Here is a 57,671-nt window from a genome sequence, read left to right as displayed (position 1 = left end):
CAGGTTATCCAGGCCAAAAATGGAGCGGAAAAAGCCGATAGAGACCTTGCAAGGGGTAAAAACCTGTACGCTGATAGTGTCGCTACATTAGAAAATGTTCAAAATCTCACTACGGCCTTAAACATGGCAAAAGAAGGACTACGCATCGCCGAATTTAACCAACGGTTTGCTGAAATCAGAGCGGTATCCAATGGCAGAATTGTGAAAAAAATGAAAAATCAAGGCGAGTTGGTTTCACCGGGTATGCCTTTGTTTTTTATGAACGATACCGGAAGCGATCAGTGGAAATTACAGGTAGGCCTGGCAGATAAAGATTGGGCAAGACTAAAGGAAGGCGATAGGGCTACCGTTACTTTTGATGCTTATCCGGAGACGGAATTTGAAGGATTTGTTTTGCGTATGGCCGAAGGGGCCGACCCTGCCAATGGATCTTTTCAAGTGGAAATCCAGATAGACCCCAAAGGGAAAAAGTTTGCTGCGGGTTTATATGCCGAAGCTAAAATTATCCCTTCACAACCCGAAAATTATAAGGTAATTCCTGTGGAAGCACTTGTAGAGGGTTCAGGTAAAAACGGATTTGTATTTACCGTGGACGGTAAGGACCGGGTAAAGAAAATCCCGATCGAAACCGCCTTTATGCTCAACAATGAAATTGCCGTAAAAAGCGGCCTTGAAAATATTGATAAGGTGATCTCCGCCGGTTCCGGGTACCTGACAGAATATTCCACAGTCAAAATCGTTGATGCCGGCGAAAACGCAGGTAAGAACCAACATGTTAATGACTAACAGTATAAAAAATGAAAAATATCACATCTTTTTTTGTTAAAAATTCCTCCTTTGCAGTAGTATCCCTGATTGCCATTCTTGCATTGGGGATGAACTCACTACTTAATATGCCGCGAGGTGAAGATCCGGAGGTAAATTTCCCGCGATTCTTTGTTATTGCCGTCTATCCCGGGGCATCTCCGTTAGATATGGAAGATCAGGTAGTGAAGCCCTTAGAAGACCGTATTAATGAACTTAACGATATAAAAAAATTCAGAAGTATCATAGAGGACGGGCTTGCCGTGATTGATGTAGAGTATGAATTTGATGTGGACCGGGATGAAAAATATTCTGAAATGGTGCGGGAGGTCAATGCAGCGAGAAACGAACTCCCCGATGGTCTTTACCTTTTGGAAGTACAGGAGTTCAACTCATCAGACGTAAATATTTTCCAGATAGCTCTTATATCGGAAACGGCTTCCTATGCGGAAATGGAAAAAATAGCTGAGGACTTTGAAGAAGAATTGGAAAAGGTATCAGGATTTAAAAAAGTGGAAACCTGGGGATATCCCGAGCAGGAAGTAAAGGTAGAATTGAACCTGCAAAAAATCGCCCAGCATGGAATACCCCTTGATTACATCTATGGCGCGCTTCAATCCGAAAATGTAAACATCCCGGGAGGTGCCATCAATATGAACAGCAGACGGTTTAACGTAAAAACGAGTGGTGATTATGACGACCTGGAGGATATCCGCAATACCGTAGTTTTTGCCAATAATCACAAAATCATCAAACTCAGAGAGGTTGCGAACGTAGATTTTTCCTATCAGGAAGAGCAACACCGTACCCGGTTTAACGGGCACAAAGCGGTCCTGGTAACCGCCAGCCAAAAGGACGGACAAAATATTTTTAAAGTGGGTGATGACGCATGGCCAATCATCGAAAACTTTAAATCGAGCCTTCCGGACCATGTAAATATGGTGGTCAACTTTGACCAATCGGAAAACGTGAGGTACCGTTTGAAAAGCTTTGCAAGAGACTTTATCATCGCAATTTTATTGGTACTCCTTACCCTTTTGCCTCTTGGTACACGTGCGTCTATAGTAGTGATGATCTCCATTCCGCTGTCACTGTCCATTGGCCTGTTTGTGATGGACTCCTTAGGCTTTACCATCAACCAGTTGAGCATTGTAGGTTTGATCGTGGCATTGGGTATATTGGTTGACGATGCTATCGTGGTAGTAGAAAACATTGAACGGTATTTAAGAAACGGGGCAACCAGAATACAGGCTTCTATTGAGGCTGTGAAACAAATCGCAATGGCTGTCGTTGGGGTTACGGCAACTTTGGTGGTCGCTTTTCTTCCGCTATTGTACCTTCCCGGGGGCTCGGGTGATTTTATAAGGGGATTGCCTATGGCTGTGGTAACGACAGTGATTGCTTCTTTGCTCGTTTCACTGACGATTGTGCCATTTCTCTCCAGCCGCGTTTTAAAAACACATACCGAGACAGGTGAAGGAAACATCTTTATGAGGGCGTTACAGCGGTTTATAGACAACTATTATTCTAAAGTACTGGATGCTGCATTGGCAAAACCGTGGCTTACCATTGTCCTGGCAGGCGGTTTATTGCTCGCATCATTTGGCCTGATTCCGGTCATTGGGTTTAGCCTTTTCCCGAAATCCGAAAAACCTCAATTTCAGATCAATGTAGAATTGCCCCTCACCGCCAGTTTAGATGAAACAGATCGGGTGGTACAATACATTGAAGGCGTACTGCTGGAGCGGGACGATATCACCTACTTCACTTCCAATGTGGGGATGGGAAATCCTACCGTATATTACAATGTAAGACAGCGGGATCAGCAGCCCAATTTCGCCCAGTTATTTGTCCAGCCCGATTCCCATAATTATAAAGAGAAGGAAGTTATCATTAATGAACTACGAGAAAAATTCAGGCATTACCCTAATGCCAAAATTCAGGTAATAGATTATGAGCAAGGGCCACCATTGGAAGCCCCGGTTGCGATCAGGGTTTTTGGTAAAGACCTGGATACGCTGAAAAGCCTGGCACTTCGCGTGGAAAAAATCATTGAGGATACTCCTGGCTCTACCTATATCTCAAATCCCATTGCGAATAAAAAAACGGACCTGAAAATCAGTATCAATAAGAAAAAGGCAGGATTGTATGGTATTCCGACAGCAGCCATTGACCAAACGGTAAGAATGGCTATTGCCGGGCTGCCCATGGCAACATTTTCCAAAGGGGAAGGTGAAGATAAAATAGATGTAGTGGTTACCTTCCCCCGTGAAAAATTTCCTACGATGGATGTTTTGGACAATCTCTATGTTTATTCCCATACCGGGAAAGCAATCCCGTTAAGGCAGGTGGCAGACATCACTTTCGAGTCGGATTTTTCAAAAATATACCATTATGATAAATCCAGGTATACCTCCGTAAATGCCCATGCGGTAAACGGGGTAAAGTATTCCACACTCAACGCAAACATCATCGGGCAACTTGACCAAATGGAATTTCCTGAGGGATATTATTATAAAGCGGCCGGGGAACTGGAAAATAAAGATGACGCATTTGATGGCGTTGAGGTTGTAGGGATGATCTCCGGCATGCTCTTTTTGCTGATCCTGATTCTTGAATTCGGGTCTTTCAAGAGTTCATTGATTGTGCTTTCGGTCATACCTCTTGGAATGATTGGTGCCTTTGTCGCACTATGGCTTACAGGTAACCCGTTGTCCTTTACCGCCGCCGTAGGGTTTATTGCCCTTATAGGGATTGAAATAAAAAACTCCATCCTGCTGGTGGATTTCACCAATCAGCTCCGATCTGAGGGAGTTGAACTGATGGAAGCCATCAAAACGGCAGCGAAAACGAGGTTTGTCCCCATCACGCTGACTACGTTAACCGCTACTTTGGCCCTGGTACCCTTGATTATGGATGGCAATCCGTTATATTCGGGCTTGGTTGTGGTACTAATGGGCGGACTGATCAGCTCTACCCTGCTGGCATTTCTTGTATGTACGGTGGTTTATAAACTAATGCCCCCGGAGGTCGAGGTAATTAAAAATAAAGAAGAGTTGGAAAATTAAATAATCATAAAATCAGAATAAAATGAAAGAATACATATTAATCACTGGTGCATCATCCGGAATCGGTTATGAGATGGCCCAACAGCTTGCCGCCTTAAAACACAACCTGATCCTCACTGCCCGCAGTGAAAACAAATTGGAAGCCATGCGGCAGGAATTATCCTCAAAGTACGGAATAGTTGTACATTATATAGTCAAAGATCTAAGTAGCACGGACCAGGCGGTAGAATTGTTCAAGGCCGTCAAGGTGGCAAACTACCGGGTGTCTTATTTGATCAACAATGCCGGATTTGGCAATTATGGCAGTTTTCTGGAAACATCCCTTGAAGAGGAGTTGCAGATGATCGATCTCAACATCGGCAGTCTGGTGGTGCTTACCAAAATGTTTGCAAAAGATATGGTTGCCCAAAAGTCGGGAAGGATTATGAATGTATCCTCTTTGCTCGCATTTTTGCCTTTTCCTTACTATTCGGTATATTCAGCTACCAAATCATTTGTCCTGGCATTTTCAGAGACCCTTGCAGCAGAATTGGAAGGAAGTGGTGTAGTGGTTACCACGCTTGCCCCTGGTATTACAGAAACGGCGTTTGTTTCATCGGAAATGCGGAAAACCAATCTCTTGAAATCCAACAAACCCACCCCCGTAAAAACAGTGGCTACAGCAGGGGTAGAACTTTTGCTGCACGGAAAAGGGAAGAAAATTGTGGGATTTCAAAACCGGTTTAATGCCATTCTTGCAAGGATAGTGCCCAATTCTGCGATGATGAAAATCAAGAAGAAACTCGCAAGTGTTGAATCATAATGGTCAGGATTGGAGGAGGAAGTATGTGATCTGAATTAGAACAAGTAAAATCTAAAACGATGAGTTTACAGTATGAAATAACAGTTATTGGCTCTGGTCCGGGCGGAACCTGTACCAATATTAGGTGTATCCCTTCCAAAGCATTGCTCGACAGTTCAGAGCATTATCATCAGGCTCAGGAGTGATTTAAGGCACATGGCATCTAAGTGACCGGTGTGGAGCTGGATTTTCAACAGTTCATTAAAAAAAGCGAGGTGGTTTCGCAAAATACCTCCGGACTGAATTACCTGATGAAGAAGAACAAGATCGATGTGTTCCATGGCTTGGGCAGTTTCGTCGCTAATGAGTGTGTTCAGATAACGGATTCCAAACAAAACAGGATGACGATTCGCTATAATGGTCCCAGTGGAAACCGTTCAAAACAGTTTGTGCCTGTCCCTATGGCTCTGGCCTTCTTGTCATAATCTCCATGGTCTTGTACGCCTTCAAACGAATTTAAACTATAAAAATTTAATCCCAAGATTAAACAAAGCCTTGGGGTCATCACAATTTTAAAGTGAGATGATTGAAAGGATAACTATAAATCCCACAGGTCATCATTTTTCAAGGACATATCCTCATCTTTCTCTCCCATTACTCTTTCCAAGAACTGCAAAAGTGGGATGATTTGTTCGATTGGGTTCCTTTCACCGCACTTGGAGGGATTTTTCTTTGAAATCCCTCTTTTTTTTCGAGTTCGATCAATCCTTTTTTTTTTCATTTTCTGATAGTTATAGTTGAGTGTTTCAATAATGTAGGAGGTTCGATACTGACCGTTAGAATAGTAAAATTGATTATCGAACATTATAGTGATTAATTCTCTTTTTTTTGCACCTAACATGTCAATTGAGTATACTGTCTATTTTTTGATAAAACGTTTCCGTTTCCCCCTCAAATATCCCCAAAACTTTGTGCTGCTTGTCTATAATGACTTTAGTGGGATAAATGGTGACTGCATATTTTAAAGAAACATCTGTTCCATGGTCCTCTTCATTGAGTAATTGTGTCCAATGTACATTATGCTCTTCCACAGCTTTCCTCCATTTCTCTTCATTATCATTACACGCAATACCCACAAACTCAAGCCGCCCTTTATATTTCTTGTAATATTCCTTCATCTTTGGAAATCCCTTAATACAGGGATAACACCAGCTTCCCCAGAAATCCAATACTACATATTCATAGGGAGAATCGTGCAGTTCAAAGGTTTTTCCCTGTAAATCCTTTAATTTGAAATTCGGTGCAACACCCCCTTTAGGAACTATTTCCTTTTCCTTTCTCTTTTCCTTTTCATTCAAATATTGCACCCGATAGATCTCATGATCTATAAGTTCCTTAAATACACCATTGCGAACCTTAGCATCAAACTTTCCAAAATTCTTGTGTAAAAGACCATGATTTAATGACAAATAAACGGCAAGTTCTTTGTCGTAATTATTTTCAATATAATCCTTATCTATTTTAGAAGTTTGCTGGTAACTGTGTTTAATCTGTTGGGTGAGTTCCTCAATTTTAAGCGTATCCAGATTATGAAATCTTAAGGAATCCCTCAATAAATAATCGCTATCCTTTTGTACAAAATATTTGATTTTCTTTTTATGTAACTCGCGGAATTGATAATTAACTGACGAACCTTTTACCTCATAATTTATGAAATACTTTCCAGCTACACCCTGAAGTTGAACGTTCTCTTGTGGAGAAAGTTGTAAAATTATCGTTTCAGCCTTGTGGAAGAAAGGAGTACTATCAAGTTTCAAAGATCCTTTTACCGGAGATATTTCTACAAGTAGGGGAGTGTTCCCCTTAAGATCGTATACGAATTTATCATTTTTCACGAAAATGGTATCCGTTCTGTAGTCCAGATTAGTTTTAAATTGCTTCTTAAAGGGTTTACTCAAATCAACATAACTGACTAATAAAGTATCGTTCCCGAGCCCTTTGATTTCTCCGTGTAAGGAATGTTGTTTCGTACATGAAAAAAATTGAAACAGTAGTATTAATACAGCACCGATTAATATTGGTTTAGGCATAGTTTCCTGGTAATTATTTTAATAATATATAATAAAACTGTCTAAATAGATTTTAGAGATTTACGGAGGTATCCATTCTATTAGGTCAAGGTATTTAGTGATAACAAATTTCAAGTAATGAAACTATGACATCAACCGTAGTCTTATAGTAAAAGATCCCATGAAAACACCAAAAAGAATTTAGACAGTTTTCAAATTAACAAATAATCAATCCTTTAGAAGGGATTAACTATTTTATACCTCACGCGTCCTGACAGGTTGCTTCACAATCTGCTTGGGACTCCTTGCAATTTACCACTGAGCTTCCAGGGCAAACGCATTCGTATGGAGCATCAGCTGGGCAACTACCATCATAGCCCCCATAACCTCCATCACCTCCGAATACAGTTTTAAGATCATTTCGGTGAAGCATCTCTTCTGCCTCTAAAGGCAAATTTTCTAATTTTAATTTTTCCATTATTTATAAATTAAAATTTATATTAACCCTGAACATTTAAAGACACTCAGGGACTGTGTCTATAACTACTATCTTTTTAAATTGTTACCTGCTAAAAGATGATAACAACTATTATTTACATTAATAAATTCCTACTTACGTGTAGGTCACAACGGGCACACATTTTTACAACATGAAAATATGCGTGTTTGAAAAATAGTATTCAACTTGTTTCATTAAACCATCTTTATTGTTTTCGAATAAAAATTTGTTCAGATTGGATATGAACATTTATTTTTTAAATCAAGGCTCTTCACTATCCTGAGTTTATCATACTTTCGTTATTGTTCTTAAAAACTAAAACTGAACGACCTCTGCTTTTTTAATTTTATCATATTTCAGAATCTTAGCTATCCGGTCAGGGAATAGATTATGTATATATAACTCTTTGAATATATGCGTAGTGATTGGGTTAAAAAAGTGAAGGTGAGGTATCAGGGATACTTCTAATACATCAATCAGTTCCATAATTCGCTTTTTTTCGATCTTATAGACATTAGCATGCTCACCCAACCTGGCATACTCATGAATCTCAGTACTGAAAAGGTCCAAAGGAGTATCGGTGGTTATAAAAATCCTGGATTCGGTATCTATTTCAATACATCCCGGTTTCGAAAAGTATTGCAATGTCCAGAAATACTGATTGCTCCATTTATATTTACTTTCGTAACTATCGATCTGCTCATTTTTAATGTCAAATGAACGCAAGATTTCAGGTGCGTCCCATGAATTTTCTTTCAGGATATTTAAAATATCCTGCACTTTACAAATAAACCCGCCACTGTTTAAGAACCTGGAGTAATTCCGGCTCACCCTGTTATATATCTTTATCAGCTCCGGCTCCGGCCAACAATTTGCTTCTGATGAAAATACCATCGGCTTTTGAAACTGTTCATATCTCCGGACCACCTCCGAAACCCCATTCAACATCATGGCATCGTATCCATCGGTAAACAGAATGATTTCATCCGGAGATTTCAAGCTTTCCAAATAAGGCACCAGAACCTGATCTTTAATACGATGACTTTCCCACGGCTTTGTCGGGTTTAAAATGACTAGATGAAAACCAAAAAATTCACACGACGGAACAAGAAATTTCCGAAAATAAAAATTGTTCACATCAGTAACGACAGTTATTACTTTCATTATAAGTATTTTATTATTCTACTTCCCTCTCGCACCAGAATTTGGCCTGAATTTGATATATCCTGGGATCTGTCCCAATATGTTTCCAAATCCCTGGCATAACACTCTTAGCATTCCATCGATGACAATTCATTTGGTCCACGGCTCCACACTGTAACTATTCCAGATCCGAATTATTAAAATTTAAACTCTTTGGTACAGTTTCTATATTTAAATGAGGCTTTCTTCCATTTCCATGCATTTGGCAAGTAGATAATATGCGGTAAACCTTTCCTTAAAACCAAATGCGTTATTTATATTGTATAACAGCATGCGTAAGTGCTCATTCGTATCTTCCTTTAACCATTCCAGGTTAATAGCTACAATATCATGTAATTGCTCCCTTATAGTATTGGCCTTTGAAGTGCTGTCCTTTAATAATATTGCAATAGCCTTTCTATTATTTTTGAAATTGTCATTATTAATTTTCTCCAATTTATCGATAGCTACACTCGTATATTTCCTTTCCTGATCTATTAAAAGAAACTCCATAAAAGATACTACCTGCGACCTGTCCAACTCTAACCTTTTCATTATCAAAAAACAAAAAATCATAGTCAGTTCAACAGCATACTCCAGGGTATCTTCTTTGTATTCTTTAAAAACCGATATCAATAGTTTTGAAATTGCCCTGTCTGCTTTTACCTCTCTCAAAGACCTCACTTCCTTGTCATATACTCCATAGTATATTTTATTAGGTTCAAAATCGCAAAAGACGTCTTCTTTTGCGATGGACCCGGAGCTACCGTTTATCCGATTTTGCCCTAAAAAACACTCTAAATGTTTACTAATTTCAGTGACTATTTTAAGAATATTTTCTTTTTGGCCGATTACAAAAAGTTGAACGTGATCCCCTCTTGTATCCATAAGCTGAAGGGAAAAAAAAGAGGGTATTGTTCCTTTTTCTATAAGGGGATAGATCCCGTTAACGATCAAATCATACCAACCGATTCGTGGGTAAAAGACCGATAGGCTTACGGCACTGTTTTTAGCTAAGTTCATATCAATTCATCTCAGGCATAACAACATAAAAAACTTGGGGTCACATACTCATATTTCTCCAAAGGCATTATTGACTACAATTTTCCTGGTGTTCTTATTGGTTATCATTTTACTCCTGTTTTCTATCTGGGAGTAAAACATTATTAATTCTTCGGTAATACGGTATTTGGTGCATTTGTTATATATCATTTCATTACCTTTTGCTATGACCAAATCACGATCTGAAATGATAAACTTTAGTTTCCTATTATCCATGTTCGTAATCAGGTAATCTTGTGCTGCTTTCCAGGTACCATACCTCCAGGAAAATTCTTTCAATTCGTAGGCATAATCGAATTTTCTGTTTTCTGCAAATATATTGTCCACAGACTCCGAATTCTTAAGCCTGTTTATGGTCATGGTTCCAAAGGAACATGTTCCGTTCCTGAACAAGAATAATAACTCTGAACTGAAATGATTAATATGTCGGATATACACGGCATTAATTTCATTCAGATATTCTTCATTTTTCAAACGCGATTCATTATCATGCCGGATTACCTTCAAAAAGGTATCGCTCCCGATATGAGAAGCCTCAAGCCCCAATATTTCGAGCCGATTCACCAGGTCGAAATCTTCAAAACCATAACCTACCATACTCTCATCATACCCTGTAATAGTAGTAAAATGTTTCTTCGGCACACAAATTCTACCGTAACAATCCTTGGAGAAAGCGTTTTTATTTACACTTAAAAAACTATTGGGTTTCTTTGAAAAATGATCGTTTACATAGGCGGCAAAACCTTCCCCCAAGTAATTGTCGGCGTCAACATTACAGATGATATCCCCGGTGGCCATTTTTGCCGCAATATTTTTGGCATGACTTCGGCGAAAATAGCAGGGTTTCCTAGTTTCCGCATAGATAAGTGTTTTATCCTCAAGGTAGCCCCTCATTTCATTATTTATCCAGGTATCCAGGCCATCGGTGGAATTATAATTTAGTACAACAAATTCCACATCCGGGTACGAAAGGTTATCCTTTATGTTTTGGGGTAAAGTTTGTTTTAGATATTCCAGACGATTCATACAAACGGTACAGAATGATATTTTCATTGTTTAATTGGTATTTATCGGCATAAAACCTGGTTAATCTCTATTTTTTTTAAAAACAAAACGGCTTGGTGTCATCTACAGCAGTCCTAAACAAGGTTATTTATCTTTGAAACACTCCTCTCATTTTGTAAAATAATCGTTCGGCTACACTAAGATCCTCGGTTATAATTTCCGCGCTCCCTATCAGTTCCTGATTAAATTCGATTTCTTGATGATAAGAAGTTAAGGTTCCATCAGGTAATTCAGTGTATACAATATAGTTTCCCTGGTCGTCCAGGGATATGGAAATATTTTTCACTTTACCTACCAGCATACCATACTGTTGGTAAGGATAGTTGTCCAGTTTGACCAATACTTTCTGGTCTATATTGACCTTTCCGGCATTCTGTGAGGCCAGGGTCATTTTTCCTACCAATACGGATTTGTCTTCGGGAAGTATGGAAAAAACAATGTCTCCATTATTCACATTCTGGTTTACGCCCCAAAAATTCTGAAAGCTAATAACCCCATTGATGGAAGAGGACAGTACGTAATTATATTCCCAGTCCCGAACAGCTCTCTTTAAGGAATTATAGGATTGAATCAAATTTTTCAGGAATCTAGTATCATCTTCCTGTTTATTAATATACGTGTCTTTTAAGGTCTGGTTCGCCGTAGCAATGGCTTCTCTCATCTGCGATATCGATATGGCCATATTATTGATATGCTCTTGCATTTGGATATACTCTATTTCCTTGGTTTCAAATTCCTGACTGGATATTACTCCCTTATCGTACAGGCCTGTATATCGATTAAATTCAGATTTCGCCAATACTGCCTTTTGTTCCAGGAGTCCTTTCTGAGCTATTTGGTTTTCCAACCGTTTTTTCACTTCCTTGAGCGCTTCCCTGTTTCCCGTAAGTTGATTGTCATAAGGTTCTAGGCCCTGTAATAAAAAATACTCTACATAACTTTTTTCAAATTCTATATAAGCGGGTTCAATATCTCCCAGTATAAAATTAGAAACAGAGTCTATGGGAAATGAAAAATCATTTAACTTAAAATGCAGGGTATCCAATATGGCTTTCAGCCGGAACACATGTTCATAGTTTGCCGTATTCTTAATAATCGCCAATTGTTGTCCAATATGTACAGTATCCCTGTTTTTAATAAATATTTTTTCAATCTGCCCCGGATAACGGGCTATTACCTTTTCGGTCGGTTGGCGGGTAGTCACGATAATCTTTGCCGAGAGGTAGTCCGGATATTCGATAATATAGGATAAAAAAATGATCAGGCAGGTAAACCCGAATACCAGGGTAATACCCCATCGTACGATCCAGACCGGGGGCTTAGTCAAAATTTCCTGAACCTCTTCCGATCTTAGGTTAAGTCTATTTTCTTCTGAATTTTCAGGCATCTGAATCTGCATTAATTTTTTCCAATTCCAACTGGTTTTTTACCAGGCTGTAATAGGTTCCTTTACTATCAATTAACTCGGTGTGTGAACCTATTTCCTTAATCTTACCCTCATCGATAACCACGATCTGATCTGCATTTCTAACCGTGCTTAGCCTATGGGCAATAACCACAACCGTCTTACCTTTAAAAAACGTCTTGAGGTTCTCCATAATAATTCTTTCGTTTTTGGCATCCAGGGCTGATGTGGCTTCATCAAAAAACAATAAATCAGGATTTTTGTATATGGCCCTTGCAATAAATAACCGTTGTTTTTGTCCGGTACTTACCCCAATGCCTTCATTTCCTATTTTAGTGTTAAACCCCAACGGGAGCGATCGGATAAAGTCATAGATATTGGCTATTTTAGTGGCATTTATCAATCGTTCCTGGTCAATGCTATCCACTCCAATGGCTATATTATAGGCAATCGTATCATTGAATATATAACCTTCCTGCATCACTACACCACAACGATCCCTCCACGATTTATGGGATATATTACTCAGGCCATGTGTCCCATAATTTATCTCACCCTTTCCGGGTTCATAAAATTTCAGGAGCAGTTTCATCAGGGTGGTTTTACCACTTCCGCTGGCTCCCACAATAGCGGTAATCTTATGGGCCGGAATATCTAAGTCCATATTTTTCAACACATACTCATCACTGCCTATATATCGAAAATAAACCTGACGTATCTCCAGGTCTCCATTTGGAAAAACTTTGGTTATAAATTGTTTCTCCTTGTTTTCTTCATTATCCTTATCATGAATTTCACTCAATCGCTCCATGCTTATTTTTGCATCTTGGTATGCCCTTATAAAGCTGACCATCTGGATAATGGGGCTATTTAACTGACCTATGATATACTGTATGGACAACATCATCCCCAAGGTGATATTCCCTTCTATCACCAGGACTGCCGACGTAAATGTGATAAAAATATTTTTCAGCTCGTGGATAAAAGAAGAGCCCACTCCCTGTGTCTGCTCCAAGACCAGGCTTTGGATCGATACATTGAATAAACGGGCCTGTACAAACTCCCAGCGCCACCGCTTCTGTTTTTCCGCATTATGCATCTTTATTTCCTGCATGCCATTAATTAGTTCAATGACGGTACTTTGTTCCTGGCTTAACTGCGAAAAACGTTTATAATCCAGTTCCTTTCTTCGCTTTAGAAAATAGAGTATCCACAGTATATAAATCAGGCTTCCTCCCATAAAAATGAAGAAAATGGAAGGACTGTAATAGATAAGCACAGCAGCAAATACAAACAGGTTTACAAAGGAGAACAGTGTACTCAGGGTAGATCCTGTCAATAGTCGTTCAATACGTTTATGGTCGTTGATACGCTGCATGATATCCCCGGTCATCCGGGTATCAAAATAGGCAATCGGCAAATCCATCAGTTTTATAAAGAAATCCGAAACCAGGGAAATATTGATCCGTGTGCTTAAGTGCAGTAATATCCAACTCCTAAAAACATCGACGCTGGTACGTCCGAGGAACAACATGACCTGGGCAAGTAAAATAATATAAATGAAGCCGATATCCTGGTTTTGTATCCCTACATCTACAATACTTTGGGTAAGAAAAGGAAAGATCAGTTGCAACATACTCCCTACCAACAGGCCGATACATAGTTGCAAAAGAAGCTTTTTGTATTTGAACAGGTACTGGAATAAAAATTTCAAAGACTTCTTGTCGGTATCCTCCCATTTTGTTTTTTTGAATTGCGGGGTAATATCAAGTAATAACGTAATGCCCTCCTTGGTGTTTTCCGTGGCATTATTACCGACCCAACGGGATATAAAATCATTTTTAGCATACGTAATCAGGCCATAGGCTGGGTCTGAAACATAAACAATATCATTTTTAATTTTATAAACAACCACGAAGTGGTTTTTATTCCAATGCACGATAAGAGGAAGTGGTGCTTGCTTAAGTTTATTAAAATTAAGTTTGGCCCCTATGGTTTTAAAACCAATAGCCTCGGCAGCGTCACTGAGTTTTAACAAATTACTTCCTGCGCGCGTCGTTTCGGATAATTCCCGTATTTCTTTCAGGGATATGAGTTTACCATAGTATTTGGCAATAATCCGTAAACACGTAGGTCCACAATCTTTGGAGTCGGGTTGTTTGTAAAAAGGGAATTCAGTCACTATTGGGTTACCTGTATTAGATCAATTGTTATTAAAAAATTAGTTTTTGTGTGCTTAGCGCCATTTCATAATATTGGATGTTGCCTGGTTTTACGTATACCCAAAGATGTATACAAGAGGAACATATTTAATGAGAATATGTTCCTCCAAAAACATTAACAATAGAATCAAAAATTAACATCCCTCGGTCGCTTGATGAGATAGGCCCTGATGACTTGAACAAATGTTCTTTGGATTGTACTCTTGACCCTTAGGAATACTTATTGCATAACCATCATTACAGTAAACGGTAACACCACAGGAATATCCACCGGAGTATCCGCCATCATATCCCCCAAAGTAGCTCTTCAACTGATTCCTTTCGAGCATTTCTTCTGCTTCAAAATTTAGATTCGTTAAACTTAATTTTTTCATAATAAAAAATTTAAAATTAGTATGACCTCGAACATTTATAGACACTCAAGGTTTGTGTCTACCTTTATAGAAGGTATATCATTCATTTCCATTTACCAGAGTTATATCAGGCTCATTCGGTTCCGTTTTTAGCTATAATCCTTTCTATCTTCTCAAACGCGTCTGTTCCTCCGCGATATATAATGTTAAACTGGTTATCCAGCAATATAAAGGTGGGATAACTGGTAACTCTTAACGCGGGGATTACAGACCCTTTCCTGTTATTCCTGTCTACAAAAGCATGAGACCAGTTCATTCCATTTTGATCGGTAAATTCCCTGACTTTATTGATATCATCATCAAGAGCGATACTTACAAAGTTGACCCTGTCCTGGTAACTGTGATGTAATTTTTTGATATTCGGAAGGAGTTCCTTACACGGTATACACCATGTACCCCAAAAATCCAATAGGATATATTTTTTCCGGCCCTTCACCATATCAGAAAGCCATACCCTTTTATGCTCCAGATCCGTCAGCTTATAATCTCCCATTTTATATCCCATCCGGTAACTGGAAAAATCTTCCCTATTTATCACAGATCTCTTTAGATACAACCTGGATAAATCCATCTCTAACCTATCAATCTCGTAGAATGCTTCTCCGAATTTTGCCGTGTCGTTAATGGCGTATTCGAAGTTGGTCTGAAAAGACAAATCCTCCTTATCATACGTCATAGAATCCGGTCTGATGATGATATTGGCCACTTCGTTATTTTTCCCCTGAACAGCTACTGTAAACTGAGTACCGCTCATCTGAATATCTCCTTTTCTGAAATCCCTTAAACGGGCCATCAAGGTGTAATTGTTCGTCTCAGGGTCCAGGTTTCTTTCCATTAGATAGCTATAGGGATGTCTGGTTTGGGGATGAACGCGGATCTTCCTGTTCATATCATACACCTTGCCGTCATAACAAACCTGGTAATAAAAATCTATGTCATTTTGTTGTCCCTCGTTTTTGCCTTGGGGAGGCATATTCCTGAAATCCCGGTCAAACTCCAAAATTTTATCGTCACTGAAATCACCATTATTGTTGGCATCTACGACAACCACCTGTTTGTTTTTTATAAATCCGGAAATGGCATTGAACTGGTATTTTATGCCTTGACCATATAAGATTGTATCTGCTACATGGTGCCTGGCCCTTTTAAGAAATTCTCCTTTATTAAAATATCCGTATTGATAGAGCTCATAATAGTGTGGTGTCATTTGCATAGAGGCCGAGACCAGCATCAGGCTGTCCAGTTCCGGAATTCCCTTAAAACCGGACATGCGTTTTTTATAAAGTTCGGGATAGGACTTTTTCAGGGTATATACCGGGAAATCCGTGTATCTTATCGGATCAAAACGGAAGTTCCCGGATATAGAGGGGTCCAGTGGAATTTCAAGTACCTCATTGTTGCCCACCGAGACTGTACTTCCCTTTTTTCTTTCGCAGGACGAAATAAGGATTAACAGGATCAAGTAGAGTACATGTATTTTTTGATCATACATTATGATAAAATTTACCGGAAGAACGATGCCTTTTTTAGAAATGTTTTAATTTTTAAGCAACTATTAAAGATCAAAAACTTAATTTAATATGACTCATAGAAGATCTTATTATACGTCAAATCCATATAACCGGTATCTTTATGGTTACATATAAAATGTACCGGATAATGTTTTTCACCTTTTATATAACGCCCTGTTGTAATATATAGCCCCAATGCCGGGCAGTCCGGTATTGGGACTATAACTTAAAAACCAAAGAGTTCATCCTGACCATCAAGCAGGCGCCACACACCTGGATACCGGGGAATTGATATCTTTACAGGCCTCCGGTGTAAGGCACATGCATTCAAGCCCATCAGGACAATCTGAATTTGTAGAACAGTCATCTAAGCAGTCTCCATATCCTCCATATCCTCCTCCGTACCCGCCAAAAATCATTTTTAGTTCTTCTTTTCGAAGTACCTCTTCCGTCTTTAATTGCTGTAAATCCAATTTTTTCATAATTTGGTGTTTTATAAGTGGTTAAACATTGATTAAGTAAATCTGCGAATGCATCTTTTTGCCCGGCAACCATCGGGGAATTGTATGGTGGCACAATATTCATCCAGGGCCTGGGAGCAATCATTATCGCTTTCGCAATAATCTATACACGCTCCATCATACCCTCCATACCCTCCATCATATCCTCCGAATACGGTTTTGAGATGATGTCTTTCGAGGATTTCATCTGTTTTCAACTCCAGTTTTTTTAAAGCTATTTTATTCATAATCATGATGTATTGGTTAATAATCACCCTGGAAAATCTAAGGACACCCGGGGTATCTGCCCATCTCCTTTAAGGAAACTTTTCAGTGTTTCAATTCCCTTATTAACAGTTCTTTCAATTGGTCCAATGGAATATTCTTTTGGATTACTCTACCCTGGTCATCAAGAAGAAAAGTGGTAGGGAAACTTCGAATCTTATCTCTTTTGGCATTAGATCCATTCTCATCCAGGTAGTGACTCCAGTTCAATTGTTGTTCCTCTATAACCTGTTGCCAGTTTTCCACATAAGCTGTTTTATCTGTAGCAATGCTAATAACTTCAAATCCCAGCGTATGATAAGTGTCAAACAATCTCTTGATTTCCGGGATTTTTTTTAAACAGGGTTTACAGGTACTGAACCAATAATCGATAAAGGCATACTTCGCCTTAGGCAGGCGGAGTACTTCCTGCTTTAGTTGTGAGGTTTGTAAAACTAATTCCGGGAATTTTTTTCCTCTCTTTATCCTGCTTGAAGCCATTTCCCCGTTAACCATTTTCCATAGGTGGCTTTCCTTCATCGTATCGGAGAAAGACTGTAGTACTTTTTGATACGACTCGGTATATCCCTGTTTTTCAAACCGCTCAATCAAAAACCACAGTGCTACAAAAGAATCGGGGTTCAGTTTTACATAAGCTGACAATTTCCGGTCGAATTCATCCCCGTTCCTATGACGAAACGATGGTAATACTGTTGTGGCACAATGGCTCTTATCCTTATCATCGTAAAAAAAAGGGACAAATTTTGTGCGGTATTCGTGATGGGTTTTTCCTTCTACCTCACTACAACTCCCCAGGGTATCTATAGTGATGATATTGGTAGAAGGATCAATAAAATAATCGCCGCCCCGTGAAGACAGTATGTTTTCTTCGCTTTTCAATCTTGTGACGAACATATGGGGGTAGCTTAGCTCTGAAACAAGATGAAATTTTTTATCCTTTACCACAGACGAGATACGCGTCACCTCGTAATATTTTTTGTCTATGGCAGAAGGAGTGAAAAAAAATATGGAATCATGGTCTTTCACATTTTCTACCAACCTGCCTTCAATATTCACCTCGGTTACCTGAGAAGAAAGCCTGTAGATATTACATATGAAAACCAAGAAAAGAATTCTCCTGATAATCTTGGGGCCATTGTTATCCATATCACACAGTTAGGCTATACAACAGTGTGTACATATATAGGCCTGGTGCTGTGCACTATACTCAGAACAGCCTGAATCACACCCATCATCGGCGTTACATCCGGCTCCATCTTCTCCATAGCCTCCGTAACCTCCATTATTTCCGCCAAGGATCATTTTCAATTCGTTTCTTTGAAGTACCTCGTCGGTTTGCAGAGGCCATTTGCTCAAGTTTAATTTTTTCATGACATACTATTTTTAAATTTAGACTTATATTCATTCGTGTTCCCCATATAAAAAAACCAGGAATCAAGACGCTATAGCTGAATAACGGCGGTTATTTTACCGCCCCAGAACCTCCTGCAGGTCTGCCACATTATATTCTTTGGGCAATTCGTAGCCATTAATGAAAATAGTTGGTGTATGGGTTATTTTTTCTGCCTTACACCAATCACTCATTTGTCTTATCCTATCCCATTGTTGCTCAAGCTCTCCATTCATGGGGTATTGGCGGGCAAAAGCTTCATAATCCTTTTGTTCGGCAGTGTACCATCTATCGAGGGAAGTTGTTACCACTTCTATATCCCCTTTACTCTCAATGGCCAGAAAATGGCTCACTGGTTTAGCCTTTCGATCGTTGTTATCTGCCCGGGCCGTAAAAATAATTTGCAGGTCTATGCTTCCCTCCTTATATAATTTGTCCAGCACAGGGTGTGCTTTTGCACAGGGGCCACAATAGGGATTACAGACCTTGATAATTTGATATTTGGGAGCACTATTTTTTAAAAGTATGCCCAGGTTATCGGTATCATTGGTAATCTTCCTGGATTTTGACAACAGGCTTTGCAATACGACTTGGTTGTTTTTTATTTTTTTGAGACTTCTCTTATAGAAATTAATTTCCTTGTCTCTTTCTAAAAACGGTTTTAAAAATTTCCAACCCAATAGGGAAGTGCTAAAAAACACCAAAAAAACAGATACATCCCTCAATGATATATTGTTAGCGTAAAACTCCCCAAAGAGCGCAACACCTATTTCCACAGCGAGTATACCGCTTATCATAAGACAAAATTTACACCATTTTTTCAGGACAAAGGCCTGGGCATACACCGAGAAAAGAATCACAGGAGCAGTCATAAAACTCAAAATACTTAAAACCCCTAGGGAAGATGAAGACCACGCAGTAATCAACATCAGCATTAATGATGCGAAAAAATAGGCAAAAGCCATTATGTTCAGATCTATATCAGTACCCAAAATTTTAGAATACCGGGAATTCATCACCACATCACAACTGATTTTTGTACCACCCGAGCAGAGATGCTGCAATGTAGGGTTGTATTTATCTATCCCGTACCACAGCAGTATTACAGATACCGACACTCCCAGGAGTTTCAGCAACACATACACGCCGGGCACGACAATTTGAAAAGTATTATGGTCAGGCATAATGCCATCCGCGACAAACCAACTAATTAAGGCAATAGAGAAAAGAACAAACAACAGGTTTTTAATCCTTTTTTCCTTTAACTTGTCCTCTATACCAGGCTCTTGGGTGGTCTCACTGGTCTGCACAGCTAAACATACCCCGGTCCACCCAGTTAAAAAACGGTCATACCAATCCTTTCGGAGCTTATTATTTTCATCATAATATGTGATCTCCTTTTCATCTATACTTTCTACAACATAAAACTGGTGAGATCCTTGCTGTGTAATCTGCACCACACAAGGCTTGGGTAATGCTTCAAGCCGCTTGCCATTGGTTTTTAATGCAAGGTGCTCTATATCATACTTATCAAGAGTATCTGATACGGATAATAAACTCGGATAATCGGAATGTGAAAGAATACTGTCCTCCACATATTTTGAAGTATAATTTACTTTTAAAAGTTGTAACAATCTTTTTGTTATCTGAATACAATTATCCATAACACATTAAACATAAGGTTTACACATTTATAAGAAAAAGGGCGGTAAAATTATTGTATAGCCATCTCTAACACACAAATCAATTATGCATAGTATTAATACAAAAATTTATCTGTATTCATTGGTTTTTTCTTCTAATCACTACACCATAAAATAAAAATACTCGTGGGAAATTTTAACAACTTTTATGAGGTATATCAAATGATTAGAGACAATATTAGATATATTTTACCTAAAAATTCAATACAAAATATCTCATTATATCAACAAAACGTATCATTTTTTTATCATTTAAATGAAAAATAAAGGTTTTGGGATGATGTGACGAAAATTGAAACGATTTGAATATATAGTGAAAAATGGAAGTCCCAGAGCAAACCTTATCAGGATGGAATGCTACAATCAATTTATCCTCAAATTTACTTTTTTTACGCAAAAACTTCTTTTTATGTATTAAGATGCAAATCTAGGGTTTTAGAATTTATACCATTGGTGATAACTATAAAATTACTCTAATCTTAATAGAATAGAAATTCGTGTATTTATCCTATTTATAATGATAATATACCTACTTATGCATGTTGAATATATGTATATAAAGCAAGTAAAAACCTTATTTAATTCATCAGTAATGCATACTTTCGTAGAGGTTGTTTAACACCTATCCCTATGGGATTTTCCATATTTCTCTATGTATATCTTTTGAAAATTTCCATCCATATGTTTTTCAATTCCCTTATCTTGCATGCTATTATTACGCTAGGGATGGATAATACCCTGTCCTTATTGGTCATCTTCTTAAAAAATCATAAAACATGAAGAATATTGTAGCAGTGTTAATATTGGTATCCAGTTTAAATACGTTTTCACAAATTCTTGAACCTGTACAATGGTCTACTTCGGTCCATAAAAATTCGGATACCGAATACGAATTGATTGCGACAGCCTCTATCGAAAATGGTTGGCATTTATATTCACAAGAGGTTCCGGAAGACGGTCCTATACCTACAAGGTTTTCATTTAAAGGGAGCAATAACTACCTTAAAAAGGGCAATACCAGTGAAGCAGCAGGACATACAGTACATGATCCTGTTTTTGAAATGCAGATAACCTATTTTGAAACAAAAGCCGTATTTAAGCAAAAAATTAAGGTCATGTCGAATAAGCCTTTTAATGTAAAAGGAAATGTGGAATTTATGGTTTGTGATGATATCAGGTGCTTGCCCCCTACAATACAGGAATTAACGTTTATGATTCCGTAAAAAACATTAAGAAAATGAAGAAGCTTCATATAGCCTTGGTCCTCCTGATAGTTTCATTTTCGGGGCATGCTCAAATCTTTGAGCCTGTTACATGGTCCACTTCCATCGAAAAAATTTCGGACACGGAGTACAATCTGATTTCGACAGCCACTATTGACCAGGGCTGGCATTTATATTCACAGACTGTTCCTGCGAACGGACCGATACCTACAACCTTTATTTACGACGATAGTGAGGGTCATTTTACTATTATAGGTAATACCCTGGAAGAAGAAGGACATAAGATCAATGACCCTGTTTTTGAAATGGAAATTAAATTCTTTGAGAACAAGGCCACATTCGAACAGCGAGTTAATCTTGAAAAAGAAATATCCATCATTAATGGGTTGGTAGAATTTATGGTATGTGATGAAGCCCATTGCTTACCACCCACCGAAGTGGAATTAGTTTTTGATTTAACAACAGGTCAAAATGCTACGGAATCTCTGGTAGATCAACCTTCAAAGGCTGCATCTGCATCCCGAATCGGCAAAGATATTAAGACTCAGGTGGATACTAAGGAAACCAGAAGAGGTTTGTGGTCTATTTTCCTTTTAGCTTTTCTGTCTGGTTTTGCCGCTTTATTAACACCATGTGTCTTTCCGATGATCCCTATGACGGTTAGTTTTTTTACCAAACAGAGTAAAAACCGGGCTTCAGGAATTAAAAATGCCATTTTTTATGGTATATCCATTGTTGTAATCTATGTATTTCTGGGATCATTAGTGACCGCCGTCTTCGGAGCAGATTCTTTAAATGCGTTATCTACCAATGTTTGGTTTAACGTCATCTTTTTTTTATTGTTGGTGATATTTGCAGCCTCTTTTCTAGGGGCCTTTGAGATCGTACTGCCGTATTCCTGGATTAATAAGGTAGACAGTAAGGCTAATAAGGGAGGGATCATAGGAATATTATTCATGGCCCTGGCTCTGGCCGTTGTTTCCTTTTCCTGTACAGGTCCCATTGTCGGAACCTTATTGGTGGAGGCGGCCAGTAAAGGAGGAGTGGCACCGATTATAGGGATGCTGGGTTTTTCATTGGCCTTAGCGTTGCCATTCATGCTGTTTGCCATGTTCCCTGGATGGCTAAATTCCCTGCCACGATCGGGAGGATGGCTCAATTCGGTAAAAGTGGTTTTAGGATTTCTGGAATTGGCCCTGGCATTTAAGTTCCTGTCGAATGCGGACCTGGTTTTACAATTGCATTGGTTGGAGCGTGAGATATTTATAGCCATCTGGATTGCCATTTTTAGTGTATTGTCATTCTACTTATTCGGGAAGATCAACCTGCCTCATGATACACCTCTAAAACACATTTCAGTAGGTCGTTTAGGATTAGGGCTGTTGGTTTTCTCGTTTACCATCTATCTGATCCCTGGTCTTTGGGGAGCACCCTTAAAACTCATCAGCGGTTTCCCGCCACCGATGCATTACAGTGAATCCCCCTATGGAGTGGGTAACACTAAAAGTGGAGGAATCGGGGCTTCCCATGCTGGTTTACCTGACGGGGCACACTACGGACCTCACGATGTTGTAGCCTTCCTGGATTATGAGAAAGGAATGGCTTATGCCCGGAATGTAAATAAACCCGTGATGATCGATTTTACCGGTCACGCCTGCGTGAATTGCAGAAAAATGGAAGAGCGCGTATGGAGCGAAGATGAAATATTAAACATCCTGAACAACGAAATCGTGCTTATTTCCCTGTATGTTGACGACAAACGCAAATTACCTAAAAATGAGCAGTACGTATCTGAGACCACTGGAAAACAAATTAAAACCATTGGAAATAAATGGAGTGATTTTCAGATCACCAAGTATAAAGCTAATGCGCAACCGTATTATGTCCTGGTGGATCATCAGGGAAAAAGCCTAAACAATCCTGTAGGATATACCCCGGAGATCGACGAATATGAAGCCTGGTTTAAAGAAGGGATTAACAATTTTGCTAAAAACAAACCATAGAGGGAGGCTTCCCGCATATATAGTTTTCCGAGGTATCCCTATACTATATAAATAAGGGAGGTCAGTGTTGGTTAAACACTATCTCATGGTATAATTCTCATACTGTCTAAGATTTTGTTTTCTTGACTGTTAGTTTAGATTTTAGTATCATCAATAACATTGCTTTTCATTACCATTTCTTAGAGGAGATTTTCCATAAAAGAAGTAAAAAAAGGGGAATTGCTCGCTTTTCCTTACCTACACCTGGATTTTCTTGGATTACTTCAGGATTTCAGTTTCCAGTACATCCAGTACCCCCGGAGACTTCACTGAGGAGGTAGTTGGTAAAGTTGGTGACGGTTTCCGGTTTGGAGATCCTGAAGATTTCCTCTACGGTATTGTAGGCTCCTTTACCTTTCAGTACCATCTGGTAGGGATATTCTTCCTTGTCCTCATCGGAGAACGGCGCGCTGTACTTCTGGGATACGTCGGTCATTTTAAGGAGCACCTTTTGTAGTTGCTCCTTTTTGGCGTCCAGTTTGGAATAGTATTCCATTAACTGGAATCTTTTTAGGATACATGCCTCGAGGCTTGCCTCGTGAAAAATTACTATTTTGTGACATCAAGTCACAAAATAGTAAATATATCCATAGGAGTTATAATGTAAGCGTATTGTTGTATCATTTTGTAAGTAGTGCAAAATAGGGAAGGTTCCAAAAATTATACAAAACTTTATTATGATTCAATAGCAAAACCATTATACGATCGAAGCCTTTTAGCTGAATATCCACTTGGATACGCCCTGGAGCCTCCTACGAAATACAAAAAGCAATGGTATGACATACTTGAACCGGAGGGAGTAAAACGATACCAATGGCTCTATGAGGCAGGAGATATTCCATTAGATCCGGAGCAGCGTAAAAAAAGTATGCTGCCTGATTATATGGGAGTCTTGCCGGAAGTACAGGGGCAGGGGTATGGAAGCCTTCTTTCCAAATGGACATTAAATCATTTTGAAGAACGAGGTTTTGATATTCCTTTTCTTTTGGCAAGTACCCGGCGATCCTCTAAGCTTTACGCCCCCATACTTGGTTTTCAGGTTCATAAGGAGGTCTATGCACAGGAAAGTGATGTTATTCCGGCAGGGGTGTTTATGAAACGAAACCGTTCGTTACTACGAGACTTTTGAGATTAACCTTTATCAGGATTAGTAATGAACAACAGAGTTTCCAACCAGGAAACTCTGTTGTTTTTTTATATTGTGAAATAATTTAGGCTGTAAATTATCAGTGTCTGCTTAAAGCATATCCCAAAAGGATTTGATCTTTAAATGTCTGGTCCCAAATAATCGATATATATTATTCGGGACCAGACAAATGAAGCTATTGCAGCAGGATTTTTTTAAAGCTTTACTTCCCATCCGGGGGCATAGGTTCTCCTCCATAATCGCATGGCTTCGGGGTCGTTAATTCTCCCGGTTTTTTCATTGATGGAAAACCCTTTTCCCACGCGATAGGCAATATTGGTATAATGCACCATAGCCATACTTATACTCGCATCGTCAATCGGCGCCGTTAATTTATCTTTTCCGCGTATAGTGTTAAAGAAGTTGATCATATGAGCAGTGGTCAAAGCACCTCCTCCGCCCAAAGCAGTCCCTGCTTCGTCGCTATTGCTGTCAAAGCTGTCCACTAATTTACCCGTACGGTCGAATAACTTATAGGTTGTTCTGTCCATAAATACCGAGCCTTCACTTCCGTAAATAATAGTACCTCTGCCGGCTCCGTACGTATCATAGCCGTTCCGGCTTTTTCCGTCCCATTGAATAATCTTATTATCTTTGAATTTGAAGGTGGCCAGCATGGTGTCGTACATTTCCCAGCCGTCATTCACAAACTGCCTTTTTTCTCCTTCGGTTTCGGCATAATTAGGATAGTCTACCCCGAGGGCCCAACGGGCTACATCCAGCTCGTGTGTTGCATTGTTACCGGCCTCTGCCGTACCATAATTCCACCCGTACCAGTGCCAGTTGTAATCCCATGTATTATCCGTATAATCCCGTCGGGTTGCAGGGCCTTGCCATAAATCCCAATCCAGCCCTTCAGGCACCGGAGCTGTTTTTTGTATGGGCACTTCCCCCCGGGCGTTGGTATAAAATGCCACAGCCTTGTATGGCGTGCCTATAATCCCGTTGCGGATGTCTGTAATGATTTTGCCGGTATGCCGGGAAGACCTTTGCTGATTTCCCATTTGTACTACTTTGTCATACTTTTTTGCCGCCTGGACCAGGATTTCGTTTTCATTCATATTATGGCTGCAGGGCTTTTCTACGTATACGTGCTTGCCTGCTTTCATGGCCATAACCGAACCAGGGGTATGCCAGTGGTCCGGGGTGGCGTTGACTAACAAGTCCACTTTTTTATCATCCAGGACTTTCCGGATGTCATTTTCCAGCCCGGGCTGGTAATCCAGGTGTTCCGAAACATTTTTTAATGCCTTTTCCCGCTGGCTTTTCATCACATCGCACAGGTAAAGCAAACGCACGTTAGACTCTTTTCTGGCAATAGGCTCATAATATGCCCCGACCCTTCTGCCCAATCCGGCTATGGCTACATTCAGCCTGTCGTTGGCCCCGATAATTCTTCGATAACTGGCTGCAGACATGCCCATAAGCGGGTTACTCATAGCCACAGCAGCACTGCCCAGTAATGTTTTGGATATAAAACTTCTTCTTGATGTCATGTTTATTGTCAATTTAAAGGTTTGATTTTTATATTTTTGAAATATACTTTGTTACCGTGATCCTGCAATAATATCTGCCCTCTTTCCAGCTCTCCGAAGTCGGACCATATTTTATACTTGCTTTCCGAAACCAGTTTCCTGAATTCTTTGCTGCCCCTCTCGTATTCCAGTACTTTAACCCCGTTCAACCAGTGTTCCACATGCCGGTCTTTTGAAATAATATGGGCAGTATTCCATTCTCCGATAGGGTGAACGGGTTTGTCCTGGTCTGCTTTGATCAGATCGTATAAGGAAGCTATGGTCCTGCTCCCTTTGTGATTGCCCAGTTTAGCATCGGGATGGTTGTCATCGTCCAGAATCTGGTATTCCAGTCCTATGGCGGAACCTTTTCCTTTGTTCAGATCGGCATCTACATAATATTTAATGCCGCTATTAGCGCCTTTAGTGATCTTGAAATCGACTTTCAACTCAAAATCCCCATAGTTTTTCAGGGTCACAATATCCCCTCCGGCGGCAGATTCTTTCCCGTCCGAAGCCAGGACAATAAGAGTGCCGTCTTCTATTTTCCATCCCTTTTCGGGGAACTTGTCCTTTTTGGCTCCCCGCCAGCCTTCAGTGGTTTTCCCGTCCCAGAGCAGCTCCCAGCCATTTTCTTTTTCCGCCCCGGTAAGTTGGTTTTTGGTCTGGGAAACGGAGGTATCGTTTTTCATGTTGCGGTTCTGAAGGGCATCATTCTTTTTTTTATCTGCACAGCCCACAATGGCTAACAATGCAAAACACAATGCGGGGATTAAATTGATTCTGTTTGAAAATTTCATTTAATTTTGATTTAAATATAGCCCTGTATTTCCTTTTTCTAAAATTTTATCTAATTTTTTAATAATATCAGGGTGATTTGATGCTATATTGTAATTTTCGTCAGCGTCTTTTTTATGATCATATAACTCTATTACCGGCTTCTCGTCCCTGTAGTATTTTGTATACCGGTAACGCGGCACCCTTACTGTAATCCCCTTATTAAAATAGCCATAGGATGTCTCCTGCCACTTACCGGTATTACCCCGGATAAGGGCGGTCATACTCCTTCCGGAAGTTTCATATGGCATTTTAATATTACACAGATCCATTAATGTGGGATAGATATCTGTGGTGCTTACTATTTTATCAATTTCCTTGTTTTGATTTTTAATAGCGGGAGCCTTTATGATCAAAGGACTCTTCAGTGCTTTTTCAAATAAGGTATGTTTTCCCCATATTCCGTGGTCTCCCAATTGCCACCCGTGATCACCCCAAAGTATTACGATAGTATTTTTGTCCAGACCCCGGCTTTCCAGCTTATGGAGCAATTTACCAATTTGCGCATCTGTGTAACTCACAGCGGCATAATATGCGTGCCTGATCTTTTGTGCATATTCCGGGGATGCAGGTTTTTGCGGTGTAGGTTTTTCTTCACCCAGGAGATACCTGTTAAACTCTGTGTTGTCATGCAGGCTTGCCAGGTTAACGTTGTCCGGGATCATAGGAGACGGTGTGGGCGGAATTTTATCCCTGTTATACATATCCCAATATTTTTTAGGAGCGTTAAACGGTAAATGCGGTTTAAAAAAGCCCACGGCCAGGAAGAAGGGTTTTCCTCTTTCCGCAAGGGAGTCCAATTGCTCCAGGGCCAGTTTTGCCGAAAGGCCATCCGGATAGCCCTCGTCCGGAACATCTGCCATTTCATAGGGTTTCACCTGTTTTTTCATGGTAATCCTGCTACTACCATTGGCATAAGCAAAGAAGGCATCCCAACCATCACCCCATTTGCCCGGATCAAACAAATTTCTGTCCCAACTGTAAGGGAGTTCGGGTTTTGCTCCTTCCGGGTTTTTGGCATAACCGTATAAACCGTCGATATAATGGCTTATCTTGCCAATACCAACGGTAAAATATCCGTTACGCCTCAATTGATGTATAAAGGTTTCCGGGGCCTCTTTTTCAGGTTCTCCGGAAATATATATCCTTATCGCTTCATTACTCAGGTGGTCTTCTGTTTTGGGAACCATACCCGTGAGCATGGAACACCTGGATGCACCACAAGTGGGGACCTGTACATAATGTTTTTTAAAAACGCTTCCCTGTGATGCGAGTTTGTCTATATTGGGCGTTTTTATGGCCTCATTGCCATAACATCCCAGGTCGGTACGAAGATCATCTACAAAGATAAACAAGACATTAGGAGGCGGATTCGCGCCGGACTGAAAGGCGAGTGTCTTTATGCAAAGCAGAAATGTCGGCAGTAATGTCCATATTAATCTGTTTCTCCTGATCATGTTGTCATTTTTATAGTTCATTTTATGGGAAATTATTAATTATATCCCGGATTTTGTTCTAATTCCGCGTCGATGTTCCTTTCTATCTCTTCTGCAGGGATGGGCCACAGATTATATTTCGGTAAGATTTCATCGGCATAATAGGGGTTGTGCATTTTTACCCTGTCGTACAAAAGACCTAATCGCATCAGTGTAAGTCTTCTTTTTTCTTCCACACCGAGTTCGCGCATTCTTTCGTCCAGGATATAATCTATGTCCACATTTCCGGGAGATACCGGATTGGCATTTGCCCTGGACCGTACCTCGTTGATATCTTCGGCGGCGTTGGTGGTATTGCCGAGATCCAGGTAAGCTTCGGCACGTAGCAAATAGGTTTCGGCCAGTCTGAACATGTATTGATCGGTATAGGTAGCTCCTGCAGAGTTGTTCAGCAGGTAGGTGTCCTTGTCCGCATACAATCCGTCCGGGTGGTTAAAAGGTGTTGTGGCCTTGGACTGATATGCATAAAAAGGTCTGCTCGGAACTACAAGTCCTTCCGGTGGATTCTGGGTGGAAATGGTATCACCATACAAAGGGGAATTGGGATTGGTCACCAAAAACTCCCTGATAAAGTTATATTCGGAATTACGCATGTCGTTGTCGAAATCACTTTCCCAGATATCATCGCTAAAGTATTTAGTAGAGATACCCCAGCCTATACCTCTTCCTCCGGTAAGTCCGCTGACCGGCCAGATAAATAAATTAACACCATTAACCTTAGTGTCGCGTAGAAAAGGGACATGGTGTCTTTCGAGGGCAAAGGAACCGTTTTTTCCGCCCGATACGGAACCTCCTCCGATGACATCGGTTTCAAATTGGATAACCCATATTCCTTCGGTATTACCGGAGGCCCTGTTCTGGTTATTCTTTCGGAACAGGTCCCAGTACACGTCACCCGGCTCGCCGGAACGCGACCCGAAACGGTTTTTCATCAATCCCGTAGCCGCGTCGTCGATAACAACCGTTGCGGCATCTACTGCGTCCTGCGGACGCCCTGCGGCAAGGTACACCTCCGCGAGCAAGTGTTGTGCTGCAAGATCGCTCAGTTTCCCGTCTTTAACATCGTTAATGGGCGGAAGGTTTTCCGCCGCATAATGCAGATCTTCGATAACCTGGTTGAGGACTTCTTCCTTTGAGGCCCTGACGAAATCGGTACGGGGTGTGGAAATCTCTTCCAGGACAAGCGGAACTCCGCCAAAAAGATAGACGAGGGTACGGTAGGCGCAGGCACGGAAAAAATGTGCCTGCGCCATCACATCAATATATTCTTCTTCTGTGAGGTCTGCATCGGGGGCACGACTGATAACGAGATTGGATTCTACGACCATCGTATAGAGGTTATCCCAGTGTGTAGCTGGAATACCGGAAGTAGGGTCATAGGCAGCGATCATATTGGAATGGCGATTGGTACTCTGTTCCCCGTCGAAAATGATGTCGGTACCATACAGGAAATCGAAAGGCCTCGATTCGTCCCGGTTAAAAAACACCCGTCTTGTAAACCAGTACAGGTTATTTATGGTAGCATTCAGGCCATCATAATTCCGATAAGCATTGGTAGAGCTTAGAAAATCAAGTGGTTTTTCGTCCAGGAAATCTTTCTGACACGAGCCGAAAGTCAAAAGTACGAAGAGGGTATATAATGTTATTTTTTTCATGTCTCTTGAATTTAAAATGTGATGTTAAGTCCGAGGGAATAACTTTTGAGTACGGGTCTTCCCTCTATACTCAGTCTGCGGTCTCTTTCTTCGTTGGGTTCGGGATCCCAGCCTTTCCAATTGGTCCAGGTAGCCAGGTTTTTGCCGCTGACGAATATTTGCAGTTCGTCCATCCCCAGTTTTTCTATGACATTTTTGTCGAACTGGTAGCTGAGGCTGACATCCTGGAGCCTGACAAAACTGCGGGACCGGAAGACCTGGGGGTTAATGGTAGGAGAACTCCTGAAGACGGGACTGTCCCCCCCGGGATTGGCCGGAGACCAATAGTCAATATCGTTAAGCCAGTTATACCTCACGGCATTACCATTGACAAAAATGGAATTGGTGCTGGAATCCATATACCCGTTTTTACCTCCCTGAATAGAGTTGATAAAAACCCGAAGACTCAATCCTTTGTATTTAAAGGTATTCAGGACGCTAAACCTGTAAGCAGGTTCTGTTCTTCCGAGGATAACGCGGTCATCTGCAGGGGTAATTGTTCCATCGCCATTCTGATCTATGATACGACGGGTTCCGGGAAAATAACCATCGGGAATCTCATCGCCTATTTGGTATAGTCCGTCGGTTTCATATCCGTAAATGGCACCCAGGGATTTACCGATGAAGAGATTACTCGAAATAAGATCATCTTCGATGCCGTCACCGTCTGCATCACGCCCGATCAGTTCTTTGATCTTATTGGAATTGGTGGAAAAGTTAAAGGTAGAATGCCAGTTGAAGCTGTCACTTTTGATATTGTGTGTAGAAAGGGTCAGTTCAAACCCATGGTTTTCAATTTTTCCGATATTTGTACTGATGGTTTCGAATCCGGTGATATCCGGAATAGCGACATCAAACAAAAGATCGTTGGTGATGGAATGATAGAATTCCGCTGTTCCTTGTATTCTGCTGTTCAGAATAGCGAAGTCAACCCCTATGTTCACCCCGGCTGTTTTCTCCCATCTCAGGTTGTTGTTTGCCAGGGAATTGAGTTGTTGCCCGAATTCGGTAGAACCGCCATCACCAAACACGTAGGCAGGGCGGAGCAGGACCCTTGCGAGCGATTTATACCTGTCGGTCTGGTTCCCACTGATACCGTAGCCTATTCTTAGTTTCAGGTTGTCTACCCAGTCTTCGTTAAAGAAAGATTCGTTGTCAATATTCCAGGCTACGGCCACGGAAGGAAAGTAACTGAATTTATTGTTTTCGGAAAAGCCTGAGAAACCATCCCGTCGTATGGTTCCTGTAATCAGATAACGCTCATCGAATTTATAGTTGACCCGGGCCATCTGATAACTTAGGGCCTCACTCCAAGCTTCGGAATTGGTAAACTGGTTTGCCCCCTGGTCCAGACCGTTAAACCCGAGATCCATACGGGAAAAGCCTGTGGCACGAGCTGTTGTTTTTTCAAATTTACGTTCAATGGCACCATAGACAAATGTGGCATCAAAGTTGTGTTTTCCGAATGTCTTTTTGTAGTTGATAATATTGTCCAGAGTATAATCGTAGTAGAAATCCTGGTTTTTATAAGCTTCACCGATAAATCCTGCAGCGTATTCACTTGCCCTGTAATACCTGTTGATCCGGTAATTGTTACCGAAATTTACTCGATACGAAAGTCCTTCGAGAAAGGGAAACTGAATTTCTGAAAAGAAATTGGCAAAGAAGTAATCATGTCTTTCCATATCGTCGATATCCGATGCAAGGAAGGGGTTCAGATCCAGTGAATTGAAAGGACTTGGAACCAGGTTTCCTTGATCATCATAAGGTGATAACAAGGGAGAGGACCGTATGAGATCGCTCATTTTGGGTTCTGCACCGTCTTTTTTAACAAAGGATGCAAAGGATTGTACCCCTACTTTCCACCAGTCGGTAGCTTGTGTGTTGAGGTTGATCCGTGCTCCCTTACGCTGGAATTTATCACCGATAATAAAACCTTCCTGATCGGTATGTTCCAGGGATATGAGATAACTGGTCTTTTCCGATCCGCCGGTGACACTTATTCTTTGTTCATTGATAAAACCGGTATTGGTCCCGGCATCCCACCAGTCAAAATTGGTGTCGACCAGCCTGCCCTCATTGTCGAGCATGGTAGGGTCTATATAATCGGCATAGTTGAAAGCGGGATTGGGTTGTGTAAAATCCGGACCGAGGTAAGCATCCTCATAATATAAGGTTTTCAACCTGTCCAGGTAATCTTGTCTTTTAAGTGGCCTGAGGTTGGTGGTAGGTTCCATGGTGGTATAGGAGGCCGATATGGTGATTCTCGGGTTCCGGTTCCTGCCCCCGTCTTTGGTGGTAATCAAAATGACACCGTTGGTAGCCTGGGCCCCGTAAACTGCCGTTGAGCTGGCATCTTTAAGCACATCTATCGATGAGATATCATTGGGATTTATGGATTCCAAAGAGCCGTTGTACTGTATTCCGTCAAGGATGATAAGTACTTCGCTTTTACCGTTTATGGTAGATCTCCCACGAATGGAGATCGAAGGAGTAGATCCGGCACTGTTGACCTGGCCTACGTTTAGTCCGGGAACATTTCCCTGCAAAAGTTGTCCCATATTGGTTACGGGGGCCTCCCTGAAATCTTCCAGGTTAGCCCTCGAAACCGCACCGGTAAGGTCTTTTTTCTTCTGTGTTCCGTAACCGATAACCACCACTTCGTCCAGTTTACCCATATCTTCTTCCATAGTGACGGACAGTGGCTGGTTATCGGTGACTTCTTTCTCTACCGTAGCAAAGCCTACGTAGCTAAATACAAGTACAGTAGGCACTTTGCTAACAGTGAGACTGAAATTACCGTCAAAATCTGTGGACGTACCGTTACGGGCATTTTTTTCCAGGACATTAACCCCGATCAGCGGAATCCCGTCCTGGTCTAAAATCGTTCCGGTTATCGTCACTTCTTGCTGGAGTCCGGTGTTTGCAGGCGGACTCTTTGCGTCCGGATCTTTACCGAGCACCTGGTTTGCAATAAGGCAGAATAGTGTTACCAGGATCCCGTTCTTAGGCACCTCTTTAAGCCATCGCAAAAAATCACCATCTTTTTCTTTTTTCATGTCATTTTTACGTTTAAATAATTATTGGTTCTATTTAGAGCATGTTTAAAAAGAATTCAATTGGCTAAAAAAATGCCCTTTTTGTTGCCGACGCGCCACCTGGCCCCTCCACTAAAAACAGCCACTGGTTGTTTTCTTAACGTTCGGTCCTGTCTTTTTCTCGCCCCATAGCTCTACGGCTATGCTCCCGATAATCATCGGGATCAAAAAAGCCTTCATATGGAACAAAAATCATTATTTCCTGCCTGCCGGCAGGCAGGTTCGCTACAATCAATCCTTTTTAAACATGCTCTTACTACGGTGGTCAGGTTGGTTATAAATTCAGAAATTCTCAATATTAAGGGGCCATTCGGAAGGTCCCTACTTCCGCAAGTCCCGGTTGTGGCTGACTGTCGTATCCTTCCCGGGGCACGATCTTGAAATACCGGAACTGCTTTTGCTGCGGTAAATCCAGGTACTGATCCATAAGGTTAATATTGTTTAATTCGAAGAATCCGAGGCTTTCCCAGTTTTCGTTGTCATTGCCGACCAGGATTTCCAGTTCCTTCACTTTCCGGTCACCGTTTTTCTGTGCAATGATAAAGCCGTCTACCGTAGAAACTTCTCCCATGTCTACAGTGATCCAGTGATCGGGATAGTTGGTAGGGTCAGAAGAATACCGGGTGATCCAATACGTGGAAGCTTCATCATCGATCAGGCGGATGGCCAGCCGGCTGTTGTTCACTTCTTCGGAACTAAATCCGGCGATAGACCAGTTGTCTTTGAGGTGTCTGTACCGCAATACCTCGCCGGATGGTCTGCTTATCGGTGTGTTTATAGGTACGGGATCTCCGAAATAGGGTGTACCATCGGTATTCCAGGTGAAACGCTGAATACGTGGATTCCTGCCGCCGCCTCCGGCCTGGCTCCGGGCGTGGTAGATGATCCAGTCTTCCGTGCCGTCAGGAGATGTGAAGAAACCGTTGTGTCCCGGACCGTAGGCATTGCTCTCCGCTTTCATGGATAAAACAGGCTCGGGGGTCTTCGTCCAGTCTGCCGGATTCATGGGATCGCCGTTTTCGCTGAGTGTCAGCAGTCCCAGGCAGTAGGTATCTACCCAATAACCGCTACCGGAATACACGATAAACACCTGCCCGTTGGGGTTGATGAGTACCTGCGGACCTTCGTTAATCGGGTTTCCGTTCTTTTCCCAGTTGTAGGTAGGGGAGGAAATGACGACTTTGTCACCGGATATGGTCCAGGGGTCGCTCATTTCCGCGATGTATATCTCCTGTGGCGGCGCCCCGGCATTACCTCCGGACCACAGCATGTAGAGCTGACCGTTGCGTTCCAGGACCGTACCGTCAATAGCCCATTGATCTGTCGCATCGGCAACTTTTCCTTTCATCACCCAGTTACCCTCTACCGGGCTTGCCGATGTATTTTCGAGGACGTACATCCGGTGATTGGCGTTTTGCCCGTTGTCCGCAGCGAAGTAAAAATACCATTTGCCATCAATCTCATGGAGTTCAGGTGCCCACAGGTTTTTGGAATAAGGTGTCCCGGAAGGGGGCGTCCAGACTTCGTACCGGGTGGATGATGCGAGTTCCGACATGTTTTCGGTCTCAAGGATCACGAGTTTACTACCCTGGGTATAGGTGTAATAATACTTACCGTTTTTCTGAACAACCCAGGGATCTGGTCCCCCCGGTAATACAGGATTGGTAAATGTACTGTCTGCTTCTAATCCGGTAAGGTCCACCGGAGTCTCCGGCTCTTCGGACCATCCCGGTAACTTGTCACATGCATTAAACAGGAATGCACTACTGAGTACACATGCATAAAAGATTGATCGTTTCATGTTATTATTGATTTAAGGTTAAATTATTTTCCAGCAGGGCAGTGACACACCACAGGTAAGGCGCCTGGCCGTGATAATCACCTGTTCGGCGCGGACGGTCATAGTAGTACTGCTTGTCATTTTTTTTATTGGTACCGACGCAAACTTCAGATACTGCACCTTGTGTATTGACATAAGGTACCAGGGCCATCCATGCTTTCCGGGCTGCAGGGGCATAAGTTCCGGTATCCAGCCACCCCTGTTTGACCCCTGTTATGAAGGCGTATGCAAACATGGCCGATCCTGAGGTCTCTGCCCAGTAATCAGGCTCATCGATAAGTTGGTTCCACATGCCTTCGGGAGTCTGGAAATCCTTTAGGCTTTTCATCATTTTCCGGTATCCTTCCATAATTCGCGGACGGTCTTTGTGGTCTTCGGGAAGGTAGCGGAGCAATTCCGTAACCCCTGCTGCCATCCAGCCATTGCCCCGCGCCCAGTAGTAAGGGACATCTGGAGCATGGTAGAAAAGCCCGTTAGGACGTTGAAGTTTGTCGAGATACATAACCATTTCCTGAGCTGCACGATCGATGTACTTCTTATCGCCCGTTACTTTATAGGCATTGGTCTGTACAATAGTAATCATATACATATCGTCAATCCACAGGCGTGTTTGCCAGGTGTATCCTTTTTCGGCCCAGGCTATTTCTTCGGGTTTTGCATCTTCGGGAACTTCCCATTGTGTATCTGCATAGGGGGTTCCGAGTTCCTTGTAGCGATTGTCTTCGGTGATCCGGTAAAGTGTTAAAGGCAGACTGCCAAACATATTCAGGTCTACATGATTTTTGATGGGTAGCAATGCTTTCTCTGTGGTAAACAAGGGTTCGAACCTGTTCTGCATGAATTTGATAAGTAACTTATCGTTTGTCAGTTCGGCAAAACGCAGTGTTCCGCCCCAGTAAAATGTTTCCGGGTAACTGATCCATTTTCCGGCATGCAGTGCGTGTTTGGCATACACAAACCTGTAGGCAATGAGCTTTCCCACTTCTTCGGGAGCGTATCCTTCCGGAAAGTCATTCAACATGCCTTTCTGGGCAGGTGAAAACTGAAAGGAGAAGAATAGTAATATCAATGCTTTTCTATACATAAATCATTTTTTAGGCGGTTATTTCGAAAGTGTTAATAATAATAAGCTCCTGCTTCTGCCAGTCCCGGTTGTTGCTGCGAATCGTGGCCGACCGTGGGTACGATCTTAAAGTAGCGGAATGTCTTTCGCGCTTCCAGGTCCAGGTATTGGTATTCCCTGTTGATATCGGCTAACCCGAATAATCCCAGGTTTTCCCAGGATTCGTTATCGTTGCTGATATGGATTTCCATTTCCCGGATCTTGCGGTCGCCGTTTTTCTGGGCAAAGAAGAAACCATCGATGTCCCGAACCTCTCCCATATCGACGGTAAGCCAGTGATCGGGATAGGTTGGGATGGGGCCGCTGTCGCCGGACCAGTTGGCGATCCAGAAGGTTCCGACATCGCCATCAAGTACCTTGACTGCTAAGCGATCTCCTCTTGTCTCCTCGGCGCTAACCCCTGCAATAGACCAGTCTTCCCTGGAGTAAAGTGTTCGTTCGGGGGCGATATAATCTACCGGATCGATGGTCCTGACTTCCGCATAAAACGTATCGATAGCCATACTTTCCGGCTTAAAAAGTGTTTGGAAACTGAATGCAGAACCCGATTCGAACTGCGGAAGAATGGTCTGGTTCAGCATCTCCGTGAATACATCTTCGGAATTTCCCTCACTTGTCCGATAGGTGACAACAGTACCCACCAGGGTGGTGTCAACCGATTCGGGAAACCAGTTAATCACCAGGTCTTCCCCGTCTTTTCTGATATTATCGATGATCCGGTTATTGAGGGTGGCACTGTATTGTTCACCATATACCCGGCCGAATATCTCGGCACGAACGGATTGGTTTTCCTCGTTGTCCAGGGTACGGATATCAAAGGTGTAGATACCTTCTGGAATCTCCGGAATGGTTACCTGTTTATAACCGGCAATATCTTCAGGAGTAATATCGGTTTCGAAACTACTGTCTGTTCCCCAGGATACCTTTATTTTTACTACCCTGGCATCCGTACTGATCAATGATCGGATGGCAGCCCTGTTATGGCCCGGCATAAATTGTATAGAATCGACCCTTCCCGGATATACCTTTTCGGCATTCTCCAGGTATTCGCTGTAATGATGATCGATAGGTGTGCACCGGGCTATCAATAAGATGATGAGTCCCGGTAAAACCATTTTTATAATTATATTGTGGAATTTCATTTTTGTATCGATTAATGTTTTGATAAAAAACACTTTACATACTGTTCAGATTAGTTTACAGTACCGAAAAATGTAAGTTCACCGAGGGCGACATCAGAGTTACCGCCCCAGGTATCCAGTGTTTTCCAGCGCCAGTAGCGGTAGGGTTCTTCCTGGATTTCGACATCAAATTCTTCTCCCGCACGGGCGTAAGCGATGTCGTCTGCCGTATACTCGCCGGGAGGGGATCCTGAGGGTTTTACGGAAGTATAGGTACCTACCAACCTCCAGGACTCCCAGCTACCGTCTGGATTCGGGGCATTGGAACCCCACAGTTCAAAAACTTTGGGATGGTTAAAGCGGTATTCATGGTCTAACCTCGAGTACATTAAAAAACGGCTCAGAGTGGCAGCGACCCCCATATCGAAGGTGAAATGTTGCGGAATTCCCGTACCGGGTGCGGTGTGGAAAATGGTGCTGGAAACCCAGTCATTTCCATCCCACAAGACTGGAGTGGAGTGAAAGCCCCGGTGTGGCTCATAGGTATCGGTAGGTAAATTATAGGCTCTGAACAAGGATTTATCCATCATCTCTTCGAAAATGGGCAGAAACACTCCGGATAAGGTGTCGGAATGATTATTCCACCGGTCCGTAACAAAAATCCCGAATTCCCGTTCTTCTGCCGGAAAGCCACGCACATTGAAAGTTCCGGCCGGGAGCCTGGTATAAAAATCCTTGGCCGATGCCCATTTATCCAGGCTGTCTTTGGCCAGGACATGAAGAACAAGGGGTGCTTCCGTTTCATTTTCGAAACGTAATTGTATACCTCCGAAAGTGGCGGCGAGATTTCCTTCTTTGGCTAGTGTTTCCAGCGTTTTCAAGTATGGAGGAGTCAGCGTGATGATAGGAACAGAGGTAGGAGCCGATTCGATTTCACCTACACCTACGGCAACCAGGTCCACTTTATAATCTCCGGCAGTAGCAAAACCATCGACAGTGATCGTATTTTTGTAAATAGATGCCCTGTTTTCGCGTACACTCCCGTCTCCCAGGGCATATACGGCTTTTACGTAACGAAGGTCCTGGCTGTTGGGAAGTTCATAGGTGATGATAGCGCCCCCGGCAATGCTTTGCACTTCATAGGAGGTGATGGAACCGGGCTTTTCTCCTTTTCTCGAAGGGGAAGGTTCAAGGTCGTCCTGGCAACCCGAAAGCAGGAGACATATACAGCTCCAGCCTGCCAGGAATTTTAGTTTTTGTATGTAGTTCATAACGGTGTTTTATGGTGTTAAATAATCCGTACATTAAATGTTATTACCATAGAGGAGCCTGTAACAGCTTGTCGTTCCTTCGCAGCTCGTTAATGCTGATGGGCCAGAAATAATCCCGTAAGGAAAAGGTTCTGGAGTACAAGACCACACGGCGGTAATACGTTTGTGGTGTAGATTGCAGGAGATCCCACCCGTAAATCGGGGTGTTCAGTTCTGTTTGCGCCGTTTTCCATCGTCTCAGATCCCAGAAACGCTGTGATTCGAAGGCGAGTTCGATGGTGCGTTCCCGGCGGATGATCTCCCGTAAGCCTTCCTGACTGTCGGGTTTATTCGGATATATGGAGTAATCGGACCACGATTCCCTCACGCCCCGGAGTCCGCTTCGTTCCCGGATGGCATCGAGATACCGGAAAACCTCTTCGGACGGACCGTTTACTTCATTAAGAGCTTCGGCGCACAACAGGTAGAGGTTACCGAGACGCATTATGGTGAACGGGTAGGCATAGACAGTAAAGCTGCCCTGATCGCCGATAACATTGTAATAACTAACCAGCTTTTTAGGGGTATAACCTGTACCGGAATACTGGGTAGGGGAGTTGGTAGCCGCAGTGTTTCCTCCGGGGCGGGAATTGATGGAATAAGCGAGCAGGTCATCAGTGTGGTTACTCATATAATAGCGTCCGCCGTCAAAAGAAAGCGAACCATAAAACCGGTCTTCCCGGTCGAAGTGTAGTCCCACGGTGGTATAGCCCGGGATAAGATCGTATTGATAAGGAGATTCACCCAAAGGCACTTCACGAAGTTCAAAACGTCCTTCGTAATCCCAGGTATAGTCCTCCTCGATGGGCACCCCGTTTTTGGTATAGAATTTCATGGCCATATTCAGTGTAGGTGCCATGTAACCGCCTGTAGCATTGTTGCTTATGCGTTCTGGATCGACACTCCGTGGCATAAATCCCTTGGCTTGCTGGTCCTGCATGGCTGAACTGCGATTGTTCACCCAGATGGACTCCGAATTGTTCTGGCGCTCCGTAATAGCCTGCCGTATACTCATCTGGTTGATGGTACTTTGCTGGGGTTGTGTTATCATGTTGGAAGGAGGAACCCACTTATACAGTGATTTTCCCGCACCTTCGGCAGCCTGAATGGCCTCGAGGCAGGCATCGGCGGCGAGCCTCCATTTCCCGGGATCGGGGGAGGGGTTGAATAATGGCTGCCCTTCGGAATTCACATAGCCGGCATAGTCGGAATTCCCGTTAAACAAGGGGCTTGCGGCAGTAACGAGGATATCCGCCTTCATCGCTTTGGCCACAACCTGTGTTACCCGCCCCGTTTCGGTTACGGGTTGCATGACATCTTCCATAAGATCGGGTATGGCTTCATCTATGGTGTTTACGATGTAGGCAAAGACCTCGTCTAAGGGTTGCCGTTCATAAAATACATTGTCGGGATCTTCGTATGTAGGGATGTTTTCATCTACAATAGGGATGGGGCCGTATATACGCAGCAGGTAATAGTGAAAATAAGCCTTCAGGAAACGGACCTCGGCTGCCCATCGGTCTTTTTCGCGTTCGTCCATATCCTGTACACCATAGATGTTTTCCAGGAAGATGTTACATTCGCGGATCCCCCGCCACAATTCCATTCCTTTGTTATTACCGTCCCAGTAGTTGAGCAGGGGGCTATTGGTGTTTTGCCCGCTCATGGCGATATACCAGTTAGGGAAATCGTTCTGGTTGAAGTTTCCCGTGGAATTCAACCACATTTCGTCACCTGCCAGTAGTGCAGGATTTTCACCGAGGTTATTTCCGCGGGGAATCCAGCTGTAGCAGGTGAATAAAAAGCGCTCTGCCATGGACCGCATGGAAAATGCCTGGTCGAGTTCGGCTATATTGTCGGGAACGATATCCATGTATTTGTCGCACCCCGGAAATACCAGGACCCCGGCCAATAGTAGTATGTTTATAATCCTTTTCACTTTAAATGGTTTTGTTTTCATAATTTGTTTATAGACATCCGGTTAGTTTAGAGAGACATGAGTATTCCAAGATTGAAAACCCGCTGTATAGGGTAGCGTAATCCGGCACCACCCATCTCGGGATCCCATAGCTTAAATGCGCTGATGTTGAACAGATTGGTTCCGCTTATATAGATTCTGAACCTGTCGATCTTGTACCTTTGGGTAAAATCCCGGTTCAGGGTATAAGCGATTTCTGCCTGTTTTAACCGGAGGAACGCGGCATTGCGCATCCAGTGAGTACTGGTCTGGGTGTTGTTTTCGAGAGGGGTCTGGCTGAGCCGTGGCCAAAGGGCATAAATGTCACGGTTATCTTCGGACCAATGGCTGTTTGCCCAGGCCTGTAGTACGGCGTTTGGTGCACTCGTACTTCCGAAAGGAGCAGAACCGCTGTTGTTTATATCTCCTGTTGTGGGGTTGATAAAGAGAGAGGTCCGTGCCGCGCCTGTAAAGAAGAAGGAGAATTCCATGTTTTTGAACCCGGAGGTCAATCCGAAACCGTAATTGATTTCCGGTACGGTGGGATAACCGATAGGGACAATATCATTGGAATTTATAACGCCGTCCCCGTTAACATCCAGGTACTTGATGTCTCCTCCCATAACGTTGCCTGCAAAAGACTGTTCGGGACTGTTAAATACTTCATGATCATCAATAAACAAACGTTCTGCGATATATCCACGGCGCTGGTTGACATTGAGACCGATGAGACTCAGGTAATCATGGTCGTAGGTGGGTTCTTCGTAATAGACATATTCTCCCTTGGAAAACGTAAAGGTTCCCCGCCCCTGGAGCCACAGGTTCTCATTGATACTGTGATTGTACACCAGTTCTCCGTCAAAACCGTAACTCTTGTATTTACCGATATTGGCGAGTACCTCTGCCGAGAGCCCCATGGTGGAAGGAAGTGCCGCACGTTCCTGAACGATATCTTTTCGTACCTGCCTGAAGAAATCCCCGGTGAAGGTCAGTTTCCCGTTAAAGAACCCGAGGTCGATACCCAGGTTGGTTTGCCGGGATACTTCCCAGCGTACATAAGGGTTGGCATAACGACCGATAGAGACACCGTTCCTTTCATAGTTTTCACCGGTTCCGGGAGAGATGCCGAAATTGAACCGCCTGTCGTTATCGCTTAAATTTACCTGGGACAGGTAAAAGAAACGGGTATTACTGATATTATCATTACCTACCAGTCCGTGGGTTAACCGCAGCCGTGCCGTACTGATCAGGGGATTTAACTTCTTCATAAATAGTTCATTATGAATGGTCCATGCCACACCTGCCGAAGGGAAGAATCCCCAACGGTGATTTTTGGCAAACACCTCGGAGCCGTTGTATCCGAAGGTGAATTTTGCATGATACCTGTCGTCAAAAGCATATGTGAAATTCCCGGAGAAACTGGCATTCCGGTAGGGCAGCGTGCTTATTACCGATCCTTCCGAATCGCGATCCCGGGGAAGGTCTATCCGGTTTCTGAGGGTATTGATCAGCATCCCGCTAACCTTGTGTTTCTCATGGAACGTGCGGTTGTAGTTTATAGCGTTTTCCATATAGAAAATGGATTCCTGTCCTCTTCCGTTATCACTATAATCCAAGTATTCCGTACCGTTGAGAGGGTTGAGGTTCAGAAATGAATAAATCCCGGTGGAGGGATCGATCGATCCCGGCATATAATAGAAGGGATTGTATTGTCTCCGGTATTCCATATACGCACTGCGCGAAGCATTGACCAATCCGCGGTAGCTGAATCCTTCGACCCATGGAGAAAGATCCTGCCGGAGTTCTACCTGTACCTGCATGTTGCTCTGGGACCACTCGGAATATCCCCTTACAATCTCGGCATAAGGGTTCAGGTAAAGGTTCCCGCTTCCATCATCAAAATTCCCGAATAAGGGGTGACTGATATATGCTTGTTGCGGCCCGGGCCGGTAAACCGGCTGAAACAGCCCCGGGTTGGCACGCAATGCGTTCCGGAACGATGAACTTCCGCCCTGGGGAGGACCGCTGTAGTTCCGGAAATTGGCAATGGCACGTACCATAAGCTGAGTGGTTTCGGTAACATTCACGTTGATATTACTCCGCAGGTTGTATACTTTAAAGTCTACGTTGTTATTAAAGTTATTGATGGGATTAACCCGGATAAGCCCGTTATCCTGCGTGAGGTTTCCGCTCACAAGGTAGCTGGCGACATCCCCGCCTCCCGAGACACTGATATTGTAGTTTTGTGTATGGGTGCTGGGTTTGGTTACTTCATTGAGCCAGTCTACTGCCGGATAACGGATAGGATCGGCTCCGGCTGCCGTCATAGCGATCTTTTCATCGGAATAAAGGGTTTGAGCGAGCGGGTCCCGGGTAAGAATGGCTTCGTTATGCATCTTCATAAAAGTTACCGGGTCTGCTATTTCCGGGGTTCTGGTGGGCATGGATATTCGCTGTTCTGCCCGGAAAGTGATACGGGGACGCCCTTTTTTACCCAGTTTGGTAGTGACCAGGATAACCCCGTTAGCACCCCGGGAACCGTAAACAGCAGATGCGGTGGCGTCCCTAAGGATCGAAAAGCTGGCGATGTCATCTACAGGAATTCGCGCCATGTCATCGGCAGATACCTCCATGTTATCTACCAGGATCAGGGGTTTCTGGTTTACCCCGAAGGTACCTACACCACGAATAAAAAAGTCGGCATTGTCCAGACCGGGTTCACCGCTACGCTGAAAAGAGATAACACCGGCAACCCGTCCTTGTATGGCCCCGGTGAGATTGCTCATGGGCATACGAAGCTCTTCGGCGGTGATGGAGGTAACCGAACCGATAAGGTCGTTTTTACGTTGCTTGTTCCCGAAAGCGGTGACCACGACTTCATCGAGCTTATCCGTATTTTCTTTCAACGTAATGAATAGCGATTGATCATTGGTAATTTTCTTTTCTACCGATGTAAAACCGACATAACTGAATACTAATGTAACCGGCAGTTGATTTACTCTCAGGCTGAAGTTTCCGTCAAAATCGGTGGTCGTACCGTTACGCACTCCTTTTTCCAGGACATTAACTCCTATGAGGGGGAGCCCTTCGGCATCCACAACCGTTCCGGTGATGATTTCGTTTTGTGGACGGTGAGATTTTATAGTTTTGTTCCCGGTCCCCGGATCTTTACTATAAGTATAATTTACAATCATACAGAACAGTATGAGAAGTACTGTATTTTTGGGTAAATCTTTGTATAATGACAAAAGATTACCCTTTGGTGTTTTTTTCATGTAGTTTTCATTTAATGTTACTGGTCTTCCATACAATGAGGTTGCAAAGCGGTTACTTCGCTATCGTACGGATGCATACTTTTGCCATCGTGATTGTACCAGGAGGGCGGATTCCGGGATTTCCGGCTGCCCGGTAGGTATTATCGGCAGGGTTGGTTTTTGTGTGTGACGTAACTATCTGATTATCATGTAAATTGCAGATGTTTGGTGTGTTTCGAGTTTTATAAAGGTTGGATACGTATGTGTTGAACCATCCAAAACAGTTGTCTTTTGCCGGTTTTGGCCAGGGCTTATCCGAACTGCTCCGGAATACGGAAGCTATGGGACATTAGTTTTCGACAATACTTTGTATCCATTGGAAACTCTCCGGAACCATCACGAACTGTCCGTCCTGGAAATTAAGTTTTACAAGGGCCGTTTTCCGGGGATGTACTGCCTGAGCAGAGGCATGCGTATGAAGTACATAAAATGTATTCCCGTTTCCGTCTTTTACGATATCTCCGTGCCCCGATCCGGGTTCCCCGGTATTGAGGGAAGAGATTATCGGATTGTTTTCGGATTTTTCCCAGGGCCCTAAAGGCGAATCGCTTACGGCGTAACCTACCGCGTAGTCCGGGTTACGGAAGTCGTTGGCGGAGTACAGTAAATAGTACAGGCTGTCTTTCTTTAACACGGTAGGGCCTTCGGCTACGGACCACCCGGCGTTTTCGGTATTTTCCCACTCTTCCTCCGCATAGATGCATTCCCGGAGGGTTTCGGGTTTTATGGCTGTGAGATCTTCGGTCATTTCTGCTACGAAAATCCTGTTGCCGTTCTGTAGCCGTACGTGATACATGTATGCCTTGTCATCATCAAAGAAAATGAAGGGATCTATCTGTTTCACGGGGGCATCTATAGCTGTGCCGTTATTGGTAAAAGGGCCCAGGGGACTGTCTGCCGTAGCTATGGCAATATGCTCGTCGGCCGTATAAGCCATGTAGTATTGAGAATTGTGATGGAAGATCTGGGGTGCCCAAAAACCCCCGTTGCCAAAGGCATCTCCTTTTTTCAAGGCAAAACCGTCCGTGGCCCCTGCAGGACCTTCCCAGTGGATAAGGTCGTCTGAGGTGTAAACCAGGAAACCTTCGCCCCCGATATCCGGGTCATTTTTGGTTCCGTACAGATAATAGATGCCGTTGCTTTCAAAAATGGTGGGATCGGCGAGGTAGATCTGCCGGGTAACTATTTCTTCCTCCTCTTTGGGTGTGCCGCCATTGAGGTAATGGTCACAGGCATTCAATAGCAATGCCGTTGCGCTAAACAGGTAAAAACATTTCATTTTCATTTTTATTGGGTTTTGGTGGTTTAATTGGTATAAACGGGGACGCCTTCAATGTTCATTATTTCCGCAATCGGTTGCGTTACGGTAGAAAAAAAATGACCTTTCATCATGTCATAATCCACGTTGGTCAGGAATTTTGTCTTTCCGTTTAAGTGGTTTCCGGAAGGTACTTGTAAAGATACCTTTCACCGGGACAAGTGTTTCGGACCGGAGGGGGGCACCTGTATTCGATCGGCTCTTTGATATTCCCGGCAGACTTTTCTTTTCATGAGTTTCTTCAGCGTCAGGACCACAATACAATTTCCGGTTTTCCATTACGTATTGTTTTTAATTTTAGTGTGATTATCCGAAACATATGATATGACCGGAGTTATCCGGTACAACCTTTTTCATGCTTATCGAAAATGATCGGTTTTTTACGATTGTTATTTGATAAAATTTCAATATAAATTTTATCAATTCAAACAAAATACTGGTCAAATATTATTATATTATCTGTTGTTCAAAGTAGGATGTTTTATTTTGAAAACCAGCAGGATAATTGTTTCAATTTTTCTTCAATAAAGTTCAACTTCACTTTATTTATCCGTAATGACAGGTTTTTGAAATAATTTGAGGAAGAATGATATGATTTGTATAAGCGTGGTTTCGTATAAAATCAATATGGTGGTAAAAGCCTATAAGATTTTAAAACTGTTTTTTATGCCTATTTCTTGCGACCATCCCGGGAATTGGATCGGCAGGCATGAGAAAATGGAAAGAAAAGTCTGCCGGAACCTTATGGATTTCGGATCCGGGTGGTTTAATTCGAATAAATGGAAAAAATTGTTTTATATCTATATTCGCGATTGTGAATACATAATGAGTGTACAATTAGAGAATTTTAAGTAAATTTGGTTTGGTTAATATCTCAATAAGCGATACTTTGTTTGATAGCATGTTTTTTTAATATGTTTTGTTTCACCCGATAAACCTACCTCCAAAAGAATGAAAGTTTTACTTGTTGATGATCACTTTGTAGTAAGGCAGGGTGTATTCATAATTCTGAATAAGATATTAAGTAATATATCTATTTTTCAGGCAGAAACCATTTCTAAAGCGTTTAACTTTGTCAACAATGAATTTTTTGATTTATTGATTCTGGACGTACATTTTCCAAAAGGAAGTAGTCTGGAATTGTTGGGATATGTAAAGGTTAAGGCCCCGAAAACCAAGGTGCTGATTTTTTCCGGATTAAACGAAAATAAATTTGCACTCCGGTATATACATGCCGGAGCCGACGGATATCTGAATAAATTAAGCTCGGAGGAGGAGTTACATACTGCCATACGTACTATTATAAAAAACAAAAAGTATATCAGTAGTACTATAAGGGACCAGATTACGGATTCTATTCTGAACAAAACTCCGTTTAATAAATTGGATGTGTTGTCCAACAGGGAGATGGAAGTAGCGCGGTTGCTGATAAGAGGGGAGGGTAATATAGAAATAGCGGATAGCCTGAATTTAAGTCCTACGACAGTAAGTACCTATAAATACAGGGTTTTTGAAAAGCTTCGGGTCAATAATGTGGCTTCCCTGATTTCGCTGTTCAATACGTATGAAAAATCGTTATAAAGATTGCTGATTAAATACCATTTTAATATGGGTGCCTTTACCTGGCCTGCTGTCAACTTCCAGGATACCCTGCATAATAATTAGCAGTTCCGATATTATTTTTATCCCCATTCCTTTATACTTCTTTTTATAGTTTTCATTGTCAATATTTAACGGATAAGACCGGTAATAATCCAGAACTTCGGGCGCCATTCCTTTTCCCGTGTCTCTGACGGAAATTACGATCTGCTGATCTTTGATGATACATCCTATCGTAATGGTACCATTGGAGGTGTTTTTTACGGCATTGTCCATCAGGTTATGAATGACAATAGAAATAAACTCCTTGTTCAGCATAATATTCAGAAAGGGAGGAATGGAATTTACTATTTTCGTCCGTTGTGATTCCGCCAGGTTCATGAAAAGTGCTATTTTCTGTTCTGTCAGATGATGTATATTGAAGATCCTGGGTTTATTATTCGCCGAATTGTCATATATTTTGGTGTAATCCAGTAAATTGGTGATTAATTCGGACAGTTGACGGGAAGAGGTATAGATGGATTTCAGATGATCTTTCATAATCCGGTCCTTTCCGTTGAACTGTTGATAGGCTTCATGGCTGACATAAGCAATATAGCCCAAAGGATTTTTTATATCGTGAGTGAGAGTGGCGATCAATTTCTTTTGACTCTCGTTTTGTTTACTGAGATTGTTTTCGGTTTTTCTCAATGCGGTTATAGTATTGTTCAGCTGCTGTGTATGTTCGTTGATTTTATCATGGAGAAGCACATTTTTGCTTTTAATGTACTGCAACCGTAGTTTTACCCCTAAATGAACGGACAGGAGTAAAAAGAGGACGGCACTTACTTTGAACCAATGCGTCCGGTAAAAAGGAAACGGGATGTAGAAGGTAAGTTGTTTATACGTATATCCGGAATGGAACCCCGATTTTTTGCGCGCAGTGAAAACGTATTCTCCCGGGCTCAGATTCGTATAAGAAATGGACATATCTCTGCCAAGGTGTGTCCAGTTCTCTTCTTTTGACCCGTTAGCTTCCAGTTTCACTTCTACCTGATTATTAGCCTGATTTCCGTAATGAGGGCTCGAAGTAAAAAATGTGATCCTCTTAAAATCCTGATCGAGGTTAAAGGTATCCCTTACCTGGAAACTCTGATCGTCAACTTCCAGTTCGTCTATATATAAGTGATCGTTGGGAAGAATGGGGGTGATTTTCCGGGAATTGAAACAAACCATGCCGGCCAGGGAAGGGATGTATATATCGCCATTGGGAAGCATGGCACTGTTTGGGAATCCTCCCCCGTTAAATTCATTGCTGGTAAACCCGGAACTTTTATCATAAAAATGATAATAAGGCATTACCGTTTTATCTTGGATATACTGTTCGATACTTTGCCTGGATACCTGAATAAGCCCTTTATTTGTCGTAATCCAGAGGAATCCGTTTTTGTCGTCGATTACGGTGTGCGATGTGGCAAGAGCCTTGTTATGATCTAACGGAAAGGAAATTATTTCGTTATTGCGATATAAAAAATAACCTTTATTGTATGTGGTAATCCAAATGTCACTGCCGATAGTTTGTATTTCCCGGATATTTGCAATTCCGGCAGCTTCGATCTTTTCAGTTTTTGCCTGTTCCTTTTCGGGATGATACCGGTACAGACCCATTTCGGTCCCAAGGAAAAGGGTAGAGTCTTCATGTTTCTCCAGACAGGTGATCTTGAAAGGAAATCTCGCTTTTTTCAATGGTTCCGGAGAGCCGGAAAGCACGTCCAGGCAAAAGAGGTCACTGTGTAGAGTGGATTCCGAAGAGGTACTTATCCAGAGTTTTTGATCCTTATCCAGGCAAAGCGAGGTGATCCGTCTGTCAAAAGGCCATTGATCGCAGGTGCGATATTGATCCTCTTTTTTAAACCGGTACAGCACCGGCCCTCTTTTCATCCATAAGTTCTTATTCCTGTCCGTACAGATAAAATATTTATTGGCTCGGGTTATCTGTTTGTTATACCCGGTGACCCGTCCATTCCGGATCAATGCCCCGGAACCGGCCAGAATAACGGAATCATTGAATCTGGTTACGGCGTATTCAACATCGTCAATGTCTCCGTAACCGGTAGAAATGTTCCGGAAATAACGTTTTTTAACGATGCACAACCCCCGGGCCAGGCTACCTAGGTATAAAATATCATTCTGTGCATCGAAATATATGGATTTTATAGTTTCTTTTTGCAGGTTAAAACCGGATAATATATGCTTTGTAACCAGGGTATCCGATATCTTTTCGACGTAAAATAAATTGTGTGTGTCCTGGCTATAGAGAAAAACCTGGTTTGATATATCATTGGTGTAAACAAGTGGTTTTTCCCCTGTCTCCGGTTTATGAGGTAAGGTGTGGCAATGTCCTTCTGCACACCGTACAAGCTTATTCCCGCCGGTAAGGATATATAACTGATCGTTATACATAAAAGCCTGGTTCGGATGTTTCAGTGGATGGCAGTATGTATACTGTATATTTTGCCGGCTGCTGTATTCGGATATCTTATTATTATCTATACGATAATATTTATTCCCGTTTTGTTGCAGAATAGTGCTTTTCCCTTGATCCATGAAGTGATTGCTGTCGGGTATATTTCCGAACCGGAACCGGTTCATGGCAATATAGCTTTTGGCGCGGTTATATAAAGAATCGGAGGGAGTAATGTGCTGAACAATACGGTTATGGATCAGAAATGTCTGGTTATGTGTGTTGGAAATGAATACACTATCCGAAAGCGAAGGACCATAGAAAAAAAGCATACGGTTCGATGTGATACCAGGTACATTGACGTCATTGAAGGTTTTGAAATGAGACCCGTCAAACCGGGATAGCCCGTTTTCCGTGGAAAGCCATAAATAACCATGGACATCAAAAAAAATATCCTTGATACTGTTCTGGGGAAGTCCTTCATTGTCTGTGTACCATGTGAAAATATAATCCTGGTACTGAAACGATTTAGCAGTAGCGATTGAAAAAAGGACAAAAGGTAACACTACCAGCAATCTGGTAAAATATTTTTCCATAAGGGGTCTCTGGAATACTTAATACTATTAAAAATCACTTTCAATGAGATAAAATTAGTCATTTTTAAAATGGAGATGTCTGCGCGACACTTAAATAAGCCGTCGAAAAGCCTATAAACGGAATGAAATCTTACATGCATGGACTTAGAAAAATCTTTTTTATAACCTATTTACACTTTTGATTATCAGTTTTTTAATGTCTCGTTATATCCATTTTAATAATTTCTGTTTTGTAAGTTAAATCTGTAGTTTTAATTCTACAAGGGAAGCTATATATAACTATAACCCCAACAAATTTAATATGGTAAAATTGCTATGAAAGTTCTTTCCTTCGTATTTCCCTACCTCATCCAAAAGGATTTTTCCTTATAAATTCCGGATGCTATAAACGGTGAATCAGGAAGAAAGACAACATACCGGTAAGGTATTGTGTAAAGCCCATATGCCCCAAATGGACGAACCTGTGCAATTAATCAACTTAAAATGTAAAGTTATGGCAGTAAAATTACCTCTTCTTAAAACGGAATTTAAACGCTTCGATATTTTCCCGGTTTCAGGTGCCAAATCTCACCTTGTCTGCTAAAAGAGAAAACACCCGGGAAGATCATTATTCATTTCCGAAGTTCCAATGAAAATCGTATCCGGATTTGCACTTTCCAAAGAGTAAATCCCGGTTTGTAAGATATTTAATTTGGTTAATAAATAATAAAAATATCATGTATTGATGAGTTCTGTCATATCCGATATGAAAAAGAGGAAACTGTTTTCCTCCCTGGTTCTTTTAATGGCGTTTAGTGATGTCCCCTTTCCTGTGTCCCTGGAAACAACCGGCATCCTAATATTCTAATCGTAAACTGTGAAAAGCATGTATAAAAACATTACCAACTATATGGCTGTTCGGTTATTCCATATGGCGAAAACGAAATGTTTCTTCGCGCGAATCTTTCTTATTCCAATGCTGTTACTGACCGTTTTTGGAGTTAAAACAGCCCAAGCGCAGACAACTATTACATTTGACACGGAGTATTGGCTAGCGTTGCCTACTACTGATGTCAGATATCGGGCAGGATCAGCGTTTCGAATCTCCACCTTTGATCAAGCAGCTACCGTAACGGTTAGTGCGCCACTCATTGCCGGCTTCTTACCCAAAACTGTAACAGTAGGACCAAATAGTACGGGAAGTATTCTGCTGACGGATGATGAGGTTGCTCAACTGACAAACGATGGTGGAAATACCGTTTCGCCAACAGGCATCCGCATAGAGACGAATGAACGGATCTCGATATATTATGAACCGGGAGCCCAGTCGGCAAGTCCCGATTTAGTGCCATTAAAAGGAAGCCAGGCACTTGGTACGGAGTTTCTGGTACCTATGCAACAAGAAACACCCTTGCAGGGAAAACAAGGCTTTTTGGTGTTGGCGACAGAAGATAATACTACAGTTACTATTACTCCTAAAATAGCTGTGACCGGACACGAGGCGGGAGTACCTTTTACTGTAACGCTCCAACGGGGAGAAATCTATTTTGCAGAGATGCCGGGGAACGATCCGGGCACTTCAGGCAGTATAGTAAATGCAGATAAATTAGTCGCGGTTACGATTTTTTCGGAATTGACACGTTACGGTGTAGCAGCCGATCTTTGTGCCGAGCAAATTGTGCCTATAAAGAATCTCGGTACAGAATACTTGATTGTGCGCGGATACCGCACGACTAGCGACGTTGTTTATTTCACGGCCGTAGAAGATGGCACACAACTTACGATCAATGGAGCCGTAGCGGCTACCTTAAACGCTGCTGAAACTTATACTTTACGAACCAATGCCGCCGACACATTTCACGTACAGAGCAGTAAAAAAGTAACGGCACTGCAACTTTCTGGTGTTTTCGACGAACAGGGGATAAGTCTTTTACCTGCACAGCTAGGATGTAACGGTTCTAATGTTGTAAAAGTAGTAAGAGTAAATCCTACTGAGTTTTTTGTGAACATTGTGTCTCCGACAAACACTGGATTTACGGTAAACGGGAATGCGACCTTACTAGCTTCTTCTGCATTTCAACAAATACCGGGAACCAGCTGGTATTATGCGCGTGTAGAAGTACCGAATACATTAGTTGCTGCCGGTGATGTGGTTGACGTGTCAAACAGTTCTCCTGATGTCAGATTTCATATGGGAGCATTTCATAGCAACGGCGGTGGCGCACGATTCGGATATTTTTCCAGCTACGTAGGCACGGTACTTAACTTTGCCGAAGCGGAAAAAGAAGTTTGTGTTGGGCAATCGGTCAGCTTTACACCACAAATTGTTTCTTCAGACCCGATTACAGCTTACACCTGGCTCGATTCGAATGACTCTATAGTTTCAAATGAAGAAGTCCTTACTTTAGAGAATGTTACTGAAGCGGACAGTGGTACTTACACACTTCGGATTGGCGGCGGGGATTGTACCGTGGAAGAAAGTGTGCAGCTGACGGTTCACGAAACAACGGGGAACCTTCCGGTAATCGGCTTCCAGGATCCACTCGCTACCTGTATTCCGAATGCTGTGTTGGAAGTAACCAATCCTGATCCGGATTGGGTAAGCTATCAATGGTATATGGATGGTGTATTAATTCCGGAGGCTAATGACACAAGCTATCAACCTACTGCTGGTCAGGTGGGGGAATTTACCGTTAATGCTGTTTTGGCAAGTGGTTGTTCTACCCCCCTTTCAGCCGGCACTACCCTGGCAAGTAATTGTCCTGTACCGTTTGAATGCGACGGGTCAGCCTATTTGATAAGTTCACCGAGCGGTACCGTTCCGTCCTCACTGTATGTTGTGGAAGCAAACAATCCCACCATTGTCCACGCGACGATTATACCTACTATTGATGATCGTTACAACGGTATTGGCTATAATTTCGAAGATAATTTAATATACGGTTTTGCACAGGGAGATCCGCCTTCGCTTAATCTGGCTGACGTAGTGCGGATCGATGCCGAAGGTACGGTGACCCGGCTTGGCGTACCGCAACCCACACCGGGACAGGTACCCGGATTGCCGACATGGACCGCTAACGCCAATGTCAATGCCAATGGCGGACGGGTTAATCATGCAGCTGGAGTAGTAGGACTCGATCACAAACTCTATACACTTGTACTTACCAATAACAATACCGCCTTTTTGGCAACGGTTGATCTGATAACCATGACGTACACGACCGTAAGGCTAAGCCTGGATATTGGGAACATGGTTGATCTGGCGTTTTCACCATATAACGGTTTTTTATATGGGCTTTCAGGTGGACGGCTCATCCGTATTAATCCCAATAATGGAAACCAGGCTATTATCAATCCCAGTTCCGGAACTATTCCTGCTAATCTTGCTGCGGGAGGCGCCTGGAACGATGTACAGGGAAGGATCTATTTTTATGCCAACGGTACCACACCAAATAGACTCTACCGGTATAACCCGGCGAATAATGTTTTTGTTAACGTCAGTGCCGTGGATCCTTATCCCACTTTCGACGCTACGGCCTGTTTCCCCACACGTCTGGAAAAACAGGTGATTATGCCTGCCGAAGGATTAGTACCGGGGGATGAAGTGGAGTTTGAATTCAGTATCTACAACAGCCAGATGTTGCCGATGACGTATGATTTTGAAGATGTACTGGCTTCCCCGGATTTAACCTGGGTGGAAGGTTCCGTGGAACCGGCCGGACCGGGCGGAGGTACGGTGAGTTTCTCAGGACAGACATTGACCATCAGTGGAGTCACTGTACAACCGTCGGCCGCCACGGGGGAACCATTGACATTCCGGGTTTCCGTCAGAGTTGCGGATAACGCTTCATATGGTAGCTGCTATTCCAACCAGGCGACCATCACACAAGGAGGCACTACGGTGGTTAGTGATGATCCCACGACACCCGAACATAACGACCCCACCTTGTTTTGCCTGAACGAATGTGAACTTCCGGCACCGGCCAGTGGTGGCAATATCCAGGAATGCGCAATAGATCCTGTTCAGAAGATAACTGCAACGGCTACCGTACCGGATGGTGTTCAGTTGATCTGGTATGATGCTCCTGCGGGAGGAAATGTGGTAACAGACCCGAGTTTGGAAACCGTTGGTACCGTTACCTACTATGCAGCAGCAGATGACGGTACGTGTATCAGCCAGAACAGGACACCGGTGACACTGAATATTCTGCCTACGCCACTACTAGATGAGATTGAGGATGTGGAAGAATGTGTGTCCTATGAACTCCCCGAGATCACGGGAAGTAATCTTACCGGAAATGAAGCCTACTATACGGAACCAAACGGAGGGGGGACAAAATACCTTCCGGGGGATGTTATCGAAGATATTGGCATCACGACACTTTATGTATATGATGAGCTGGAAGCGGTGAATAACTGCGAAGGGAATTTGACGGTCTCCTCCAATACAGCTTATGTCATTGACAATTTATTCGAAGATGGTACCCATCACCAATACCCAGGGGCAACCAATCCCGGTTTCTGGCAGGGTACCGCAAACCAGCAGATACTTTACAATAGCCCGGGGGCGCCTGTTGGTGACCAGATTTACCTGGGGGTTGTCGGCGATGTGTCGATTGACGATACAACGGCCTGTTTCGGGACCGAGGTTAGTATAAACGCACAGGTTGCCATTACCAATCAAGGACCAGGGAACGGCGCAGGATATTCCGGGAGACTGGCAATTATCAATAAAAGCACCGATCAAATACTGTATCAGACCCAGTTGACCGCTAATTTCCCTGCCGGTGCGACTATGACACCAACTGTAACAGGAGTGGTTCCCGCAGCAGATGTGCTCGCAGGTAACATTGCTATTATAGTTGCCGTAGAAACCTTCCAGGGGACTTATAAGAATTGGCAGTTGTCCGGTTTCAGTGCAGGATACCAGTTCCAGCCGGAAAGCACACGGGCCTGTTCCGATGAGCAAAGTTTTGAACTGATGATCAACGATCTGCCCGAACTGGTGATCACCGATCCCGAACCGGAGTGTTTACCCGGAACAGTAGACCTTACAGATGCTGCGGTAACTGCCGGAAGCACAGCTGGTTTGATATACAGCTATTTCGAGGATGCGGAGGGCACGATGGCATTGAGTGGTCCGGAATCCGTTTCGGTAACGGGTACATATTACATTCGCGGAGAAGACCCGGCTACGGGTTGTAGTACCATCATGCCGGTGGAAGCCATTTTGATCGATGCCCCGGAAGTGAGTATCGGGCAACCGGTTTGTATAGACGGTGAGGGAAGCATTGAAGTAACCTATCCGCTGGGTGCCGAATTCGAATACTCAATCGATGGATCGGATTACCAATCTGCCGCAGTCTTCGAATCCGTAGCACCGGGCACGTATATGGTAACAGTAAGAAATACCATAACCGGCTGTATAAGCCTGGAAACGGAGGCGGTGGTTGATGATGCACCTGGTGCTCCGATACCAACGGTCACACAACCGGATTGTGAATCACCTACCGGTACTATTCATATACCGAGATATGAGAATGCACTGTATTCTATAGACGGAGGAGTAAATTTCTCGGGACTCAACACTTTCAGTGAGTTGGAGCCGGGCGATTATGTGGTGGTAATCAGGGATGCGGGATGCGACAGTGACCCGGTGACCGTCACCATCGAAGAAGCACCTCTTGTCCCGGCGGCACCGATAAGTGGGGGAGACCAGGTCGTTTGTGCGGAAAACCCGGTACAGACCCTGACAGCCACAGCGTCTGTGGAAGCAGGAGAAACAATTGTATGGTACGATGCACCCGTTGGTGGAAATCTGGTGGCCGATCCGTCACTGAACACCATCGGTGTGGTGACGTACTATGCCGAAGCGAATAACAGTACCTGCCCTAGCCTGAACCGGACGGCTGTGACCCTTATGATCCAGCAGGCACCACACCTCGATCCGATGGAAGACCAGGAGGCGTGTGAAGAATATATCCTGCCTGAAATTGAAGGACTTGATCTTTCCGGCAATGAAGCTTATTTTACCGAACCCAATGGTGGAGGTACGCGGCTGGAACCGGGCGATACTATCAATACGATCGGAACAACCACGCTATATGTTTATGATGAAATAGAAGGAGAATTTAATTGTTCCGGGGTCCTTTCCGCAGTGAGCAGTACCAAAGTGACACAATCCGGTCTGGAGGCAATGTGGGGTGGACCGACCGTTTATTTGACGGACGATTATGATTCGGCGGTCTGGAACAGCAACTCAACGACGATAAGCTATGATACCAGTGACCCTATAATAAACAACCAAACCTATAAGACTATAGCCGCAGATGTTGTATTTGCGGGTGAACCCGGCTGTTTCGGTTCCTCGATACGGGTCAATCCGAGGGTACGTATTACCAATACCGGTCCGGATACGGGGAGAGCATATTCAGGCGAAGTCGCTATGGTCAATAACGCCACCAATGAGATCATAGCAAGGTCACAGCAGTTGCTGTGGACCCCGGTGAACGATCCGGTTGATATTGATTTCACTACTGCAGTGTCAATAGAAGACCTGACAGGAGGAAATATCAGCGTGGTGATTATCGTGGAAACCTACCATGGAGACGATTTTATCAAGGACTGGACGATCGAGAATTTTTCAGTCGATTACCAGTATCTCCCGGAATTTACCCCGACTTGCCCGGATGAACAAAGTTTTGAGCTGACGATTTACGAAACACCTGTGGCAAACGCAGGAGAAGAACAAACCCAGTATAACAGCAATATATTTACACTGGATGCCATAGTCCCTGCTGCAGGAACAGGTGAATGGAGTGTTGTCGACGGCACATTGGCCGAGGCAATTTCAGATATAAACGATTCGGGCGCAACCGTTGCGCTCGATCCGAATACTTCGGTGACATTGCGCTGGACGGTAACCAATGGCACATGTAGTGCTTTTGATGATGTGGTATTGAATTACGTTTCTCAGGCAGATATTGTAACTGTAAAAGTAACAAGTGATGCCGGGCAGACAGAATATGTACCGGGTGAGACCGTGGAATATACCATAACCGTTACTAACAATGGCCCGAGCGATGCAGAACAGGTAAATATTGTAGATGTAGATCCTGCCGGGGCCGAAATTGCCGGTTGGACAGCGGAAGTCGTAGCCGGTACCGTAACCTTACCGAATACATCGGGAACGGGTAGTATTGATGAAATTATTGATTTACTGCCTGCCGGCGCCGAAGTGAGGTATAACATTACTGTTCAAACATTCCCCCATAGCGTGGAAGAATTAGTCAATGCAGTGCAGGTAACCAGCCCGACAGAAGACCCCGATCCGGATTGTCCGGATTGTGAAACCCCACCATTGGAACCTAACCCACAGGCTGATATCGTTACGGTAAAAGTGACAAGCAATGCCGGACAAACGGAATTTGTCCCCGGTGAGTCTGTAGAATACACCATCACCGTGACCAACAACGGTCCGAGTGATGCACAGCAGGTGAATGTCGTGGACACAGCCCCTGCCGGTACGATGATAACCAATTGGACTGCCGAGGTAACAACCGGCACAGTGACCTTGCCGAATACCAACGGAACCGACGATATCAATGAAACGATAAGTACATTTCCGAACGGTGCAACTGTGACCTACACAGTTACGGTACAGATCCCACCGGACTTTACGGATGACCTGGTGAATGCGGTGCAGGTAACCAGCCCGACGGAAGACCCTGACCCGGATTGCCCGGATTGTGAAACCCCACCATTGGAACCTAACCCACAGGCTGATATCGTTACGGTAAAAGTGACAAGCAATGCCGGACAAACAGAATTTGTCCCTGGTGAGTCCGTGGAATACACGATCACTGTGACTAACAATGGTCCGAGCGATGCCGAGCAGGTGAATGTTGTGGACACAGCTCCCGCCGGCACGACGATAACCAACTGGACTGCCGAGGTAACAACCGGTACAGTAACCTTGCCGAATACCAGCGGAACCGACGATATCAATGAAACGATCTCCAT

General features: G+C 43.0%; 36 protein-coding genes and 1 pseudogene (1 of these 37 running past the window's edge). 9 read left to right on the top strand and 28 right to left on the bottom strand.

Annotation, left to right across the window (positions count from 1 at the left end):
• From ACVBDU_RS11575 to ACVBDU_RS11560, 4 genes are all read left to right on the top strand, one after another.
• Positions 1-786, top strand: the 3' portion of a protein-coding gene (locus tag ACVBDU_RS11575; RefSeq protein WP_447179914.1) for an efflux RND transporter periplasmic adaptor subunit. Its footprint begins 303 nt before the window's first position; only the last 786 of its 1,089 coding nucleotides appear in the window; the start codon falls outside the window, past its left edge; the stop codon is at positions 784-786.
• An 11-nt stretch (positions 787-797) separates the two neighbouring features.
• Positions 798-3,872 carry an efflux RND transporter permease subunit gene (locus tag ACVBDU_RS11570; protein WP_447179913.1) on the top strand — a complete coding sequence of 1,025 codons (3,075 nt, stop codon included), beginning with the start codon at positions 798-800 and terminating at the stop codon, positions 3,870-3,872.
• A gap of 22 nt (positions 3,873-3,894) precedes the next feature.
• Complete coding sequence (locus ACVBDU_RS11565) at positions 3,895-4,674, top strand: SDR family NAD(P)-dependent oxidoreductase (RefSeq protein WP_447179912.1); 780 nt, start codon at positions 3,895-3,897, stop codon at positions 4,672-4,674.
• 215 nt (positions 4,675-4,889) lie between these two features.
• Entirely contained in the window at positions 4,890-5,138 is a 249-nt protein-coding gene (locus ACVBDU_RS11560) for a hypothetical protein (protein ID WP_447179911.1), read from the top strand.
• A 113-nt stretch (positions 5,139-5,251) separates the two neighbouring features.
• Here ACVBDU_RS11560 and ACVBDU_RS11555 read toward each other — a convergent pair whose 3' ends face one another.
• The 14 genes from ACVBDU_RS11555 to ACVBDU_RS11490 all read right to left on the bottom strand — a co-directional run bounded on the left by ACVBDU_RS11555 (position 5,252) and on the right by ACVBDU_RS11490 (position 19,890).
• Positions 5,252-5,434, bottom strand: a complete 183-nt coding sequence (locus ACVBDU_RS11555) for a hypothetical protein (protein WP_447179910.1) — start codon at positions 5,432-5,434, stop codon at positions 5,252-5,254.
• Positions 5,435-5,555: 121 nt separating this feature from the next.
• Positions 5,556-6,743 carry a redoxin domain-containing protein gene (locus tag ACVBDU_RS11550; RefSeq protein WP_447179909.1) on the bottom strand — a complete coding sequence of 396 codons (1,188 nt, stop codon included), beginning with the start codon at positions 6,741-6,743 and terminating at the stop codon, positions 5,556-5,558.
• Between the two features lie 793 nt (positions 6,744-7,536).
• On the bottom strand, positions 7,537-8,385 hold the full coding sequence (locus ACVBDU_RS11545; RefSeq protein ID WP_447179908.1) for a glycosyltransferase domain-containing protein: 849 nt from the start codon (positions 8,383-8,385) through the stop codon (positions 7,537-7,539).
• Positions 8,386-8,595: 210 nt separating this feature from the next.
• A complete protein-coding gene (locus tag ACVBDU_RS11540) occupies positions 8,596-9,426 on the bottom strand; it encodes a hypothetical protein (RefSeq protein WP_447179907.1) in 831 nt (276 codons plus the stop codon).
• 48 nt (positions 9,427-9,474) lie between these two features.
• On the bottom strand, positions 9,475-10,518 hold the full coding sequence (locus ACVBDU_RS11535; protein ID WP_447179906.1) for a glycosyltransferase family 2 protein: 1,044 nt from the start codon (positions 10,516-10,518) through the stop codon (positions 9,475-9,477).
• 100 nt (positions 10,519-10,618) lie between these two features.
• The gene (locus ACVBDU_RS11530; protein WP_447179905.1) at positions 10,619-11,917 is read right to left on the bottom strand and encodes an HlyD family secretion protein; all 1,299 of its coding nucleotides are present in this window, start codon (positions 11,915-11,917) and stop codon (positions 10,619-10,621) included.
• Positions 11,910-14,117 (bottom strand): peptidase domain-containing ABC transporter, encoded by a 2,208-nt coding sequence (locus ACVBDU_RS11525; protein WP_447179904.1) that lies wholly within the window; start codon positions 14,115-14,117, stop codon positions 11,910-11,912. The genes ACVBDU_RS11530 and ACVBDU_RS11525 overlap by 8 nt, the downstream gene beginning before the upstream one ends.
• A 174-nt stretch (positions 14,118-14,291) precedes the next feature.
• On the bottom strand, positions 14,292-14,531 hold the full coding sequence (locus ACVBDU_RS11520; protein ID WP_447179903.1) for a hypothetical protein: 240 nt from the start codon (positions 14,529-14,531) through the stop codon (positions 14,292-14,294).
• A 112-nt stretch (positions 14,532-14,643) separates the two neighbouring features.
• A complete protein-coding gene (locus tag ACVBDU_RS11515) occupies positions 14,644-16,062 on the bottom strand; it encodes a TlpA family protein disulfide reductase (RefSeq protein WP_447179902.1) in 1,419 nt (472 codons plus the stop codon).
• A gap of 273 nt (positions 16,063-16,335) precedes the next feature.
• Positions 16,336-16,563 carry a hypothetical protein gene (locus tag ACVBDU_RS11510; RefSeq protein ID WP_447179901.1) on the bottom strand — a complete coding sequence of 76 codons (228 nt, stop codon included), beginning with the start codon at positions 16,561-16,563 and terminating at the stop codon, positions 16,336-16,338.
• 32 nt (positions 16,564-16,595) lie between these two features.
• A complete protein-coding gene (locus ACVBDU_RS11505) occupies positions 16,596-16,829 on the bottom strand; it encodes a hypothetical protein (RefSeq protein WP_447179900.1) in 234 nt (77 codons plus the stop codon).
• A gap of 82 nt (positions 16,830-16,911) precedes the next feature.
• A complete protein-coding gene (locus tag ACVBDU_RS11500) occupies positions 16,912-18,012 on the bottom strand; it encodes a TlpA family protein disulfide reductase (protein WP_447179899.1) in 1,101 nt (366 codons plus the stop codon).
• 9 nt (positions 18,013-18,021) lie between these two features.
• Positions 18,022-18,237, bottom strand: coding sequence for a hypothetical protein (locus ACVBDU_RS11495; protein WP_447179898.1), 216 nt, complete (start codon positions 18,235-18,237; stop codon positions 18,022-18,024).
• A gap of 96 nt (positions 18,238-18,333) precedes the next feature.
• Entirely contained in the window at positions 18,334-19,890 is a 1,557-nt protein-coding gene (locus tag ACVBDU_RS11490; protein ID WP_447179897.1) for a vitamin K epoxide reductase family protein, read from the bottom strand.
• An 845-nt stretch (positions 19,891-20,735) separates the two neighbouring features.
• Between ACVBDU_RS11490 and ACVBDU_RS11485 the strand changes: the two genes are divergently transcribed.
• Positions 20,736-21,182, top strand: coding sequence for a protein-disulfide reductase DsbD domain-containing protein (locus tag ACVBDU_RS11485; protein ID WP_447179896.1), 447 nt, complete (start codon positions 20,736-20,738; stop codon positions 21,180-21,182).
• A gap of 14 nt (positions 21,183-21,196) precedes the next feature.
• Positions 21,197-23,185 carry a protein-disulfide reductase DsbD family protein gene (locus tag ACVBDU_RS11480; RefSeq protein ID WP_447179895.1) on the top strand — a complete coding sequence of 663 codons (1,989 nt, stop codon included), beginning with the start codon at positions 21,197-21,199 and terminating at the stop codon, positions 23,183-23,185.
• 271 nt (positions 23,186-23,456) lie between these two features.
• On the opposite strand, the gene ACVBDU_RS11475 is transcribed toward ACVBDU_RS11480, so the two are convergent.
• Positions 23,457-23,720, bottom strand: coding sequence for a hypothetical protein (locus ACVBDU_RS11475; RefSeq protein WP_447179894.1), 264 nt, complete (start codon positions 23,718-23,720; stop codon positions 23,457-23,459).
• Positions 23,721-23,858: 138 nt separating this feature from the next.
• On the opposite strand from ACVBDU_RS11475, the gene ACVBDU_RS11470 reads away from it, so the two are divergent.
• Positions 23,859-24,353, top strand: a complete 495-nt coding sequence (locus ACVBDU_RS11470) for a GNAT family N-acetyltransferase (RefSeq protein ID WP_447179931.1) — start codon at positions 23,859-23,861, stop codon at positions 24,351-24,353.
• Positions 24,354-24,565: 212 nt separating this feature from the next.
• Here the strand turns inward: ACVBDU_RS11470 and ACVBDU_RS11465 are convergent, their stop codons facing one another.
• The 12 genes and pseudogenes from ACVBDU_RS11465 to ACVBDU_RS11410 all read right to left on the bottom strand — a co-directional run bounded on the left by ACVBDU_RS11465 (position 24,566) and on the right by ACVBDU_RS11410 (position 44,999).
• A complete protein-coding gene (locus tag ACVBDU_RS11465; RefSeq protein ID WP_447179893.1) occupies positions 24,566-25,906 on the bottom strand; it encodes a Gfo/Idh/MocA family protein in 1,341 nt (446 codons plus the stop codon).
• An 8-nt stretch (positions 25,907-25,914) separates the two neighbouring features.
• Positions 25,915-26,592: pseudogene (locus tag ACVBDU_RS11460) on the bottom strand (3-keto-disaccharide hydrolase); the annotation flags it as partial.
• 132 nt (positions 26,593-26,724) lie between these two features.
• Complete coding sequence (locus tag ACVBDU_RS11455; RefSeq protein WP_447179892.1) at positions 26,725-28,239, bottom strand: sulfatase; 1,515 nt, start codon at positions 28,237-28,239, stop codon at positions 26,725-26,727.
• Positions 28,240-28,253: 14 nt separating this feature from the next.
• A complete protein-coding gene (locus tag ACVBDU_RS11450) occupies positions 28,254-29,912 on the bottom strand; it encodes a RagB/SusD family nutrient uptake outer membrane protein (protein ID WP_447179891.1) in 1,659 nt (552 codons plus the stop codon).
• An 11-nt stretch (positions 29,913-29,923) separates the two neighbouring features.
• On the bottom strand, positions 29,924-33,010 hold the full coding sequence (locus ACVBDU_RS11445; protein ID WP_447179890.1) for a SusC/RagA family TonB-linked outer membrane protein: 3,087 nt from the start codon (positions 33,008-33,010) through the stop codon (positions 29,924-29,926).
• A gap of 337 nt (positions 33,011-33,347) precedes the next feature.
• A complete protein-coding gene (locus ACVBDU_RS11440; RefSeq protein WP_447179889.1) occupies positions 33,348-34,850 on the bottom strand; it encodes a family 43 glycosylhydrolase in 1,503 nt (500 codons plus the stop codon).
• 4 nt (positions 34,851-34,854) lie between these two features.
• The gene (locus tag ACVBDU_RS11435) at positions 34,855-35,973 is read right to left on the bottom strand and encodes a glycoside hydrolase family 88/105 protein (protein ID WP_447179888.1); all 1,119 of its coding nucleotides are present in this window, start codon (positions 35,971-35,973) and stop codon (positions 34,855-34,857) included.
• 32 nt (positions 35,974-36,005) lie between these two features.
• Positions 36,006-37,154, bottom strand: a complete 1,149-nt coding sequence (locus ACVBDU_RS11430) for a DUF4998 domain-containing protein (RefSeq protein WP_447179887.1) — start codon at positions 37,152-37,154, stop codon at positions 36,006-36,008.
• A 50-nt stretch (positions 37,155-37,204) separates the two neighbouring features.
• On the bottom strand, positions 37,205-38,404 hold the full coding sequence (locus ACVBDU_RS11425) for a DUF5000 domain-containing lipoprotein (protein ID WP_447179886.1): 1,200 nt from the start codon (positions 38,402-38,404) through the stop codon (positions 37,205-37,207).
• A gap of 43 nt (positions 38,405-38,447) precedes the next feature.
• A complete protein-coding gene (locus ACVBDU_RS11420; protein WP_447179885.1) occupies positions 38,448-40,382 on the bottom strand; it encodes a RagB/SusD family nutrient uptake outer membrane protein in 1,935 nt (644 codons plus the stop codon).
• A 47-nt stretch (positions 40,383-40,429) separates the two neighbouring features.
• A complete protein-coding gene (locus tag ACVBDU_RS11415) occupies positions 40,430-43,675 on the bottom strand; it encodes a SusC/RagA family TonB-linked outer membrane protein (protein ID WP_447179884.1) in 3,246 nt (1,081 codons plus the stop codon).
• 328 nt (positions 43,676-44,003) lie between these two features.
• Entirely contained in the window at positions 44,004-44,999 is a 996-nt protein-coding gene (locus tag ACVBDU_RS11410) for a glycoside hydrolase family 43 protein (RefSeq protein WP_447179883.1), read from the bottom strand.
• Between the two features lie 984 nt (positions 45,000-45,983).
• On the opposite strand from ACVBDU_RS11410, the gene ACVBDU_RS11405 reads away from it, so the two are divergent.
• Positions 45,984-46,613 (top strand): response regulator, encoded by a 630-nt coding sequence (locus tag ACVBDU_RS11405; RefSeq protein ID WP_447179882.1) that lies wholly within the window; start codon positions 45,984-45,986, stop codon positions 46,611-46,613.
• Here the strand turns inward: ACVBDU_RS11405 and ACVBDU_RS11400 are convergent.
• On the bottom strand, positions 46,608-49,670 hold the full coding sequence (locus ACVBDU_RS11400; RefSeq protein ID WP_447179881.1) for a sensor histidine kinase: 3,063 nt from the start codon (positions 49,668-49,670) through the stop codon (positions 46,608-46,610). The two genes, ACVBDU_RS11405 and ACVBDU_RS11400, sit on opposite strands and share 6 nt — an antisense overlap.
• Before the next feature lie 865 nt (positions 49,671-50,535).
• On the opposite strand from ACVBDU_RS11400, the gene ACVBDU_RS11395 reads away from it, so the two are divergent.
• On the top strand, positions 50,536-57,671 hold a 7,136-nt coding region (locus ACVBDU_RS11395), incomplete at its 3' end, for an Ig-like domain-containing protein (RefSeq protein WP_447179880.1).

Source organism: Sinomicrobium endophyticum, from assembly GCF_052983315.1.
Note: the sequence above shows the minus strand (reverse complement) of the source record. Positions and strands in the feature narration are given on the sequence as shown.

What these genes read in the sequence shown, in the direction of transcription:
- ACVBDU_RS11465 (WP_447179893.1), bottom strand. Translation starts at nt 25,906, where the DNA reads ATGACATCAAGAAGAAGTTTTATATCCAAAACATTACTGGGCAGTGCT.
- ACVBDU_RS11455 (WP_447179892.1), bottom strand. Translation starts at nt 28,239, where the DNA reads ATGAACTATAAAAATGACAACATGATCAGGAGAAACAGATTAATATGG.
- ACVBDU_RS11430 (WP_447179887.1), bottom strand. Translation starts at nt 37,154, where the DNA reads ATGAAATTCCACAATATAATTATAAAAATGGTTTTACCGGGACTCATC.
- ACVBDU_RS11570 (WP_447179913.1), top strand. Translation starts at nt 798, where the DNA reads ATGAAAAATATCACATCTTTTTTTGTTAAAAATTCCTCCTTTGCAGTA.
- ACVBDU_RS11445 (WP_447179890.1), bottom strand. Translation starts at nt 33,010, where the DNA reads ATGAAAAAAGAAAAAGATGGTGATTTTTTGCGATGGCTTAAAGAGGTG.
- ACVBDU_RS11540 (WP_447179907.1), bottom strand. Translation starts at nt 9,426, where the DNA reads ATGAACTTAGCTAAAAACAGTGCCGTAAGCCTATCGGTCTTTTACCCA.
- ACVBDU_RS11555 (WP_447179910.1), bottom strand. Translation starts at nt 5,434, where the DNA reads ATGAAAAAAAAAAGGATTGATCGAACTCGAAAAAAAAGAGGGATTTCA.
- ACVBDU_RS11565 (WP_447179912.1), top strand. Translation starts at nt 3,895, where the DNA reads ATGAAAGAATACATATTAATCACTGGTGCATCATCCGGAATCGGTTAT.
- ACVBDU_RS11435 (WP_447179888.1), bottom strand. Translation starts at nt 35,973, where the DNA reads ATGTATAGAAAAGCATTGATATTACTATTCTTCTCCTTTCAGTTTTCA.
- ACVBDU_RS11425 (WP_447179886.1), bottom strand. Translation starts at nt 38,404, where the DNA reads ATGAACTACATACAAAAACTAAAATTCCTGGCAGGCTGGAGCTGTATA.
- ACVBDU_RS11400 (WP_447179881.1), bottom strand. Translation starts at nt 49,670, where the DNA reads ATGGAAAAATATTTTACCAGATTGCTGGTAGTGTTACCTTTTGTCCTT.
- ACVBDU_RS11410 (WP_447179883.1), bottom strand. Translation starts at nt 44,999, where the DNA reads ATGAAAATGAAATGTTTTTACCTGTTTAGCGCAACGGCATTGCTATTG.
- ACVBDU_RS11530 (WP_447179905.1), bottom strand. Translation starts at nt 11,917, where the DNA reads ATGCCTGAAAATTCAGAAGAAAATAGACTTAACCTAAGATCGGAAGAG.
- ACVBDU_RS11510 (WP_447179901.1), bottom strand. Translation starts at nt 16,563, where the DNA reads ATGAAAAAATTGGATTTACAGCAATTAAAGACGGAAGAGGTACTTCGA.
- ACVBDU_RS11545 (WP_447179908.1), bottom strand. Translation starts at nt 8,385, where the DNA reads ATGAAAGTAATAACTGTCGTTACTGATGTGAACAATTTTTATTTTCGG.
- ACVBDU_RS11520 (WP_447179903.1), bottom strand. Translation starts at nt 14,531, where the DNA reads ATGAAAAAATTAAGTTTAACGAATCTAAATTTTGAAGCAGAAGAAATG.
- ACVBDU_RS11500 (WP_447179899.1), bottom strand. Translation starts at nt 18,012, where the DNA reads ATGGATAACAATGGCCCCAAGATTATCAGGAGAATTCTTTTCTTGGTT.
- ACVBDU_RS11405 (WP_447179882.1), top strand. Translation starts at nt 45,984, where the DNA reads ATGAAAGTTTTACTTGTTGATGATCACTTTGTAGTAAGGCAGGGTGTA.
- ACVBDU_RS11475 (WP_447179894.1), bottom strand. Translation starts at nt 23,720, where the DNA reads ATGGAATACTATTCCAAACTGGACGCCAAAAAGGAGCAACTACAAAAG.
- ACVBDU_RS11480 (WP_447179895.1), top strand. Translation starts at nt 21,197, where the DNA reads ATGAAGAAGCTTCATATAGCCTTGGTCCTCCTGATAGTTTCATTTTCG.
- ACVBDU_RS11450 (WP_447179891.1), bottom strand. Translation starts at nt 29,912, where the DNA reads ATGAAAAAAATAACATTATATACCCTCTTCGTACTTTTGACTTTCGGC.
- ACVBDU_RS11440 (WP_447179889.1), bottom strand. Translation starts at nt 34,850, where the DNA reads ATGAAACGATCAATCTTTTATGCATGTGTACTCAGTAGTGCATTCCTG.
- ACVBDU_RS11505 (WP_447179900.1), bottom strand. Translation starts at nt 16,829, where the DNA reads ATGAATAAAATAGCTTTAAAAAAACTGGAGTTGAAAACAGATGAAATC.
- ACVBDU_RS11495 (WP_447179898.1), bottom strand. Translation starts at nt 18,237, where the DNA reads ATGAAAAAATTAAACTTGAGCAAATGGCCTCTGCAAACCGACGAGGTA.
- ACVBDU_RS11535 (WP_447179906.1), bottom strand. Translation starts at nt 10,518, where the DNA reads ATGAAAATATCATTCTGTACCGTTTGTATGAATCGTCTGGAATATCTA.
- ACVBDU_RS11550 (WP_447179909.1), bottom strand. Translation starts at nt 6,743, where the DNA reads ATGCCTAAACCAATATTAATCGGTGCTGTATTAATACTACTGTTTCAA.
- ACVBDU_RS11415 (WP_447179884.1), bottom strand. Translation starts at nt 43,675, where the DNA reads ATGAAAAAAACACCAAAGGGTAATCTTTTGTCATTATACAAAGATTTA.
- ACVBDU_RS11515 (WP_447179902.1), bottom strand. Translation starts at nt 16,062, where the DNA reads ATGTATGATCAAAAAATACATGTACTCTACTTGATCCTGTTAATCCTT.
- ACVBDU_RS11485 (WP_447179896.1), top strand. Translation starts at nt 20,736, where the DNA reads ATGAAGAATATTGTAGCAGTGTTAATATTGGTATCCAGTTTAAATACG.